This is a genomic window from Rhodococcus sp. 14C212, from assembly GCF_011058195.1.
GTDB classification, from domain to species: domain Bacteria; phylum Actinomycetota; class Actinomycetes; order Mycobacteriales; family Mycobacteriaceae; genus Rhodococcus; species Rhodococcus aetherivorans.
On sequence record NZ_JAALEH010000007.1, the window covers coordinates 1 to 57,671 of the forward strand.

Annotated in this window: 50 protein-coding genes and 4 pseudogenes (1 of these 54 running past the window's edge); 33 read left to right on the forward strand and 21 right to left on the reverse strand. The window is 68.1% G+C overall.

Annotated elements, in window-relative coordinates; genetic code table 11:
• A pseudogene (locus G6038_RS31140) lies at window positions 1-100 on the forward strand (hypothetical protein); the annotation flags it as partial.
• Window positions 97-612 (forward strand): TIGR04338 family metallohydrolase, encoded by a 516-nt coding sequence (locus G6038_RS05325; RefSeq protein ID WP_165036317.1) that lies wholly within the window; start codon window positions 97-99, stop codon window positions 610-612. The pseudogene G6038_RS31140 and the gene G6038_RS05325, both read left to right, overlap by 4 nt.
• Before the next feature lie 26 nt (window positions 613-638).
• Here the strand turns inward: G6038_RS05325 and G6038_RS05330 are convergent, their stop codons facing one another.
• A complete protein-coding gene (locus G6038_RS05330; RefSeq protein WP_165036319.1) occupies window positions 639-860 on the reverse strand; it encodes a CsbD family protein in 222 nt (73 codons plus the stop codon).
• A gap of 293 nt (window positions 861-1,153) precedes the next feature.
• Here G6038_RS05330 and G6038_RS05335 point away from each other — a divergent pair, with 293 nt between their 5' ends.
• The 10 genes from G6038_RS05335 to G6038_RS05380 are packed head-to-tail and all read left to right on the forward strand — an operon-like array spanning window position 1,154 to window position 6,612.
• Window positions 1,154-1,891, forward strand: a complete 738-nt coding sequence (locus G6038_RS05335) for a hypothetical protein (protein ID WP_165036321.1) — start codon at window positions 1,154-1,156, stop codon at window positions 1,889-1,891.
• Window positions 1,892-1,896: 5 nt separating this feature from the next.
• The gene (locus G6038_RS05340) at window positions 1,897-3,114 is read left to right on the forward strand and encodes an SRPBCC family protein (RefSeq protein ID WP_165036323.1); all 1,218 of its coding nucleotides are present in this window, start codon (window positions 1,897-1,899) and stop codon (window positions 3,112-3,114) included.
• Window positions 3,111-3,527: a gas vesicle protein GvpJ gene (gene gvpJ / locus G6038_RS05345; protein WP_165036325.1), complete on the forward strand. Its 417-nt coding sequence runs from the start codon at window positions 3,111-3,113 to the stop codon at window positions 3,525-3,527. Before G6038_RS05340 ends, gvpJ begins: the two co-directional genes overlap by 4 nt.
• Window positions 3,527-4,324, forward strand: coding sequence for a GvpL/GvpF family gas vesicle protein (locus G6038_RS05350; RefSeq protein ID WP_165036327.1), 798 nt, complete (start codon window positions 3,527-3,529; stop codon window positions 4,322-4,324). The genes gvpJ and G6038_RS05350 overlap by 1 nt, the downstream gene beginning before the upstream one ends.
• A 3-nt stretch (window positions 4,325-4,327) precedes the next feature.
• On the forward strand, window positions 4,328-4,594 hold the full coding sequence (locus tag G6038_RS05355; RefSeq protein WP_165036329.1) for a gas vesicle protein GvpG: 267 nt from the start codon (window positions 4,328-4,330) through the stop codon (window positions 4,592-4,594).
• Entirely contained in the window at window positions 4,591-4,929 is a 339-nt protein-coding gene (gene gvpO / locus G6038_RS05360) for a gas vesicle protein (RefSeq protein WP_165036331.1), read from the forward strand. Before G6038_RS05355 ends, gvpO begins: the two co-directional genes overlap by 4 nt.
• A complete protein-coding gene (locus G6038_RS05365) occupies window positions 4,926-5,315 on the forward strand; it encodes a gas vesicle protein (RefSeq protein ID WP_165036334.1) in 390 nt (129 codons plus the stop codon). The genes gvpO and G6038_RS05365 overlap by 4 nt, the downstream gene beginning before the upstream one ends.
• Complete coding sequence (locus tag G6038_RS05370) at window positions 5,308-6,096, forward strand: GvpL/GvpF family gas vesicle protein (protein ID WP_165036336.1); 789 nt, start codon at window positions 5,308-5,310, stop codon at window positions 6,094-6,096. The genes G6038_RS05365 and G6038_RS05370 overlap by 8 nt, the downstream gene beginning before the upstream one ends.
• Entirely contained in the window at window positions 6,093-6,326 is a 234-nt protein-coding gene (locus tag G6038_RS05375; protein ID WP_165036337.1) for a gas vesicle protein, read from the forward strand. The genes G6038_RS05370 and G6038_RS05375 overlap by 4 nt, the downstream gene beginning before the upstream one ends.
• Window positions 6,319-6,612, forward strand: a complete 294-nt coding sequence (locus G6038_RS05380; RefSeq protein ID WP_072636705.1) for a gas vesicle protein K — start codon at window positions 6,319-6,321, stop codon at window positions 6,610-6,612. The genes G6038_RS05375 and G6038_RS05380 overlap by 8 nt, the downstream gene beginning before the upstream one ends.
• Before the next feature lie 11 nt (window positions 6,613-6,623).
• Here the strand turns inward: G6038_RS05380 and G6038_RS05385 are convergent, their stop codons facing one another.
• Together G6038_RS05385 and G6038_RS05390 are read right to left on the reverse strand one after the other, a co-directional pair.
• Entirely contained in the window at window positions 6,624-7,760 is a 1,137-nt protein-coding gene (locus G6038_RS05385) for an acyl-CoA dehydrogenase family protein (protein WP_165036339.1), read from the reverse strand.
• Between the two features lie 9 nt (window positions 7,761-7,769).
• Window positions 7,770-8,942: an acyl-CoA dehydrogenase family protein gene (locus G6038_RS05390; RefSeq protein WP_165036341.1), complete on the reverse strand. Its 1,173-nt coding sequence runs from the start codon at window positions 8,940-8,942 to the stop codon at window positions 7,770-7,772.
• Window positions 8,943-9,142: 200 nt separating this feature from the next.
• Here G6038_RS05390 and G6038_RS05395 point away from each other — a divergent pair, with 200 nt between their 5' ends.
• Window positions 9,143-9,781, forward strand: a complete 639-nt coding sequence (locus G6038_RS05395) for a TetR/AcrR family transcriptional regulator (protein WP_165036343.1) — start codon at window positions 9,143-9,145, stop codon at window positions 9,779-9,781.
• 7 nt (window positions 9,782-9,788) lie between these two features.
• Here the strand turns inward: G6038_RS05395 and G6038_RS05400 are convergent, their stop codons facing one another.
• Window positions 9,789-10,265, reverse strand: a complete 477-nt coding sequence (locus G6038_RS05400) for a nitroreductase family deazaflavin-dependent oxidoreductase (RefSeq protein ID WP_165036345.1) — start codon at window positions 10,263-10,265, stop codon at window positions 9,789-9,791.
• Between the two features lie 92 nt (window positions 10,266-10,357).
• Here G6038_RS05400 and G6038_RS05405 point away from each other — a divergent pair, with 92 nt between their 5' ends.
• The 6 genes from G6038_RS05405 to G6038_RS05430 all read left to right on the forward strand — a co-directional run bounded on the left by G6038_RS05405 (window position 10,358) and on the right by G6038_RS05430 (window position 17,595).
• On the forward strand, window positions 10,358-11,152 hold the full coding sequence (locus G6038_RS05405) for an LLM class F420-dependent oxidoreductase (protein WP_165036347.1): 795 nt from the start codon (window positions 10,358-10,360) through the stop codon (window positions 11,150-11,152).
• Window positions 11,153-11,288: 136 nt separating this feature from the next.
• On the forward strand, window positions 11,289-12,515 hold the full coding sequence (locus tag G6038_RS05410; protein WP_165036349.1) for an acetyl-CoA acetyltransferase: 1,227 nt from the start codon (window positions 11,289-11,291) through the stop codon (window positions 12,513-12,515).
• A gap of 10 nt (window positions 12,516-12,525) precedes the next feature.
• Window positions 12,526-14,043, forward strand: coding sequence for a carotenoid oxygenase family protein (locus tag G6038_RS05415; RefSeq protein ID WP_165036351.1), 1,518 nt, complete (start codon window positions 12,526-12,528; stop codon window positions 14,041-14,043).
• Between the two features lie 10 nt (window positions 14,044-14,053).
• Complete coding sequence (locus G6038_RS05420; protein WP_206024317.1) at window positions 14,054-14,995, forward strand: helix-turn-helix domain-containing protein; 942 nt, start codon at window positions 14,054-14,056, stop codon at window positions 14,993-14,995.
• Window positions 14,996-15,045: 50 nt separating this feature from the next.
• Window positions 15,046-16,848, forward strand: coding sequence for an ABC transporter substrate-binding protein/permease (locus G6038_RS05425; protein WP_165036353.1), 1,803 nt, complete (start codon window positions 15,046-15,048; stop codon window positions 16,846-16,848).
• Between the two features lie 3 nt (window positions 16,849-16,851).
• Entirely contained in the window at window positions 16,852-17,595 is a 744-nt protein-coding gene (locus tag G6038_RS05430; RefSeq protein ID WP_165036355.1) for an amino acid ABC transporter ATP-binding protein, read from the forward strand.
• Between the two features lie 70 nt (window positions 17,596-17,665).
• On the opposite strand, the gene G6038_RS05435 is transcribed toward G6038_RS05430, so the two are convergent.
• Complete coding sequence (locus G6038_RS05435) at window positions 17,666-18,292, reverse strand: TetR/AcrR family transcriptional regulator (RefSeq protein ID WP_165036357.1); 627 nt, start codon at window positions 18,290-18,292, stop codon at window positions 17,666-17,668.
• Between the two features lie 152 nt (window positions 18,293-18,444).
• On the opposite strand from G6038_RS05435, the gene G6038_RS05440 reads away from it, so the two are divergent.
• The 4 genes from G6038_RS05440 to G6038_RS05455 all read left to right on the forward strand — a co-directional run bounded on the left by G6038_RS05440 (window position 18,445) and on the right by G6038_RS05455 (window position 24,177).
• Window positions 18,445-20,043 (forward strand): bifunctional 3-(3-hydroxy-phenyl)propionate/3-hydroxycinnamic acid hydroxylase, encoded by a 1,599-nt coding sequence (locus tag G6038_RS05440; protein ID WP_165036358.1) that lies wholly within the window; start codon window positions 18,445-18,447, stop codon window positions 20,041-20,043.
• The gene (locus tag G6038_RS05445) at window positions 20,040-20,903 is read left to right on the forward strand and encodes an alpha/beta hydrolase (RefSeq protein ID WP_165036360.1); all 864 of its coding nucleotides are present in this window, start codon (window positions 20,040-20,042) and stop codon (window positions 20,901-20,903) included. Before G6038_RS05440 ends, G6038_RS05445 begins: the two co-directional genes overlap by 4 nt.
• Window positions 20,900-21,907, forward strand: coding sequence for a VOC family protein (locus G6038_RS05450; RefSeq protein ID WP_165036362.1), 1,008 nt, complete (start codon window positions 20,900-20,902; stop codon window positions 21,905-21,907). Before G6038_RS05445 ends, G6038_RS05450 begins: the two co-directional genes overlap by 4 nt.
• A gap of 194 nt (window positions 21,908-22,101) precedes the next feature.
• Window positions 22,102-24,177, forward strand: a complete 2,076-nt coding sequence (locus G6038_RS05455) for a PhoX family phosphatase (RefSeq protein ID WP_165036364.1) — start codon at window positions 22,102-22,104, stop codon at window positions 24,175-24,177.
• Window positions 24,178-24,240: 63 nt separating this feature from the next.
• Here G6038_RS05455 and G6038_RS05460 read toward each other — a convergent pair whose 3' ends face one another.
• The 9 genes from G6038_RS05460 to G6038_RS05500 all read right to left on the reverse strand — a co-directional run bounded on the left by G6038_RS05460 (window position 24,241) and on the right by G6038_RS05500 (window position 38,391).
• A complete protein-coding gene (locus G6038_RS05460; protein ID WP_165036366.1) occupies window positions 24,241-24,960 on the reverse strand; it encodes a haloacid dehalogenase type II in 720 nt (239 codons plus the stop codon).
• 37 nt (window positions 24,961-24,997) lie between these two features.
• The gene (locus G6038_RS05465) at window positions 24,998-26,293 is read right to left on the reverse strand and encodes a helix-turn-helix domain-containing protein (RefSeq protein WP_165036368.1); all 1,296 of its coding nucleotides are present in this window, start codon (window positions 26,291-26,293) and stop codon (window positions 24,998-25,000) included.
• Window positions 26,286-27,713 carry an NAD(P)/FAD-dependent oxidoreductase gene (locus G6038_RS05470; protein WP_165036370.1) on the reverse strand — a complete coding sequence of 476 codons (1,428 nt, stop codon included), beginning with the start codon at window positions 27,711-27,713 and terminating at the stop codon, window positions 26,286-26,288. Before G6038_RS05470 ends, G6038_RS05465 begins: the two co-directional genes overlap by 8 nt.
• On the reverse strand, window positions 27,710-29,506 hold the full coding sequence (locus G6038_RS05475) for a DUF3556 domain-containing protein (protein ID WP_165036372.1): 1,797 nt from the start codon (window positions 29,504-29,506) through the stop codon (window positions 27,710-27,712). Before G6038_RS05475 ends, G6038_RS05470 begins: the two co-directional genes overlap by 4 nt.
• An 88-nt stretch (window positions 29,507-29,594) precedes the next feature.
• Window positions 29,595-31,055: an AMP-binding protein gene (locus G6038_RS05480; RefSeq protein WP_165036373.1), complete on the reverse strand. Its 1,461-nt coding sequence runs from the start codon at window positions 31,053-31,055 to the stop codon at window positions 29,595-29,597.
• Window positions 31,056-31,212: 157 nt separating this feature from the next.
• Window positions 31,213-32,697, reverse strand: a complete 1,485-nt coding sequence (locus G6038_RS05485; RefSeq protein WP_165036375.1) for an amino acid permease — start codon at window positions 32,695-32,697, stop codon at window positions 31,213-31,215.
• 170 nt (window positions 32,698-32,867) lie between these two features.
• Window positions 32,868-34,211 (reverse strand): permease, encoded by a 1,344-nt coding sequence (locus tag G6038_RS05490; RefSeq protein WP_165036377.1) that lies wholly within the window; start codon window positions 34,209-34,211, stop codon window positions 32,868-32,870.
• Window positions 34,212-34,369: 158 nt separating this feature from the next.
• A complete protein-coding gene (locus G6038_RS05495; protein WP_165036379.1) occupies window positions 34,370-36,331 on the reverse strand; it encodes a hydantoinase B/oxoprolinase family protein in 1,962 nt (653 codons plus the stop codon).
• Window positions 36,328-38,391 carry a hydantoinase/oxoprolinase family protein gene (locus G6038_RS05500; RefSeq protein ID WP_165036381.1) on the reverse strand — a complete coding sequence of 688 codons (2,064 nt, stop codon included), beginning with the start codon at window positions 38,389-38,391 and terminating at the stop codon, window positions 36,328-36,330. Before G6038_RS05500 ends, G6038_RS05495 begins: the two co-directional genes overlap by 4 nt.
• Window positions 38,392-38,502: 111 nt before the next feature.
• Between G6038_RS05500 and G6038_RS05505 the strand changes: the two genes are divergently transcribed.
• The 4 genes and pseudogenes from G6038_RS05505 to G6038_RS05515 all read left to right on the forward strand — a co-directional run bounded on the left by G6038_RS05505 (window position 38,503) and on the right by G6038_RS05515 (window position 43,411).
• A complete protein-coding gene (locus G6038_RS05505) occupies window positions 38,503-40,062 on the forward strand; it encodes a PucR family transcriptional regulator (protein ID WP_206024319.1) in 1,560 nt (519 codons plus the stop codon).
• A gap of 28 nt (window positions 40,063-40,090) precedes the next feature.
• Window positions 40,091-41,641: a PucR family transcriptional regulator gene (locus G6038_RS05510; protein ID WP_165036382.1), complete on the forward strand. Its 1,551-nt coding sequence runs from the start codon at window positions 40,091-40,093 to the stop codon at window positions 41,639-41,641.
• Between the two features lie 86 nt (window positions 41,642-41,727).
• Complete coding sequence (locus G6038_RS31145; RefSeq protein ID WP_346772747.1) at window positions 41,728-42,018, forward strand: transposase; 291 nt, start codon at window positions 41,728-41,730, stop codon at window positions 42,016-42,018.
• A gap of 51 nt (window positions 42,019-42,069) precedes the next feature.
• Window positions 42,070-43,411 (forward strand): annotated as a pseudogene (locus G6038_RS05515) (ISL3 family transposase).
• Between the two features lie 429 nt (window positions 43,412-43,840).
• On the opposite strand, the gene G6038_RS05520 reads toward G6038_RS05515, so the two are convergent.
• Both G6038_RS05520 and G6038_RS05525 read right to left on the reverse strand, forming a co-directional pair.
• Complete coding sequence (locus G6038_RS05520) at window positions 43,841-45,163, reverse strand: NtaA/DmoA family FMN-dependent monooxygenase (protein WP_346772748.1); 1,323 nt, start codon at window positions 45,161-45,163, stop codon at window positions 43,841-43,843.
• A gap of 133 nt (window positions 45,164-45,296) precedes the next feature.
• Window positions 45,297-46,676: a DHA2 family efflux MFS transporter permease subunit gene (locus G6038_RS05525; protein WP_165036384.1), complete on the reverse strand. Its 1,380-nt coding sequence runs from the start codon at window positions 46,674-46,676 to the stop codon at window positions 45,297-45,299.
• Between the two features lie 338 nt (window positions 46,677-47,014).
• On the opposite strand from G6038_RS05525, the gene G6038_RS05530 reads away from it, so the two are divergent.
• A complete protein-coding gene (locus tag G6038_RS05530; RefSeq protein ID WP_165036386.1) occupies window positions 47,015-47,605 on the forward strand; it encodes a TetR/AcrR family transcriptional regulator in 591 nt (196 codons plus the stop codon).
• Window positions 47,606-47,838: 233 nt separating this feature from the next.
• Here G6038_RS05530 and G6038_RS05535 read toward each other — a convergent pair whose 3' ends face one another.
• Window positions 47,839-48,630 carry a hypothetical protein gene (locus G6038_RS05535; RefSeq protein ID WP_206024320.1) on the reverse strand — a complete coding sequence of 264 codons (792 nt, stop codon included), beginning with the start codon at window positions 48,628-48,630 and terminating at the stop codon, window positions 47,839-47,841.
• Window positions 48,631-48,682: 52 nt separating this feature from the next.
• A pseudogene (locus G6038_RS05540) lies at window positions 48,683-49,327 on the reverse strand (transposase family protein); the annotation flags it as partial.
• A gap of 140 nt (window positions 49,328-49,467) precedes the next feature.
• Between G6038_RS05540 and G6038_RS05545 the strand changes: the two are divergent.
• Window positions 49,468-49,818, forward strand: coding sequence for a helix-turn-helix domain-containing protein (locus tag G6038_RS05545; RefSeq protein WP_346772749.1), 351 nt, complete (start codon window positions 49,468-49,470; stop codon window positions 49,816-49,818).
• A 138-nt stretch (window positions 49,819-49,956) separates the two neighbouring features.
• A complete protein-coding gene (locus tag G6038_RS05550) occupies window positions 49,957-50,955 on the forward strand; it encodes a zinc-dependent alcohol dehydrogenase family protein (protein ID WP_165036388.1) in 999 nt (332 codons plus the stop codon).
• A 173-nt stretch (window positions 50,956-51,128) separates the two neighbouring features.
• Here the strand turns inward: G6038_RS05550 and G6038_RS05555 are convergent, their stop codons facing one another.
• Together G6038_RS05555 and G6038_RS05560 are read right to left on the reverse strand one after the other, a co-directional pair.
• Entirely contained in the window at window positions 51,129-51,434 is a 306-nt protein-coding gene (locus tag G6038_RS05555; RefSeq protein ID WP_165036390.1) for an IS3 family transposase, read from the reverse strand.
• A pseudogene (locus G6038_RS05560) lies at window positions 51,415-51,945 on the reverse strand (IS30 family transposase); the annotation flags it as partial. The pseudogene G6038_RS05560 and the gene G6038_RS05555, both read right to left, overlap by 20 nt.
• 1,219 nt (window positions 51,946-53,164) lie before the next feature.
• Between G6038_RS05560 and G6038_RS05565 the strand changes: the two are divergent.
• Window positions 53,165-54,241: an LLM class flavin-dependent oxidoreductase gene (locus tag G6038_RS05565; protein WP_165036392.1), complete on the forward strand. Its 1,077-nt coding sequence runs from the start codon at window positions 53,165-53,167 to the stop codon at window positions 54,239-54,241.
• A 101-nt stretch (window positions 54,242-54,342) separates the two neighbouring features.
• On the opposite strand, the gene G6038_RS05570 is transcribed toward G6038_RS05565, so the two are convergent.
• Window positions 54,343-54,900, reverse strand: coding sequence for a nuclear transport factor 2 family protein (locus G6038_RS05570; RefSeq protein ID WP_165036394.1), 558 nt, complete (start codon window positions 54,898-54,900; stop codon window positions 54,343-54,345).
• Window positions 54,901-55,328: 428 nt separating this feature from the next.
• Here G6038_RS05570 and G6038_RS05575 point away from each other — a divergent pair, with 428 nt between their 5' ends.
• Both G6038_RS05575 and G6038_RS05580 read left to right on the forward strand, forming a co-directional pair.
• A complete protein-coding gene (locus G6038_RS05575; protein ID WP_165036396.1) occupies window positions 55,329-56,720 on the forward strand; it encodes an MFS transporter in 1,392 nt (463 codons plus the stop codon).
• 199 nt (window positions 56,721-56,919) lie between these two features.
• Window positions 56,920-57,671, forward strand: partial view of a Zn-dependent alcohol dehydrogenase gene (locus G6038_RS05580; protein ID WP_206024321.1) — the 5' portion only. It continues 310 nt past the right edge of the window; the window shows 752 of its 1,062 coding nt (coding positions 1-752); it begins with the start codon at window positions 56,920-56,922; its stop codon lies beyond the right edge, outside the window.

Consider the following 57,671-nt stretch of genomic DNA (forward strand, 5'->3'; position numbering starts at 1 on the left):
TTCGTCCGACGCCCGTCGCGCGGGGGACCGGGCGGGACGGCAGGCGCGCCTGGGAACGGCCCCGGAACTGCCGGGCCCGGCCCGGAGGTTGCCGCGGTGACCCGCCTGCGCGACACCCAGAGGACCGCCGTCTACGAGGCGGAGTCCTTGGTGCGCAAGATGTTCGACCGCGCCGACGAGCGCGGTCTCCGAGTGGTGGAGCTGGCCGGGTCGCAGGTGACCCTGCCGGTGGAGCGGCGCTTCGCCTCCATCGATTCCGTCCAGGCGTACGTGGACTCGGTGCTGGAGCTGAACTGGGTGCGAGCCCGCTGGCCGCGGGCGTCGGTGCGGGTGCGCGTCCGGGCACGCGCCGGCCATGCCGCCGCTCACTACGAAAGCGATTGCGCCACAATCGCGCTCCCGGAGCACCGCGCGAACACCGCATGGGCGTTCCGCGAGCTGGTGGTGCTGCACGAGCTGGCGCACCATCTGGACGCGTCCGATCCGGACGATCCGGCGGAGCCGCCGCACGGACCCGCGTTCGTCGACCGGTTCCTGACCCTGGTCGGCGAGATCATCGGGCCCGAGGCGGCGTTCGCCCTGCGCGCCTGCGGCTTCGCCGCCTGCGAGTAACGCCCGCCGGCGGCGCGCCGGAAGGCTCAGCGGAGATCGGAACGATGTGACCTGTTCTTGAATCGCCCTTGGGCATTCCTTACCGCGTGGGTGAGGTTGTCGCCGAACCGCTTGACGCGCCCGGAGACCTGGCCGCGCCTGCCCACGCTCTGCAGGTTCTTGTTGCCGGTCCGCTTGCCCAGGTTGTACCGGGTCCTGCCGACCACTTCCTCGGCCTTGTGCATCACCTTGTTGGCGAGGCGAGCCATGGTGCCCTCCTTAGCATTTCTGCGGGGACGGAGTCGCCCTCCGTCGAGGGCCGTCATACCCGGGAGGTGGCACCGGGAAACACCTTCGGGACATACCGATCGGTCCTTTATCACACCCGGGTTGTGACGCAGGTGCATTCCTGTTGATCGTCAGCGAACCGATGTTTGGAATGCGTAGTGTGGGCTACACCACATTCGAACCGCACCGCGGGCCCGCCGCACCGGACCAGACACCGTGCGCAGCCGGGAACCTGCCCGCAACCGCGGCCACTTGCAGGCGAAGGAGAATGGTCATGAAAGGTGGGGCACGAGTCGCCGCCGGGGTGAGTATCGGATACTTCCTCGGTCGCACGCACAAGATGCGGCTGGCGTTGATGCTCGCGGGGGCAGGCCTGACGGGACGCCTGCCCAGCAACCCGCAGGACATCCTCAAGCGTGGGGCCTCGATGGTCGGGTCCTCCCCGGAACTCGTCAAGATCACCGATTCGGTTCGCAGCGAACTGATGACCGCCGCCCGCGCGGCCGCGGTCACCGCCGCGAGCAACCGGATCGATTCGCTCAACGACCGGCTCCAGCAGCGCGCCGCCGGACGTTCCAAGGCTGCCGAGGAGGAGCCGGAGGAAGAGGAGTACGCCGGCGAGGAGCCCGAAGACGAGTACGCCGAAGGCGAATACGAGGAGGAACCGGGCGAGGAGTCCGCCGAGGAGGAGGAGGAGGAGTACCCGGAGGAAGCCGAAGAGGAAGAAGCCGAAGAGGAGGAGGCCCCGGAGGAGGAAGAGGGCGCTCCGGAAGAAGTCGAGGAGGAAGAAGCCGAGGAAGAGGCCCCGAAGCCGGCGCGGCGTCGGCCGGCCGCCCGACGGCGCACCGCGGAATCCGCGAGCCGTCCCAAGGCATCCCGGGCCAAGTCGAAGCCGCAGGAACCGGAGGAGTCCGGCGACGAGGACGAGGAGCCGTCGAAGCCCCGGCGACGCAGCACCCGCGCTGAGGCGTCCGCCACCGGACGCGCGCCGGTCCGGCGCACGAGGAAGTGAGTCCGATGACGCGATCACTCGGAGATGCCACCCGCCGGCTGGGCAAGACCGCCACGGAGACGGTCGGCAAGGCCGGCAAGACCGCCGCCGGCACCGCGGGACAGGCCGGTAAGACAGCCACCGGGGCGGCCGGAAGCGCCGGCAAGGCGGTGCAGGACCTCTCACCCACCAAGCACCTGCAGAAGTCGTTGCAGGGCCTGGCCGGGACGTTTGCCGAGCGGACCCTGTCGACGGTCTCCGACAAGGTGACCGGGACTGCCGGGCGCCTCAACGACTACGCCGAGGGCCGGGGCGGCAACCTGATGAGCGCCGTGACCGGGGGTAAAAAGAGCGCGGAGGGCGAGTCGTCCGTCAAGTCCGCCATGAGCAGCGGCCTGGAGAACATCAAGCAGACCGCCAAGGACAAGTTCGACGACGTCAAGGAATCCCTCGGTGGAGGCGGCAAAGGCAAGGGCGGCGGCGGCAAGAAGATCAAGCTCACCAACATCGTCGAGCAGATCGACGTCGGCGTCCCGATCGGACTTGCCTACGACATGTGGACCCAGTTCGCGGACTGGCCGAAGTTCATGAAGAAGGTCGAGCAGGTCGAGCAGGCCTCCGACGAGAAGCTGCAGTGGACCGGGAAGGTCTTCTGGTCGCGACGGACATGGGAATCGACGATTCTCGAGCAGGTTCCGTTCGACCGGATCGTGTGGCGCTCGAAGGGCGGCAAGGGCTACATCGACGGGGCGGTGACCTTCCATGAGCTCACCGACAACCTGACCCGGATCATCATGGTGCTCGAGTACCACCCTCGGGGACTGTTCGAGAAGACGGCCAATCTGTGGCGGGCCGTGGGGCGACGAGCACGACTGGAGCTCAAGCACTTCGAACGCCATGTGATGACCGAGGCCGTCCTGCACGCCGAGGATATCCAGGGCTGGCACGGCGAGATCCGCGAGAGCGAGGTCGTCAAGGACGACGAGACCGCCCGGCGCGAAGAGGAGGAACAGGAGCAGGAGGACCAGGAGCAGGACGTCGGAGACGAAGGCTCCGAGGACGAGCTCCCCGAGGACGAGAACGAGTCCGCGGACGAAGACGAGGACGAGCTCCCCGAGGATCAGGACGAGGAAGACGAAGGCCTGCAGGACGAGGCCGACGAGGAGCCGGAGGAGGAACCCGCACCCTCACGGCGACGGCGCGCGGGCGCAGGCAAGGGCGCCAGGCGAGGAGCACGCACATGACCATCCAACCCGCCGGCGGCGGGGGCAGCGGAGGTGGTGGCGGCGGCACGATGGCCCGCCCCAACTCCTCCGGTCTGGCCGACGTCATCGACACCATCCTGGACAAGGGACTCGTCATCGACGCGTTCGTGCGGGTGTCGCTGGTGGGCATCGAACTGCTGACCATCGACGCACGCATCGTGGTGGCCAGTGTCGACACCTACCTGCGGTTCGCCGAGGCGGTGAACCGGCTCGAGATCTCGCAGAACGAACCGAAGGGCCTGCCCGACCTCGTTGGTGACATCACCCAGGGCGGTGCTAAGCACAAAACCAAGGGCGCACTCGAGGCCGCGGGTGAGAAGGTCATGGACTTCCTCGGCGACGTCGAGGACAAGCGGGAGACGGCAAGCCGACCGAAGAGAAGGGGGGATTGATGTCCACCGATCAGGCCGCAGAGGCACCCGAGAGCGAAAGCGGGCAGAGCACCGCGATGTACGTGTACGGCATCGTGCCGGCCGACGTGGAGCCCGAGGAGCACGCGAAGGGCGTGGGAAAACCCCAGAGCGACGTTGCGGTGGTGCGCCACGGCGACATCGCCGCGCTGGTCAGCGAGATCTCGGTCGGCCGGCCGCTCGGCACGCCCGACGACTTGAAGGCGCACGCGGAACTGCTGGACGGTTCCGCGGCGGTCGTGCCCGTGCTGCCGCTGCGATTCGGGGCGGTGATGACGGATGCAGAGGCGGTGGAGAAGGAACTGCTCGAGGAGAACCACGACGAGCTGAAGGCAGCCCTGGACGAACTCGAGGGGCGGGCGCAGTTCGTGATCAAGGGCCGCTACGTCGAGAACGCGGTCCTGCGTGAGGTGCTCGACGAGAACTCCGAGGCCGCCCGGCTGCGCGACGAGATCCGCGACAAGCCGGAGGACGCCACCCGCGACGCCCGCATGGCTCTCGGGGAGATCATCAACCAGGCGATCGAGACCAAACGCGCCGAGGACACCCGCCGGGTGATCGACGCCCTCGAGGCCCTCGAGCCCATGGTCAACGAGCGGCAACCCACCCACGAGGAGGACGCGGCCCACATCGCCGTCCTCGTCGAGCTCGGCCGTCAGGACGAGCTCGAGGAGGCGGTGGGTTCGCTCGCGCAGGAGTGGGACGGCCGGGTCGAGATGACGCTGCTGGGCCCGATGGCGGCCTACGACTTCGTGATGAAACGGGAACCGGAGGGCTGACGCATGGGACTGATCTCGTCCATCTTCTTGTTGCCGCTCGCGCCGGTCAAAGGCGTGCTCTGGCTCGGCGAAGTCATCCAGGACCAGGTCGAGCAGACGCTCCACGACCCGGCGACCATTCGGAGGGAACTCGAGGAGATCGACGAGGCGGCGGCGGCCGGTCACTTGTCGGAGGAGGAGCAGGAGGCGGCCCAGCAGGCCGTCCTGGACCGCATGATCCGGCCGGGTGGTGGCAGGACGCCCGCCGCCGGGGGGAGTGAGAACCCGTGAGTGGCAAGGCGACGCCCGAGGATTCCGACGACGTCCAAGCGTCGGAACCGGGTCAACCACCTGCACTGACGGCAGGCGAGGCCGCCGCAGCCGCCCTCGAGCACCTCGTGGAGCTGACCTCGAAGGAGCCGCAGGGGGCCACCTCGGTGGAGCCGGCCGATCACGGCTGGACGGTGGAGATCGAGGTGCTCGAGGATCGGCGCATCCCGTCGTCGGCGGACATGCTGGCCCTCTACGAGGTGGAGATCGACCTCGACGGAAACCTCCTGGCGTACCGCAGGACCAAGCGCTACGGCCGCGGCAGCAGCGACATCGGCGAAAGGGACCGGCGATGACTGTGATGGGGGGCAGCTCGTCGCCGCAGCCGTACGGGGGCGGTCACCAGTCGACGAACCTCGGCGACATCCTCGAGCGGGTCCTCGACAAGGGCCTGGTGATCGCCGGCGACATCCAGGTGAATCTGCTCGACATCGAGTTGCTCACCATCAAACTGCGGTTGGTGATCGCCTCGCTCGAGACGGCGAAGGCCGTGGGCATCGACTGGTGGGAGTCGGATCCGTGGCTCAGCAGCAAGGCCCGCAACCGCGAGATCGACCGGGAGGACGACAAGCTGGAACTCGAGAACCGGCGGCTGCGCGAGCGGATCGCCGAACTCGAGTCCGGGCAGGGCCGCCGCGAGGCCGTCGAGAGCGCGCGTGTGGAAGAGGAGGATCGTGACTGACGGAACCGGAGTGTGGTTGTACGCCGTGACGGACGACGGGCTCGCCGAGAAGGACCTCGGCGAGCTCACCGGCGTCGCGGGAGAAGCGGTGCGCGCCGTGACCGCCGGGGGCCACGCCGCCGTCGTGGGCTCGGTGCCGCTCGAGGTGTTCGGGGAGGAGCCGTTGCGGCACCACCTCGAGGACCTGCAGTGGCTCGAGGCGACGGCCCGGGCGCACGACGCCGTGGTGTCCGCTCTCGTGCGGCGGGGTGCGGCGATCCCGCTGCGCCTGGCCACCGTCTATCTCGACGACGCCCGCGTGCGCGATCTGCTGGACGAGCGGCGTGCGGACTTCGAGTCGGCGCTGGCCCTCGTGACCGGCCGCACGGAGTGGGGGGTCAAGGCGTACGGCGACCGGCAGGCCCTCGCCGACGCGGTGGCGGAGGCACAGATCGCGGTCAGCGCCAAGGGATCCGGTACGGCGTATCTGCTCCGTCGCCGCGCCCAGCTGTCCGCGCAGGAGTCCGTCGAGCGCGACGCCGCGGCCCGCGCCGACGAGATCCACTCCCGGTTGGTGCGGCAGGCCGCCGCGGGCCGGCGTCAGGCCGCGACGGATCCGGCGCTGAGCGGCCGGCGGGACTGGATGGTGCTCAACGGCACCTACCTGGTGGACGACGACCGCGCGGACGAGTTCGCCACGACGGTCGAGGAACTCGGCATGCAGTATCCCGGGATCCGGCTCGAGCTGACCGGGCCGTGGCCGCCGTATTCGTTCGCCGGCGTGGAGCGGACCTCCACATGAATCACGTCAGCGAGAGCGCCGACGGCGAGCGCCGCATCGCCCTCGTCGACCTGCTGGACCGCGTGCTCGCCGGCGGGGTCGTCATCACCGGCGACATCAAGCTGTCCATCGCGGACGTCGACATGGTGCAGATCTCGCTGCGTGCCCTGATCTCGTCCATCAGTACGCTGTCGGCCACCGGGCTCGAGCCGCCCGTCCCCCGCGACGCCCTGGAGGCGCCGGATGAGTGAATTCGACGGCATTTCACCGCGTATCGACTCGGATCCCGAGTCGGTCGAGCGCGGGCTGGTCACGCTCGTCCTCACCCTCGTGGAGCTGCTGCGGCAGCTGATGGAACGGCAGGCGTTGCGGCGCGTGGACGAGGGCGACCTGAGCGACGAGCAGATCGAGCGCATCGGCACCACCCTCATGCTGCTCGAGGAACGCATGGGGGAGTTGCGCGACCACTTCGGGCTCACCCCCGAGGATCTCAACATCGATCTCGGACCGCTGGGGACGCTGCTGCCCCGGGAGTGAGCCAGCGTCGCTCACATGCCGGCGACCTCGATGCGGTCGTGGTTCGCGACGGCCCCGGCGAGGATCCGCACGTGATCCTCCACGGTGCCGAGCGTGTGCTCGATCGCGGTGAGCCGGCTCACGTAGTGGCCGACCGGGTATTCGGCGGTGATGCCGATACCGCCGTGCATCTGGATCGCCTCCTGCCCGACCTTCCGAGCCGACCGGCCCACCTGCAGCTTGGCGCGCGACGCGATGGTCGGGTCGACGATGCCGTCGGCGAGTGCCATCGTGGCGTACAGGCTCATGCTCGACGCCAGTTCGAGCAGCACGTACATGTCGGCCGCGCGGTGGGTCAGGGCCTGGAAGCGGGCGAGGGGAGCGCCGAACTGCTTGCGCTGCTTGAGGTAATCGGTCGTCAGGCGCAGCGTCTCGGCCAGCGCCCCGACCGCCTCCGCGCACAGGGCGGCCTGGGCCCGTACCTGGGCGGCGGTGATCGCCGCCGCGGCGTCCACGGCCTCGCCGAGCGGCACGGCGGCGGCCGAGTCGAGGACGAGTTGCGCGGCGCGGCGCTCGTCGTGCGTGCGGTACCCGGTGCGGGTGACGCCGGCCGCGTCGGCGTCGACGAGGAACAGCCCGACACCGCCCTCGGGAAGGCGGGCGGACACGACGAACGTCTCGGCGCAATCCCCGTGCAGCACAGGGTTCTTGCGGCCGGTGAGGGCCCAGGAGTCGCCGGTGCGGGCGGCGCTCGTGGCGACCTCGGTGGCGGGCCACCGGCTGCCGGGCTCGTCGTGGGCGAACGCGAGCAGCAGCGCGCCTTCGGACAGCCGCGGCAGGAGGTCCGCGCGCTGCTCGTCGGTGCCGACCTCGGCGACGAGGCCGCCCGGCAGGAACACCGCGTTCAGCAGCGGTTCGGGGGCCAGGGCACGGCCGATCTCGCCCATGACGGCCATGATCTCCACCGGTCCGGCGCCCATTCCGCCGTGCTCCTCGGCGAACGGCAGGCCGAGCACGCCGAGTTCGGCGAGCTGACGCCACACGTCGGCGCTCCAGCCGCGGTCGGTGTCGGCGACCTTGTTACGGGTCTCGGTGTCGTAGGTGCCCGAGAGCACGTCGCGGACGGTCTTGCGGAGCAGGTCCTGTTCGGTATCGAGTTCGAAGTTCATGACAGTGGCTCACAATCCGAGGATGGAGGAGGCAATGATCGAGCGCTGCACCTCGCTCGACCCGCCGTAGATGGACACCTTGCGGTAGTTCAGGTAGGTCGGGGCGGTGCGCTGCGCCCACTCCGGCGCGTCGATGCCCTCGGCGCCGACGGGCAGCGAGTCGGGTCCGGCGATGTCGGTGAGCAGTTCGGTGACCGCCTGCTGCAGCTCCGAGCCGCGCAGCTTCAGCAGCGACGACGCCGGATTGGGCTTGCCGTCGGCGGACCCGGCGACCACCCGCAGCTGCGTGAGCTCGAGGGTGAGAAGCTCGTTCTCGAGCTCGGCGAGGCGCGCGGCGAACAGCGGATCGTCGAGCAGGGTGCCGGAGCCGGTACGGGTCTGCGCGGCGAACTGCTTGGCGCGGGCGAGCCGCACCTTGGTGGCGCCGACGCGGGCGATGCCGGTGCGTTCGTTGCCGAGCAGGAACTTCGCGTAGCTCCAGCCCGCGTTCTCCTCGCCGACCAGGTTCTCGGCGGGGACCCGCACGTTCTCGAAGAAAACCTCGTTGACCTCGTAGCTGCCGTCGACGAGTTTGATCGGGCGGACGGTCACGCCGGGGGTGTTCATGTCGATGAGCAGCATCGAGATGCCGGCCTGCTTCTTCGGCGCATCCGGGTCGGTGCGCACCAGGCAGAAGATCCAGTCGGCGTGCTGAGCAAGGGTGGTCCACGTCTTCTGGCCGTTGACGATGTAGTCGTCGCCGTCGCGCACCGCGCGGGTCTTGAGGGAGGCCAGATCGGAGCCGGCCTCGGGCTCCGAGAATCCCTGACACCACCAGATGTCGAGGTTCGCGGTGGCAGGCAGGAAACGCTCCTTGAGTTCCTGCGACCCGAAGTGCGCGATCACGGGTCCGATCATGGACGCGTTGAACGGCAGCGGATCGGGCACCGAGGCGAGCTGCATCTCGTCGAGCCAGATGTGGCGCTGCACCGGAGTCCAGTCCTTGCCGCCCCACTCGACGGGCCAGTTCGGCACCGCCAGACCCTTGGCGTTGAGGATCTGCTGACTCCGGACGACCTCGTCACGGTCCAGGTGCCGGCCGGCAGCCACTTTCTCTCGGAGCTCGGCGGGGAACTCGGTGGTGAAGAACGTGCGCAGTTCGTCGCGGAACGCGAGCTCTTCGTCGGTGAGCTTCAGGTTCATGGGGGCCTTCCGTCACGGTTGTGCCTGTGCGAGCGCAGCATGGAACCACGGTCCGATCCCGTTTTCACGCTGCATGATTCGCGGGGGATGGGGCTCGTTCACCCTGGTGCTGCGTACACCCGTACTGTAACTTGACACTGTTAGGTTGTCCAGGCCGGCCCCGGGACCGACCCCGGACCGACGCCGAGGAAGGAGCGCCGATGGCACGACCCCGTACCCCGCTGCTCAGCCGCCCGCTCATCCGCGAGACCGCCCTGCGCCTTGTCGACGCGCACGGACTCGACGAACTGTCCATGCGCAAGATCGCCGCCGAGCTCCATGTCAGCGCGCCGTCGCTCTACAGCCACTTCTCGAACAAGGACGAGCTGCTGGACGACATCGCCGACCAGGTCGGCGAGTCCGTCGACGTCAGCGGGTTCGACACCGACGACTGGCAGGAGGCGCTGCGCCGCTGGGCGAGGTCCTACCGCGCCGCTCTCGCCGAGCACCCGAACCTCGTACCGTTCCTCGCGCGCAGCCCGGGCCGGCGCGAGGTCGCCCTCGACCAGGCCAACGCCGTGCACGGCGGTCTGACCCGGGCCGGCTGGCCGCCACGGACCGCCACCCTGATCGGCGCGTCGATCAAGTACATCGTCGTCGGCTCGGCCATCGCCTCGTTCTCGGGCGGCTTCCTCGACGACCTCACCATCTACCGGGAGCGCTATCCCCATCTGTCCCAGGCGCACCGGCTGCGCGAGCACGCGGACGAGATCGACCGCGACGGCTTCGAGCTGGCGCTCGAGTCGTTCCTGCAGGGCCTGGCACAGCGGTTCGCGAGCCTCACCGGCGCGGACCGCTGACCCGGTCTCAGGTACGGCGCAACCGCACGAACCGCAGATGCCGGCCCGCCGCCCGGTAGTCGGCCTCGCTGCCGTCGACGTCGAAGCCCATGGCCGCGCACAACCGCGGCGCGACCTTAGGGTGCCGGCGCCCGTACCGCGCCATGAACTCCGCGGCGTCGTCGGGCGTCAGGAACTCGGCCGTGACCGCCACCTTCTCGCGCCCCGACTCGATCCGCGCCGCGGGATGTGCCCGCAGGTTGCGGTACCAGTCGGTCTGCTTCCCGAAGCCGACGGCCACGACGAATCCACCGGACGTGTCCTCGTGGTTCACCACCTCGAGCACCGTCTGCCGCGGCAGTCCGCTGCGCCGGCCGACGTGGTGCAGCAGCAGGAACCGGCGGCCCAGCGCCCGTCCCAGCCCGATCCGGTAGAGGTGGATCGGAGCGCGCAGGAATCGGCGGCGCAGTCCGGTCGGCGGTGCGGCGGGCTCGGTGATGCGCATTCCTTCACTGTGCGCCCGATCCGTCCGCTGCACCACCGGGACGCCCACCCGGATCGGCTGCGGGACCGGCGCGACGGCCCTACCGTTGATTCATGCACCGTCCCATTCGCATCGGTCTTCAACTCCAGCCCCAGCATCAGCCCGACTACGGGAAGATCCGCGACACCGTGCTCCGCGCCGAGGACGCCGGCGCCGACATCGTCTTCAACTGGGACCACTTCTATCCCCTCTCCGGGGACCCGGACGGCGCCCACTTCGAATGCTGGACGATGCTCGGCGCGTGGGCGGAACAGACCGAGCGCGTCGAGATCGGGGCGCTCGTCACCGGCGGCGGCTACCGCAATCCCGATCTGCTCGCCGACATGGCCCGCACCGTCGACCACATCAGCGGCGGCCGGCTCATCCTCGGCATCGGCGCCGGCTGGTTCGAGAAGGACTACGACGAGTACGGCTACGACTTCGGCACCAAGGGTGCCCGGCTGAAACTGCTCGGCGAATACCTGCCCCGGATCACCGCGCGGCTCGCGAAGCTCAACCCCCAGCCGACCCGGCACATCCCGCTGCTCATCGGCGGCGGCGGACCCCGCAAGACCATCCCACTGGTGGCGCAGTACGCCGACATCTGGCACAGCTTCGGGGACCTCGACACTCACAGGGAGAAGGCAGAGATCCTCGCGGCGCGCTGCGCCGACGCCGGCCGCCCACCGAACGAGGTCGAGCGGTCCGTGCCGTGGCCCGGAACCGAACACGCGGCCGCCTTCGTCGACGCGGGCGTCACCCTGTTCACCGTCGGTGTCGGCGGTCCGGACTACGACCCGACCGGCCTCCTCGAGGCCATCGGGTGGCGGGACGAGAACTCCGCGCCGCCACTGTCCGGGCTGGCCTGACCGCCGGCCCCGGCGCCGCGGCAACCGGGCGGTCCCGGACGGTTCTCGCTGTCCGCGCCCATGTTGTCGTTGCGTCCGCCTGGTCACTCTGTTTACTGTAGTTGAAACCACGTATGGTCGACCCCCGCGGAAGGCGGTGAGCGGCGTGAACCCTGAAGGCGTGTGGATCGCCGGTGGATACCAATCCGATTTCGCGCGGAACCTGACCCGGGAAGACCGGACCATCGCGGACCTCGTCGCCGAGACGGTGGCGGAAACGCTGCGTGACGCCCGCATCGACGCCGCCGACGTCGGGGTGATCCACGTCGGCAATGCCTTCGGACAGCTCTACACCGGACAGGGACACCTCGGCGGGATGCCGGCCTCCGTGCTGCCCGAACTGTGGGGTATCCCGGCCACCCGGCACGAGGGGGCCTGCGCGTCCGGCTCACTCGCCGTGCTCGCCGCGATGGCCGATCTCGAGTCCGGGCGCTACGACTGTGCCCTCGTGCTCGGCGTCGAACTCGAACGGTGCGTCCCCGGCGACGCCGGCACCCGGGTCATGGACGCCGCGGCGTGGGTGGGACAGGAAGGTGCCGATGCGAAGTACATGTGGCCGTACATGTTCGACAGGATCGCCGACGAGTACGACCGCCGCTACGGCCTCGACGACGAGCACCTGCGGGCGATCGCGGAACTGAACATCCGCAACGCGCGCGCCAATCCGAATGCGCAGACCCGGAACCGGGCCTACGGACCCGGGAGCTTCGGCCCGGACGAAACCGCCAATCCGGTGGTCGAGGGACGCCTCCGCAGGACCGACTGCAGTCCGCTGACGGACGGCGCCGCGGGCGTGGTGCTGCTGAGCAACCGCTACCTGAGCCGGCACCCACGCACCGTCGACGATATGGCCCGCATCCTCGGCTGGGGCCACCGCACGGTCGGACTGTCCTTGTCCGACAAGCTCGCCCGCGACGGCGACGATCCCCTCGTCATGCCGCACGTGCGCGCCACGATCGTCGACGCGTTCGAACGGAGCGGCATCGGCGGCGTCCGCGACCTCGACCTGATCGAAACCCACGACTGCTTCACGGTCAGCGAATACCTGGCCGTCGACCACTTCGGGATCACCGCCCCGGGCCGGAGCTGGCAGGCGATCGAGAACGGCGACCTCGAGATCGGTGGCCGCATCCCCATGAACCCCAGCGGTGGGCTCCTCGGCGGCGGGCATCCGGCCGGCGCCACCGGAGTCCGGATGCTGCTGGACTGCCACCGCCAGATCACCGGCCGCGCCGGCGAGTACCAGGTTCCCGGCGCCACGCGAGCCGCGACCCTGAACATCGGCGGAAGTACGACCACCACGGTCAGTTTCGTCGTCGGCTGAAAGGACATCCATGGAACTCGAGATTCTGGGACGGGCGCTGTCCACCCTGCCCGCGGACGACGACCACCCGTACCGCACCGGCCCGTGGCGCCCGCAGCACACGGAGCGGCGCGCCGACGACCTCGAGGTGATCGGCGACCTGCCGGCCGACCTCGACGGCGTGTACCTGCGCAACACCGAGAACCCGGCGCACCCGGCACTCGAAGGTCTCTATCATCCCTTCGACGGGGACGGCATGATTCACGTCGTCGGATTTCGCGACGGAAAAGCTTTCTACCGCAACAGGTTCGTGAAGACCGACGGTTTCCTGGCCGAGCAGGAGGCCGGTGGCCCGCTGTGGGCGGGCATCGCCGAACGTCCGCAGAACTCGATCCGCCCGGACGGCTGGGGCGCCCGCGGCCGCATGAAGGATGCCTCCAGCACGGACGTCACCGTGCATCGCGGCGTCGCCCTGACCAGTTTCTGGCAGTGCGGGGACCTCTACCGCCTCGACCCGACCACGCTCGAGACCCTCGGCAAGGCGACGTGGGACGGCCGATTCCCCTCCGACTGGGGCGTTTCCGCGCATCCCAAGGTCGACGCCCGCACCGGCGAGCTGCTGTTCTTCAACTACGGCACCGACGCCCCGTACCTGCACTACGGCGTGGTCGACGCCGACGATCGGCTGGTGCACTACGTCGACATCCCCCTGCCCGGGCCCCGCTTGCCCCACGACATGGCGTTCACCGAGAACTACGCGATCCTCAACGACTGTCCCCTGTTCTGGATCCCGGAGGCCCTCGCGCGCGGCAAGTACGTGCCGCGCTACCACCCCGACCTGCCGATGCGGCTCGGTGTGATTCCCCGGCGCGGCCGTCCGGACCAGATCACCTGGTTCGACGCCGACCCGACCTATGTGCTGCACTGGACCAACGCCTACGAAGACGGCGACGAGATCGTGCTCGAGGGATTTCATCAGGAGACACCGGAACCGCCGGACGACGGCACCGGACCGATCTACCGACGGCTGTTCCGTTCGCTGGCGCTCGACCGCATGGGCACCCACCTGCACCGCTGGCGGCTGAACCTGCGCACCGGCTCGCTCACCGAGGAGCGACTGTCCGAGTCCGTCACCGAGTTCGGGATGATCAATCCGCATCACGGCGGCGTCCGCCACCGCTACACCTACGCGGCGACGGGGGTGCCGGGCTGGTTCCTCTTCGACGGCCTCGTCAAACACGACGTGCTGACCGGGGCGGAGGAGCACTACTCGTTCGGCGAGGGCGTCTTCGGCAGCGAGACCGTGATGGCGCCCCGCACCGGGTCGGCCGCCGAGGACGACGGCTACCTGATCACGATCACCACCGACATGAACCGGGACCGGTCCGAATGCCTGGTCTTCGACGCGCGGCGACCGGGGGACGGACCGCTCGCCCGGATCGGACTCCCCGAACGGGTCTCGAGCGGCACCCACTCGACCTGGGCGGCGGGTTCGGACCTCCCGGGCTGGCGGGACGCGGACCGGGCAGGCGACGTGCTGAACCTATGATCAGCTGTCGATGGCAGGTTCCGGCACGGTCACCGAACTCGAGCCGGGCGGTGACAACGCGATCGCGGTCACCCTCGGCATCCTCGGCGACGAGTGGAACCTGTGGATTCTGCGGTATGCGTTGCAGGGCGACCGCCGATACCGGGACTGGATCGAGCGGGGGGCGATCTCCAACGCGGTGCTGACCGCGCGCCTGGTCCGCCTCACCGACGCGGAGCTCCTCGAGCGGGTGCAGTACCAGGAGCGGCCGGCTCGACACGAGTACCGGTTGACGGCCCGCGGCCACGGCGTGTGGCCGGTTCTGCTCACCATGTGGGCGTGGGAGCAGCAGTGGGCGCCCGATCACCGGGGACAGCTTCCGGCCAGGCGGCACACGGGCTGCGGCGCCCGGTTCACCCCGGTGCTCGTCTGCGGTCACTGCGAGCGGCCCGCCGGCGCATCCGACGTGGAGGCGCAGCTCGGCCCCAGCGGGCAGTGGCCGCGCAGCGTGCCGGCCGCGACCGGTCGCCGACGGTCCGGCCGTGCTCGCTCGCCGGAGATCCTGCCGCACACGATGGAACTGCTCGGCGACCGGTGGTCGGCGGCGTTGCTCGGGGCGGCGTTCCTCGGCGCCACCCGCTACGGGCAGTTCGCCGAGCGTATGGGTGCACCTCCGACGGTGGTGGCCGACCGGCTCCGGCGCTTCACCGAGCTGGGCGTGCTGCAGGAACTCCCCAATCCCGACCGCCCGGCGTGGGTGACCTACCACCTCACCGACAAGGGGCGCGCGTTCTTCCCCGTCGTCGCCTGCATGATCGACTGGGGGCTGCGCTGGTTCCGCGCACCGGAGGGACCGGCGATCGTCCTGCGCCACCGTCACTGCGGCCAGACCTTCACCCCCGCGCTGAGCTGCAGCCACTGCGGGGAGCGGCTGCGGGCCTCCACGGTCTCGATCGAACCCGCCGGCGGCTGACCCGCCCCGGCACACCCGTCGGACGGCGCGATTCGGATTAGGCTCCCACCATGCCCGAATCCGTGATGGCGAAACGGAGCACCGTGGCGGCGCTGCTCCTGGCGGTGCTCCTGGCGCTGACTGCGACGGCCTGCTCGTCGGGCGGGGATCGACCGTCGGCCCCCCAGGACCTGTGTTCCCCGCCCGGGGTCGCCGGGGCCTCCGCCGCACCGACCAATCTCGACACCTCGGCCGCCGCCGCGGAGGACCGCTACACCACCCCGGACGTGGTGCCGCTCGAGTCGATCGACGTTTCCGGCCTGAACCTCATCACCCCCGGTGTGCTCACCGTGGGCACGCTCTCCGACGCGCCGCCGAGCATCTGCGTGAACTCTCAGGGCGAGTTCACCGGCTACGACAACGAACTGCTGAAGGCCATTGCCGAGAAGCTCGGTCTCCGCGTGCAGTTCGTCGGCACCGAGTTCGCGGGCCTGCTCGCCCAGGTGGCCGGCCGGCGCTTCGACGTCGGCTCGTCGTCGATCACCACCACGGACGAACGTCGCCGGCTGGTCGGCTTCACCAACGGCTACGACTTCGGCTACTTCTCGCTGGTCGTGCAGAACGGCAGTCCCATCCGCGGTTTCGGCGACCTGAACGCGTCCACCCGCATCGGGGTCGTGCAGGGGACCGTCCAGGACGACTACGTCGTCAACACCCTGGGTCTCGATCCGGTGAAGTTCCCGGACTACAACACCGCGTACGCGAACCTGAAGACCGGCCAGATCGACGCGTGGGTGGCGCCGTCGCAGCAGGCCGAGGGCGCGATCGCGCCGGGCGATCCGACCTCGATCGTGCAGAACACGTTCAGCCTCAACAACTACGTCGGCTGGGCCGTGTCCCGGGAGAACCAGCCGCTGATCGACGCGCTCAACTCCGGGCTCGACGCCGTGATCGCCGACGGCACCTGGGCCGAGCTCTACACCGAATGGGTCCCCCGGGAACTGCCCGAGGGCTGGAAGCCCGGCAGCAGGGCCGCGCCGGAACCCGACCTGCCGGACTTCGCGGCGCTGGCCGCCGAAAACACCGGCAGCGGCGAGGAGCCGGCGGCCACGGCCCCGAAGTCCACGCTCGAACAGCTGCGCGAGACCTTCTTCTCGTGGGAGCTGTACCGGCACGCCTTCCCGGATCTGCTGAAGACCGGTCTGCCGAACACCCTGATCCTGGCGCTGACGTCCGGGCTCGCCGGCACGGTCCTCGGCATGCTCCTCGCCATGGCGGGGATATCGCGCACCCGCTGGCTGCGCTGGCCCGCCCGCGTCTACACCGACATCTTCCGTGGCCTGCCCGCGGTGGTGATCATCCTGCTCGTCGGCCTCGGACTCGGCCCGGTGGTGCAGGGCGCCACGGGCAACAACCCGTACTGGCTGGGCGCGGCGGCGCTGGCGCTGCTCGCGGCCGCATACATCGGCGAGATCTTCCGCTCCGGCATCCAGTCGGTCGAACCGGGGCAGATGGAGGCGGCGCGGGCCCTGGGCTTCAGCTACCGTCGCGCGCTGACGCTGGTGGTGATCCCGCAGGGCGTGCGGCGCGTGCTGCCCGCGCTGATGAACCAGTTCATCTCGCTCATCAAGGACTCGTCGCTCATCTACTTCCTCGGCCTGCTCGCCACCCAGCGGGAACTGTTCGCCGTCGGCCGCGACCTGAACGCGCAGACCGGCAACCTCTCCCCGCTCGTCGCGGCGGGCCTGTTCTACCTGATCCTCACCGTGCCGTTGACTCATCTCGTGAACTACATCGACCACCGCCTGCGCACCGGCCGGCCCGAGGCCACCCTCGACCCGCTCGAGCAGGAACTCGTCGTGGAGAGGGGCTGACCGATGCCGACCACCATCCGGGACAGCGTGTCCCTCACCGGGACCGGGCTGCACCTGGCCTTCGGCACCAACCGGGTGCTGCGCGGCGTGGACATCCACGTCGACGCCGGCAAGACCGTCACCGTCATCGGCCCGTCCGGTTCGGGCAAGTCGACCCTGCTGCGCGTGCTCAACCGGCTGCACGAACCCGACGCCGGCGACATCCTCCTCGACGACCGCTCGGTGCTGAAGGACAACCCCGACGAGCTGCGGCAGCGGATCGGGATGGTGTTCCAGCACTTCAACCTCTTCCCGCACAAGACGGTGGCCGAGAACATCGCGCTCGGCCCCCGCAAGCTCAAGGGGCTGTCGAAGGAGAAGGCCCGCGCGCTCGCCCTCGAACAACTCGACCTCGTCGGCCTGAAGCACAAGGCCGGCTCCCGTCCCGGCAACCTGTCCGGCGGACAGCAGCAGCGCGTCGCGATCGCCCGCGCCCTCGCGATGACCCCGCAGGTGATGTTCTTCGACGAGGCCACCTCGGCGCTCGACCCGGAACTCGTCAAGGGAGTACTCGCCCTGATGGCCGACCTCGCGTCCGGTGGCATGACGATGGTGGTCGTCACGCACGAGATGGGCTTCGCCCGCTCGGTGTCGGACACGGTGGTGTTCATGGACCACGGTGCGGTCGTGGAAGCCGGCCCACCCGAGGAACTGTTCGACGCCCCGAAGACCGAACGGCTGCAGCAGTTCCTGTCGCAGGTGTTGTAGGCCGCTCCGCGGCCGGTGCGTCCTTTGGGTTGTCCCAGCCGCCCGAAGGACACACCGGCGGTGCGCGAGGTCAGCCTCCTTCGGAAGTGCTCAATCGCACCGCCGCGTCGTAGAGCGAATGGGCGTGCAGTTCGAACAGGGCGACGAGATCGACGCTGTCGCCGCCGATCTCCTTGGCGATGAACAGGCCGTCGGCGCCGGCCATCGCGTACGTGGTCAGTAGGGCGACCGAGCCGTCCGACAGGCCGGGTGCGAGTTCGCGCATCGCGTCGACGAGGCGAAGGCGTGCCTGTTCGCGCACCTGCAGGAACATCGTGCGGGCGCTCGGCTCGACCGGGCGCCGCTCGAGGGTGAGCATCAGGCCCAGCCGCAGGAAGTCCGGTGAATCCAACAGCGTCTTCGCGACCTGCATCGCCAAGGTCGCGATGCGTTCGCGTGGGCTGTCGTCGTCGGGCACGGACCACCCGGACAGCCAGGCGCCGAAGCTGCGTTCGATCACCGCGGCGATCAGGTCGTCCTTGTCCTTGAAATGCCAGTAGATCGAGCTCGCGGGCAGACCGCACTTCTTGCTCACCAGCGCAATGCTGGTGCCCTCGTAGCCGCGCTCGGCGGCGACCTCCACGGCGGCGTCCAGGATGCGACGACGGGACTCCTCGCCGTTCGCGCGGCGCTGCCGGGTCCTCTTCTGCTCCTCCACGAGCGCTCCTCGGGTTGTGAAGGTGTGTATTGACTCACACTGCACGCCAGCTTACTGTAGTGACCACTACAGGAACAATCCCCTGATCTACGACGGCTCGGATTCCGCCCCCGCCGATCGACACGCTCCCCCGCTCGACGAGAGGTCTCGACGTGACCGACATCCCGCACTACGACGTCGCCGTCATCGGCTACGGCCCCACCGGCGTGACCGCCGCGAACCTCCTCGGTCAGACCGGCCTGAAAGTGCTTGTGATCGAGAGAGATCCGGATATCTATGGCAGGGCGAGGGCAATCTCCACCGACGAGGAGGTGCTGCGCATCTGGCAGCAGGTCGGCCTGGCGGACCGCCTGCAGGAGGACATGCTCGCCGGCGGCGCCGCTACCTTCGTCGACGCGAACGGCGCACCGTTCACAGAGCTCACACCGGTGTCCCACGGATCCGGTCACCCGCCTCAGCAGTTCATCTACCAGCCCGCACTCGAGAAGGTGCTGCGCGGCGGGGTCGAACGATTCCCCGACGTGGATATCCTGCTCGAGCACGAGTGCCTGCGGGTGCTCCAGGACGCGACCGGGGTCGAGCTGATGCTGGCCGACCTCCGGAACGACGTCTTCGAACGGGTCCGTGCGTCCTACGTGATCGCCGCAGACGGCGGCTCGAGCCCCACCCGTGCGCAGCTCGGAATCGGGTACGAGGGCCGGACCTACGGTGAGCGGTGGATCGTGATCGACACCAAGGTGCTGCAGGAGTGGCCGGGCCACGATCGGCTCCGGTTCCACTGCAACCCCGACCGCCCGACCGTGGACTGCCCCACACCGCTCGGACACCACCGGTGGGAGTTCCCGGTCCGCGACGACGAGGACGAGAACGAACTGGTCACCGAGGCGGCGATCTGGCGCGTACTCGGCAACCAGGGCATCACCGACACGCAGGTGAAGATTCTCCGCGCCGTCGTCTACAGCCATCACGTGCGGTTCGCCGATCGCTGGCGCGTGGGCCGGGTCTTCCTGGCGGGCGACGCCGCCCACGCGATGCCGCCGTGGATCGGCCAGGGCATGTCCGCCGGAGTGCGCGACGTGGCAAACCTGTGCTGGAAACTCGCCGCAGTGCTCGACGGCACCCTGCCCGAATCGATCCTCGACAGCTATCAACTGGAACGCCTGCCCCATGTGCGGGAGGTGACCGACCGCGCAGTCAAGGTCGGCCGGCTCATCACCCAGCGGCACCCTGCACTCGCGGCCGTGCGTGATCGGTTCTTCCGGATTGCCATGCGGGTACCGGGAATTCCCGATTGGCTACGGGACAATCGGTGGATCCCGGACGCCTTCTACCCCCGAGGTCTGCTGGCCGGCCCGAAGGCGGTCGCATCGGCAGCGGTGGGATGGCTCGTGCCGCAGCCGTGGATACTGGACGAGAAGGGCAGCCTCGAACGCCTCGACGACGTGCTCGGTGGGCGATGGACGATCCTGCATGTCGGCGCGCCGGACTCGTGGCCCGGCTGGCGCACCGCCGGCGTACCGACCGTGCGCCTGGCCGGTCCCGGCGCCGCCCCGGCCGCCGACACCGTCGTCGACACCAACGGCACCCTGATCCGGTGGATGCGCGCCAAGGGCGCCACCGTCCTGGCCCTGCGGCCGGACGGGGTCGTCTACGCCGCCGCCGGACCCGACACCAACCTGGCGCCGCCCCCGCCGGGAATGAAAGTCGCCCCATCCATTCGCCTTTCCGAGGAAACGGAGACCCTCGCATGACCCGCGCAGCGCTGACCGAACGCACTGTGACCGTCGCCGGCAAGGACATCTTCTTCGCCGAAACCGGAGAAGGGCCGGCGGTACTGCTGCTGCACGGCGGCGGGCCCGGCGCCTCCGGGGTGTCCAACTATTCCCGCAACATCGGCGAGCTCGCCCGGAAGTTCCGGGTGATCGTGCCGGACCTGCCCGGCTACGGGCGCTCGAGCAAGGGCGTCGACCGGTCCGATCCGTTCGGCTACCTCGCCGACAACATCCGCGGACTGCTCGACCGCCTGAACCTCGGCCGTGCCCACCTGGTCGGCAACTCCTACGGCGGCGCCTGCGCCCTCCGCCTGGCTCTCGACACCCCGGAGCGGGTCGAGAAGATGGTGCTCATGGGCCCCGGTGGCATCGGCACCACGCGCGCGCTGCCCACTCCGGGCCTGCAATCGCTGCTGTCGTACTACACCGGCGACGGTCCCTCACGCGACAAGCTCGAGAGCTTCATTCGCAAGTACCTGGTCTTCGACGGGGCCACCGTTCCCGCCGAGGTGATCGACGAACGCTACCGGTCGAGCATCGATCCGGCCGTGGTGGCCGATCCGCCGCTGCGCCGTCCCTCCGGACCCGGCGCCCTGCGCACGCTGTGGGGCATGGACTTCACCCGCGACCGGCGACTGCGCCGGCTCGCCACCCCCACGCTGGTCATCTGGGGCGCCGACGACAAGGTCAATCGCCCGAGCGGTGGCCGCATGCTGGCACACACCATGCCCAACTGCGACCTGCTGCTCGCCGCGACCACGGGACACTGGGTGCAGTGGGAACGCGCCGACTTCTTCAACGCCGTCACCACGGCCTTCCTCACCGGGAGCACCCGATGACCACCACGGACTCGCTGTTCGGCTCCGTCCACCTCGGTTACGTCGTCATCGAGACGAGCAAGTTCACCGACTGGCACCGCTTCGGCCGCGATGCAATCGGTCTGCACGCCGACCGGATTTCCGCCCAGGCCATGCGCTTTCGGCTCGACGACCACGAATGCCGGTTCCTGGTGCGCCGCGGCGGCGCGGAGGACGTCACCGCCCTGGGCTGGGAGATCGACGATCACGAATCGTTCGACCGGATCGTCGCCCGGGTGCGCGACCGCGGCGTCCCGGTCACCGAGGGCACCGACGAGGACGCGGCCCTGCGCGGCGTCGAACGCCTGCTGCGCTTCCCCGGGCCGAAGGACATCGACCAGGAGATCTTCACCCGCGCCCGCACCACCGCCACGCCCCTGGTGATGAGCAACGCCGGATTCGTCACCGGCGCATCGGGAATGGGGCACGTCGCGATCACCTCGACCCAGCCGCACACGCTGCACGGCTACTACGACACCGTCTTCGATGCCCGGCTCTCCGACTACATCGACGAAACCATCAGCGGTGCCAAACTCGCGATCCGCTTCCTGCGCGTCAACGAACGTCACCACTCGGTGGCGATCGCCGCCGTGCGCGATCTTCCCGTCGACCCGGTCCGCACCCGGATCCAACACCTGAACATCCAGGTCACCGAGCTCGACGACATGACCCGGTCCTACCAGCGTGTCAAGGAACTCGGCTTCGAGATGGCGCTCGGCGTCGGCCAGCATACGAACGATCGCGAGCTGTCCTACTACGCTCGCACGCCGTCCGGGTTCGAGTGGGAGGTCGGCTGGAATCCCATCGTGGTCGACGAATCCACCTGGGAGCCGACCACGCACCGCGGCATCAGCATCTGGGGCCACACCCCCGAAGGGCAGACCGTCGTCGACAAGCTGGCCCAGTTCAAGACGGCCGCACTGTCGCTGCGCCGCCCCGAGCGGACCGTCCCCGCGCTCAGCGGCGCCGGCATCGCCGACGACTGATCGCTCCTCGGTGGGGGTTGCGCGTCCGCGCGATTCCCGGTCAGTCGCGACAGCGAATCGAGTTCGCGGCTGCCTGGGCGGCGCGCGGATGCGCTGACACGGCGGGCTCACCGCCCGTTCACCTTCTCGTTCCCTTCACCTGGTTTCGGTCTCCTACGGTGCCCGCGTTGAACCGATTCGACGAGGGAGTACCTGTGAGTCCGAAGCCCCTGCCGCTGATCGTCACGCACGACGGCACATCGTCGCGCGCCGCCGTCACCTGTCGCTACAAGTGCGGCAACGCGTGTTCCCACGCGGTGCCCAACACCTCCGGGGGCGAGTACTTCGGTGACGTCGTGCGCACCGCACTGTCCCGGCGCGGTGTGCTGCGCGGCGGCGCGATGGCGGTTCTCGCGGTCGGTGCGGGCGGCGTGCTCGCCGCGTGTGCCGACGACGCGGGCAGCACCGGCGGCGCCACGACGTCGGGCTCGGCGGATCTCGGACCCGTGCCCACCGGCACCGACTTCTCCGCCGTCGCCCCGAACACCGACGACGTCGTGACCGTTCCCGAGGGCTACGACCAGGCCGTCGTGATCCGCTGGGGTGACCCGGTGCTGCCGGACGCGCCCGCCTTCGACATCGGCAACCAGACCGCGGCCGCGCAGGAGAAGCAGTTCGGTTACAACAACGACTTCGCCGGGCTGCTGCCCGTCGACGGCGTGCCGAACACCTACCTGCTGGTGGTCAACCACGAGTACACGTCCGAGCCGTTCATGTTCGCCGGCTACGACGCCGAGAACCCCACCGAGGAGCAGGTGCGCATCGGCTGGGCCAACCACGGGCTGTCGGTGGTGCAAGTCAAGGGCGAGGCCGGATCCGGGCGCCTCACACCCGAATTCGGTCCGTACAACCGCCGGATCACCGGCCTGACCGAGTTCGCCCTCACCGGTCCCGCCGCCGGAAGCGACCTGGTCAAGACCGCCGCCGACCCGACCGGAACCCGCGTGCTCGGCACCCTGAACAACTGCGCCGGCGGTCTCACCCCGTGGGGCACCGTGCTCTCTGGCGAGGAGAACTTCAACCAGTACTTCGCGAACGCCGAGAACGTCACCGATCCCGTGGCCGCCGAGCGACTGGCCCGGTACGGCCTCGAGGGCGGCGCCTCGGAACGGTTGTGGGAGCGCTTCGACCCGCGCTTCGACATCGTCGCCACCCCCAACGAGGTCAACCGGTTCGGCTGGGTCGTCGAGGTGAACCCGTGGGACGCGACGTCCGTGCCGGTCAAGCACACCGCGCTCGGCCGGTTCAAGCACGAGGCCGCGACGATCCACGTCACCGGCGACGGCACCGTCGTCTCCTACAGCGGCGACGACGAACGCTTCGACTACATGTACAAGTTCGTCTCCTCCCGCACGATGCAGCCCGGCATGTCGCAGGCGGCGATGCGGCACAACATGACGCTGCTCGACGCCGGAACCCTTTACGTGGCCAAGCTGACCGGCGATTCACCGGACGAGATCGACGGCAGCGGTGCGCTTCCCGCCTCCGGCACGTTCACCGGTTCGGGGGAGTGGATCCCGCTGCTGCGCACCGCCGAGGACGGTCGCGGCGAGTCCCTGGTCGACGGCATGACCGCCGAGGAGGTCGCCGTGTTCACCCGCCTGGCCGGGGACAAGGTAGGGGCCACCAAGATGGACCGGCCCGAGGACTTCGAGCCGAACCCGATGACCGGCAGGGTCTACGTGGCGCTGACCAACAACTCCAAGCGCGGCGAGGAGGGCAAGGCCGCCGCCGACGTGGCGAACCCCCGCAACAACAACAAGAACGGGCAGGTGCTCGAGATCGACGACGACCACGCCGGCACGTCGTTCACGTGGAGCCTGCTGCTGGTCTGCGGCGACCCGGAGGCCGCCGACACCTACTTCGGCGGCTTCGACAAGGCTCAGGTCAGCCCGATCTCGTGCCCGGACAACCTGGCGTTCGACCCGCACGGCAATCTGTGGATCTCCACCGACGGCAACGCGCTGAAGTCCAACGACGGACTGTTCAGCGTCGTGCTCGACGGTCCGCGCCGCGGCGAGACCCGGCAGTTCCTCACCGTCCCCGTCGGCGCGGAGACGTGCGGACCGATCGTGCAGGAGAACCGCGTCGTGGTGTGCGTGCAGCACCCGGGCGAGACCGACGACGCCACGTGGGACGCCCCGTCGTCGCACTGGCCCGACGGCGGCACCGCCCAGCCGCGCCCGGCCGTCGTCGCGGCCTGGAAGTCCGAAGGTCTGATCGGGGCATAGGCCGCTACACGGCCGGTGCGTCCTTTGGGCGGCTCCCACCGCCCGAAGGACGCACCGGCGCCGTCAGGCGCCCAGGCGGCGCGCCAGGTCGACCAGGTCGTCGGCGACCACGTCCCAGTCGTGTTCGGCGCGCAGGTCCGTGGTCTGGGCCGGGCCGTGTTCGGTGGACCGCGCGAAGAACGCGGTCTTCAGGCCGCAGGCGCGCGCGGCCGCCAGGTCCTCGTTGTGGGCGGCGCACATGCACACCTCGCCCGGCTCCAGGCCCAGGATGTCGGCCGTGCGCAGATAGGCCTCGGGCATGGGTTTGTAGGCCTGGGCGACCTCCGCACCGAGGATGGCGTCCCAGGGCAGACCCGCGCGCTTGGCGATATCGACCATCATGCCGACGTTGCCGTTCGACAGCGGCGCGACGACGAAACGCTGCTTCAGCCGGGTCAGCCCCTCGACGGCGTCGGGCCAAGGATCGAGCCGGTGCCAGGCGAGATTGAGCCGATCGAGATCGGCCCCCGGCACGGCGGCCGGATCGATGCCGACCGCACGCAGCGCCTCGTCCAGGTTCTCCCGGTGCAGCACGTCCAGCCGCATGAACGGTCGGGTGCCCGCACGTACCGCCTGCATCGCCGGCTGGTAGCGAGCCCGCCAGGCGTCGGCGAACACGACCGGCTCGATCGACTCGTCGTAGCGGGCCAGCAGGGGCGCCGCCTCCCGCGCGATGCTGGTGCGCCAGTCCACCACCGTGCCGAACACGTCGAAGACCAGTGCTTTCACCCCGGAGATGCTCATACGCCGCATCCTCCCAGAACCGCCGGGCCGGTGCGCGTCAGCGCAGCACCGCCGCCCCGAGGAATTCGCACGCCTGCAGCGCCAGCGCGATGTCCAGCTTGTCGTGCACCGCGGGCGCGCGGGTCGGGTCGCCGAGGGCCTTGTTGATCCGGTACTTGACGGTGTTGCGGTGCAGGTTCAGCCGCTCGGCGGTGTGCAGGTGGCTCTCACCGGTGGCGAAGTAGGTGCCGAGCGTGACCCGCAGCATCGCGGCCTGCTCGGTGTCGTCGGCGAGCGGGCCGAGTATCTCGCCCACCCACGCCCGCGCGGCGTCGAGGTTGCGGGCGAGCAGCGACACCACCGCGACGCCGCGGTCCCCGAACCCGATGACCCGTCGGGTGCACGTGGCCTGGGCCACCGCAATCGAATACGCAGCCTCGGCCTGTTCGTGCGAGCGCCGGAAACCGGCGAGGCCGGAACCGGGCAGCCCCAGAGCGAGGCGGCCCGCGGGATGGGATCGGACGACGGAATCGAGTGCTGTCGTGTCGATCGTCGGCCGGTGCCGATCGAACGGCAGCCACGCCCATACCGTGCGCCGGTCGATGGCGGTGAGGATCGGCGGGGCATCCGACCCGAGGTGCACCGCCACCGCGCGCACCAGCCGGTCCAGGGGATTGATCGCGCCGTCCGGGGATTCGGTGGTCGTCCAGACGATCACCCCGACATGGCAGCGGTCGAGCCGGTACCGGGTCTCCGCCTCGAACGCCGCGGCGTCGGTTTCGGATCCGTCGACGAGGCCGTGGATGAGGGCGGAGTGCACGTTGCCGCGCACGGCCGACCACCGGCGCCGTTCCTTCTCGTACGCGTCGAACACGTACAGGGTGATCCAGTCGATGTACCGGTAGACCACCGCGGAGATGTGCTCGATGACGTCGAGTGTCACCTGCGGCGGGAGGTTCATCGACCGCACCTCGTCAAAGCACAGCCGCATGAGGTCGTTCTGTCCCATGTGGTACGCCCGGACGAGCGAGTGCGACGGCACGTCGCGCTGCGCGAGCCGCAACGCATATTCCACTGCCGCCGTGGTGGGTTGGAGGTGTTCGGCGGGGATCTCGTTGGTGAGTACGTGGATGATCGTGGCGATGTTGCCGTGCACGCTCGCCTCGAGCAGCTCGACGAGGTGCGGATCCTCGTCGAGGTGGGCGATCTCCCGCGCCATCATCGCGGTCATGGAACGGCTGATCTCCCGCTGGCGGGCATCGAACCGGCGCGCGACCTCGGCGACGACGCGCTGAACCTCGTCGGCGGCCGACGGTGCGCCCGTCGACCGCCCCGAGACCACCGGATCAGCCACGGCCGGCGCTCCGCAGGTGCCGCAGCGCCGACTCCGCGGCGTTGTAGCCACACATCCCGTGCGCGCCCGCCCCGGGCGGGGTGGAGGCCGAGCACAGGTAGACCCCGGGTACCCCGGTGCTGTAGGGGTCCAGCGCAATTCGCGGCCGGAACACCACCTGCAGGTCGGCGTTGGCGCCGCCGATGATGTCACCGCCGACCTGGTTGGGGTTCTGTCGCGCGAGGTCGGCGGGCGCGGTGACCGCGGTGGCGACGATGCGGTCCCGGAACCCCGGGGCGAACCGCTCGATCTGGGCGACGATCGCGTCCGTCGCGTCGCCGGTGTAGCCGGCCGGGACGTGGGCGTACGCGTAGAGCGGATGCACGGAGCCGTGGGAGCGGGTCGGGTCGGCGACGTACTGCTGGCCGAGCAGCACGAACGGCCGCTCCGGCATGCGTCCCGTCGCGACGTCCCGTTCGGCCCGGGCGATCTCGGCGAACTCGCCGCCGAGGTGGACGGTGCCGGCCTTCCCGCATTCCGGATCGGTCCACGGGACGGGGCCGTCGATCGCGAAGTCGACCTTGAAGGCGCCGGGAGCGTGACGGAACCTGCGGTAGGCCTTGGCGATCCGTGACGGTACCGCGTCCCCCAGGATGCCGAGGGCGGCTTCGGGGGCGACGTCGAGGAGCACGACGTCCGCGGGCGGCAGGTCCTCGGCTCGGCGGACCCGGACCCCGGTGTGCACCTTGCCGCCGTGCTCCGCGAGCTGCGCGGTCAGCGCCCGCGCGATCGCTGCGGAGCCGCCCTCCGCCACCGGCCACCCGTAGCGATGGCCGGCAGCGGTGATCATCAGACCCACGGCGGACGTGGCGGGCCGGTCCAACCGGTGGTAGGCGTGAGCGGCGACCCCGCCGAACAGGGCACGTCCCTTGCGGGTGCGGAACCAGCGGGCCGAGGCCGTGGCGGGCAGCAGGGCCCGCGGCCCGAACGCCGCCAGCCGCAGCGGGTGCCGCGGGACGTTGAGCACCGGCCGCATCAGGTCCGCGGCGAGCCCGTCGAACCCGGATGCGAGGTCGGCGAACATCCGCCGCCACCGCGGGCCGTCCTCGCCGAGGCCGGCCGCGGTGACGTCGAGGGAGCGGTGCAGCAGGGCGGCCTCGCCCCCGTCGAGGGGATGGGCGCAGTCGATCTCCGGCCACCGCCACCGCAACCCGTAGCGCTCGAGGCCGAGGGTCTGCAGGTAGGGGGAGCCGGCGCCCATGGGGTGGAAGGCGGAGCAGTGGTCGTGGACCAGGCCGGGGACGGTGAGCTCGCCGGAGCGGGTCCCGCCACCGATCTCGTCGGCCGCCTCGAGAACCTGGACGTCCACGCCGCTGCGGGCGAGGTGGACGGCGGCAGCGAGCCCGTTGGGCCCGCTACCGACCACGACCGCCGTGCTCACGCTGTGACCTCCTGTGCGGCCGCCCGGTGGGCGCCCTCGCGGTCCATTGTCCACTGCACGTCGAACGGGATGGGCCCGTTGGGCAACCAGGGCTGCTCGGCGACGGCGTCGGCGACCCGGTAGGTGCCGCGTTCGATCACGCCGAGGGCCGCGTCGATCACCTTGTACTCCTGGGTGCCCTTGTGGATCGGCTGGGACTCGATCCAGGCGACGACGAACTCGCCGGGCGCGAAGTTGCAGCGCCGCTGGATCGCGGCGATCAGGTGCTCGTTGTGCAGGTGCCCGTCACCGAAGTTGAAGGCGACGATCGAGTTGCAGGAGAACTCGGCTTCGCGCAGGTCGTAGGTGTCGATGTCGTCCCCGAGGTGGCGCATCATCAGGGAGATCAGCGCCCGGCCCTGGCTGTGCATGGACCGCCAGCCGAGGAGCTGGTGCATCACGACGTCCGCGACGTCGGCGGGGTAGGTCGCGAGCAGCTGGGTGCGGGTGTTCTCGGCGGCCCGCACGATGTACCGGTTCAGCTTCTCCTCCGCACCCGGCGCGAACGCCCAGGTGGCCGAGGCCCAGTTGCCGGCGTACTGCCGCATCGACGGCAGGAACGAGACCAGGTCGGGGCGCAGGTTGCCGAGGACCGGGAAGAAGCACAGCGCGGCGGTGATCGCGCCCGCCAGCCACAGCGACGACATGTCGGTCACGGCGTAGCCGTCCCAGGCGGGGAAGCCCCAGAACAGGAAGACCGTGGCGTAGGCGAACAGCAGGTTCCATTCCAGCGGCACCGCGAGCGGGAACGTCGAGGCGATGAAGAAGTGGAACGCCACCATCAGCAGCACCGCGAGCAGCGTGATCGTGCGGTTGGTGGAGAACAGCAGCACCAGCGGGGTGACGATCTCGACGAACGTGCCGAGGACGTGGGCGACGCCGCTGCCGAGGTGCGAGGGCCGCAGGTCGTTCGGGAAGCTGCGGTAGTGCATGCGCTTGACGCGCTTGGACAGCATCCACGGGGTGTTGCTGATCATCGGCGGCACCACCATGGCGAAGTGGCGGCCGAACTTGGAGACGCCGGCGCCGACCCAGACGGTGACGATGAGCAGCTTGAGGGCGACGATCATGTCGACGAAGGGCAGGAAGGTGAAGAACACCATCGCCGGCAGGTACTGCTCGCTGCGGGCGGCGATGAAGATGACCTTGTCCCGCAGGCCGATCACGATCAGCAGCACGATCAGCGGCGCCACGACCGCGGGACGGACGAGGCCGGCGTTGTCGGCGACGAGTGCGTCGACGGAGGCGGTATGCACCCCCGGAAGAACAATGGCGACAAGCAGATTGGCGAGCAGGACGGCGTAGAGCGCCACGTCGCCGACGGTGCGGCGGTCACCGGACGTACCGGGCACCTTGCCCGGCCACGGTGGGAGCCGGATCGTCTCGGGCTTGAGCCAGTATCGGAAGCCACCGGTCATCGGCTTGAAGTGCCCGGCGAGCGGACCCCACGAACCGGCGAGACCGAGCGCCTCGAGCAGCACGGTCCACAGGATCAGCTTCTGGTAGACGATCGGCTGGTTCCACCACGACGAGACGTCGAGCCACGACAGGCCCGAGGTCAGCGTCGCCAGGGCGGTGCCGATGCCGATGTAGAGGAACAGCAGCTTGAGGATGTAGACGGTGTGTACCATCTTCGGCGTGCCGAATCCGTAGTCCACCCAATGGGTCGACATGGCCCGCAACCGATCCCGGAACGGGAGGTCACGGAACGTGGCAGGGTCGACTTCGGGGAAGTGGCCGGTCTTGAAACCCATGGGAATTCGCCTTTCGGGTAGGGGCTGCCGCCCCACCGGCCCGGGGCCGGCGAGTCGGGGTGAAGCGTGTGGTGTCTTCGGGGAGCGGTCAGGCGTGCACGGGAGCACCGTGGCTGCGCCGCAGGCCGGGTTTGTCGATCTTGCCGACGGGGTTGCGCGGCAGGGCGGCGACGACGTGCATCTCGGCGGGCACCTTGACCCTCGTCAGCCGCTCGGCGACGTGCGCGAGTAGTTCGGACTCGGTGACGGTCTGCTCGGGATAGGTCACGACGTACGCGACGGGGACCTCGCCGTACACCTCGTGCGGCGCGCCGATCACGGCGGACTCGAGGACCGCGGGGTGCGTGGCGAGGGCGTTCTCGATCTCCTTGGGATACAGGTTCTCCCCGCCGCGGATGATCATGTCCTTGATGCGGTCGACGAGGGTGAGGTATCCGTCCTCGTCGAGCCGGCCGACGTCGCCGGTGTGCAGCCAGCCGTCGACGACGGTGCGGGCGGTCTCCTCGGACCGGCCGAGATAGCCGCGCATCACGTTGGGGCCCTTGATGAGCACCTCGCCGGTGGCGCCGGCCGGCAGGTGCCGCCCGTCGGGTCCGGCGACGGCGATCTGCTGGCCGGGCAGCGCGGGGCCGACGGTGCCGAGCTTGCGGGGGCCGTCGATCGGGTTGCACGCCGACGCGCAGGTGCCCTCGGTGAGTCCGTAGCCCTCGACCACGACCAGGCCGAAGCGCTGCTCGACCCGGTCGAGGAGTTCCTTCGAGATCGGGGCCGCCCCGCAGATCGCGAAGCGCAGCGACGAGGTGTCCACCGGGGTGTCCTGCGGCTGGGAGGCCAGCAGGGCGTAGATGGTGGGTACGGCCGAGAAGTAGGTCGGCCGCAGCCGCGCCACGTCGTCGAAGAACCGGGCCGGGGAGAACCTGCCGGTGATGCTGAGCTGCGCCCCGGCCAGGATCGGCGCCAGGAAGCTGACCGCGATCGCGTTGACGTGGAACAGCGGCAGGATCAGCAGGCAGTGGTCGGCCTCGGTCAGCCGCAGGTGCGTGCGGAACGAGTCGGCCATGAACTGCAGGTTCGCGTGCGCGAGCTGCACGCCCTTCGGGCGGCCCGTCGAGCCGGAGGTGTAGATCAGCAGGGCGGTGTCGTCGGGCCGGGGATCGGCGCCGGCCGACCATCCGGCCGGCGGGGCGGTAGCCATGTCGTCCACGTGGATCGTCGGGCGGCCGCCCGACGGGGCGTCGGGACCGGCGCCCAGGACGAGTGCGGCTCCCGCATCGTCGATCTGGTACTCGGCCTCGGTTGCGGTGAACGCGGGATTGACGGGGGTGGCCGTCGCACCCAGCCGCCACGCGGCCATGAGGGCGACGAGGAGTTCGGCCCGGTTGGGCAGCATCACCGCGACGACGTCACCCGCAGCGATCCCGTGCCGCTGGAGTTGCGCCGCGAAACCGTCGACCCTGCGGGCGAATTCGGCGTAGGTGAGTTCCCGGTCGTCGTCCCGCACGCAGGGCCGGTCCGATTCGCGGTGCCACACCAGATATTCGATCGTCACTACCGTCGGTCCTCTCCTCTTGGCTGACCACAACGGTAGGAACGGGGATCACGTCCCGGCTACGGCCTCGCGGGCTCGAGTTCCGACGGGGTGTTGTCCTCCGAGCACAACTCCGCGCCGCCGGCTGTCGTGGCAGCCGGCGGCGCGGAGCGGATCGTCAGTGGGCCGGATTGCCCGAGGGCGCGGGTTGCGGCCCTCCGGGGCGCGGCTCCGCTTCGACGTGCATCGCCCGGGCCAGCGCCCTCTCCTCCGGCGGTGCGGCCCGTTCGCCGCCGCGCCGGCGCAGGTACCGGGTCTTGAGGTGGTACGCGGCGACGATGACCGCGAGCGCGATCAGCGACTGCACCAGTTCCGGGCGGGCGCCGGTGAACCACATGCCGACGAGGATCGCGACGATGACGGCCGTGACGACGACCGGCAGGACCGGGTAGAGCCACACCCGGAACTGCAGGATCTCCGGCGACGTGCGTTCCCAGCGGCGGCGCAGCACCAGCTCCGAGAGGCAGATCATGATGTACACGAACAGGCAGATCGCACCGGACGACGTGACCAGATACAGGAAGATCGTGTCGGGCCAGACGTAGGCGGCAACGATGCACACGTATCCGACGAACGTGCACGACAGCACGCCCTTCAGCGGGACCCCGCGGGAGTTGACGGCCGTCATCCACGCGGGTGCGTCGCGGTGGGCCCCGAGCACGAACAGCATGCGCGAGGCGGTGTAGAGCCCGGAGTTCAGGCACGAGAGCACGGCGACCAGCACCACGAAGTTGAGGATCTCGGCCGCCCCAGGGATGCCCAGGACGTCGAGGGCGGCCACGAACGGGGATTCGCCGACGACATAGCTGTCCCACGGGAGCATGGTGACGAGCAGGAACGTCGCGCCGACGAAGAACGCCAGGATCCGGAACACGACGGTGCTGGTGGCCCGGCGGATCGCCGCGGCCGGCTCCTTCGACTCGGCCGCGGCGATCGTGACGAGCTCGGCCCCCGTCATCGAGAAGATGACGGCGACCACCCCGACCATGACGGGGGTGAAGCCGTTGGGCAGGAAGCCGCCGTGTGCGGTCAGGTTGCCGAAGGACAGGTCGGCTCCGGGCCAGACGCCCAGCACGTAGAGACCGGCCAGGACGAGGAACGCGATGATCACCGCGACCTTGATCCCGGCGAACCAGTATTCGGCCTCCCCGAAGTTGCCGACCGACAGCAGGTTCACGACGGTCATGATCAACAGCAGGCCGGCGGCCATCAGCCACAGCGGCACGCCGGGGAGCCAACGGGCGAGCAGGGTGGCCCCGACCACGGCCTCGATCCCGACGACGACCACCCAGAAGTACCAGAACAGCCAGCCGGTGGCGAAGCCCGCCCAGTTGCCCATGGCGTCGCGGGCGTATTCGGTGAACGAGCCGGTGCAGGGCTTGGCGACGGCCATCTCCCCGAGCATGCGCATGACCAGGAAGACGATGAGCCCACAGATCAGGCAGGTGAGGATGGCGCCGGGTCCGGCCTGGCCGATGATCGCGCTGATCCCCACGAAGAATCCCGCGCCGATCACCCCGCCCATGGAGAGCATGGTGAGATGGCGCTTCTTCAGCGCGTGACCCAGGGTGTCGGACCTTTCGGCCGGTGGATCGGTGTGCACGGCACTCCCTTCGAGACCTGGTGTGCGGCGCCGTCGTGTGCCGGTTCCGGCGTCCCGGCGGCGCTGTCGCTCGGATGGGAGAACACTATGGCCGCGATGTGACCCACGACATGGCCGCTGCGTACAGGGGCCGGTGTCACGCTCGCCATGGCGGCGATTGTCCGCCGGATTCAGACCGGTTGCGGCGCGTCCGGCGACGCTTCGTCGCCCGACGGCGCGCGATGCGTCACGCGTGCGCGCGGGGTGAGCAGCACGTAGCTGCCCGCGGCCAGGAGCACCGTCACCACCGGGGCGAGCTGCGCCCATGTCGCGCTGACCTGCTGCGCGGTGAGCGCGATGCCGGCGACCGAGGAGATCAGCCATGCCAGCGCCCCACCGGACGCGGTGCGGGGCACGGCGTGGCCCCGATCCCGCAGCACGTAGACCACCGCGATCGCCACCCACGCGGTGATCAGCACGCCCTGCCAGGCGAGGGCCTGCAGCAGGTACCCCAGCACGTCGGTGAGCATGAGCAGGTATGCGAGCACGGCGGTGACCACCACCCACACCGCTCGGGGCACGTCGATGCGCAGTGCTCGGTGGACGAACACCTGGAGGTTGGTGGAGGCGAGATAGAAGTTGGCCGAGTTGATGCGGGTCTGGGACACGATGATCAGCAGCACCCCCGCGAAGCCGAGGGAGCCGACGACCGCCTCGACCACGCCGGTCTCGGTTCCGGCGATGTCCCAGGCGCCGAGGAGATAGAGGCCGACGAGTCCGTTCACACCGAAGGTCAGCGCGTAGAACACCCAGCCGAAGGTGACGGTGCCGTGGAAGGCGGCGTCGGTGCGGCGACCGAGTCGCGCGTAGTCGAAGGTGTACATCATGAGCACCCACACGCCCATGTAGACGAGGTAGGCGGTGAGCCAGCCCGGAAGCGGACCCGATGCCACCGTGGCGGTGAGCCATCCGGTGGGGTAGCCCTGCTGCACGGTCGCGGCCACCACGACGGCGACCATGCCGACGAGGTAGAACGGCAACAGGATTCCGTTGAGCTTGTCGAGCCACGCCGCGACGCCCCCGATCACCACGGGAATCATGTACACCGTGCACAGCAGGTACCACAGCCTGATGTCGCCGCCGAAGTACTCCTGCAGCGCCACCGCGACGATCGAACCTTCGAAGACCCCGTAGTAGAGCGCGGTGGCCGCGAACAGCGCCGGGGCGAGCAGTGAGCCGACGGCGCCGAACATGCGCCGGGACAGCAGCTCGACCGACAGGCCGGTGTGGATCGCATACCGGGAGAGCACCAGATTGACCACGCCGAAGGTGGCGACCGAGGCGGCCATCCCGGCGAGTGTGGCCGGTACCCCGACGGCGCCGGCCGAGGCAACCGCGACGTAGAGCCAGAACATGGCGCTGAACATGGCCCACCAGGCCATCGTCAGCGACCAGCGGGACAGACGCCCGGATTCGGGCACGATTTCCCGCTCGGCGGGGGATCCGGGAGCAGATTCGGTGAGGTGATCGGACATGGGGTCGCCTCTCGGGGGGGGAGGGAATCCGAACCGGCGCAGGGGCGCACGACCGCCCGCAGCACCGGGGGCGGGAGGTTCGGCAGGGGAGCTTCGAGGGAGAACGAAGAACGCGCAACCCGTTGCGGGGCAGCGATATCACTGCCCCGCCCGGGAGTTCAGGACCAGTGCGCGACGGAGCGCGTCCGCAGCAGATCGCGGAACTGGGCGGTGGTCGTGGGCAGCAGCTCGCCGGTGCCCCAGTCGACGATCACGCCGTAGCGGCGCACGAGATCGAGCATGGACAGCTCACCGCTGCGGTAGCGGCCGGCGACGGCTTCGGGGTCCTCGTCGAGCCAGCCCTTGCGCGACACGCGGATCTCCTCGCGGAGGCGCTCGGTGGCGTCGTGGTCGAACTCGTAGCGGTCGACCTCGGGATCCACCGGCACGACGACGACGCCGTAGTCCAGGGCGGCGCGCTCGACGGAGACGTATCCGTCGATCACGTCCTCGAGCACGGCCTCCGGGTCCCGCTGCAGCGGATCCCCGTAGCCACCACCGCCCGCCGACGGCCGCTCGAACGAATCGCCGGACTGGACCGCAACATTCGAGAACACGGACCCGAGGAAGCGCTCCTCGGGGGTGCCGCGGTTGAGCCACACACCGTGCGGGATGGACGGCAGGCCGCCCTCGATGCCCCAGGTGACCGAGCGGGAACGGTCACAGCAGTACGACATCACGCTGTTGTCGCTGTCGGTGAGGATGCCGCCCTTGGACAGGCCGCACCCCCCGCGGTATTCCCCGGGTCCACCGGAATCGGTGATGATGGCGTGCTCGCTGGTCAGCACGGGGGTGAGGCGTTCCTGCCCCTCGCACGGCTGCACGGCCAGGCCGATACCGAACACCGGTGCGGTGGCGCTCGATCCGTCCTTCGAGCTGCGTCCGCCCCAGCCGCCGGCCATCCAGTCGTACCACATGAAGAACGGCCGGTCTTCGGTGCGGGCGTCGCGGCCGCCGACGAGCAGGTACTCGAGGTTGAACGAGCACGCGATGGCACGGGAGGGCACGACCTTCGACCACAGTTCGAAGATCGCGTTCATGATCTTCTCGTACGGGCCGGAGCAGAATCCCGTCACCGCGTGCGGCCAGCCCGCGTTGACGACGGTCCCCTCCGGTCCGAGGTCGGTGCGGATCGCGTTGTACAGGCCCGAGTTCAGCGGCACGTCGGGGAAGAACGACTTGGTGCCCGCGACGATCCCGGAGAACGCGGTGCCGTAGCCGCTGTTGAGGAAGCTGGCGACCGCCGGTGCGCTGCCGGTCAGGTCGTAGCTGAGCTGGTCGCCCTCGATCGTCATGGTGACGCGGATCGGGACGAGCCCCTCGGGACGCGCCGGATCGGAGTCGAGGTAGTCCTCGGTGGTCCACGTGCCGTCCGGCAGGTCGGCGACCCGGCTGCGCACGATGCGCTCGACGTAGTCCTGGACCTCGCGCATCGCGTCGGTGACGGTGCCGCGTCCGTATTTGTCCACGAGGCGGTGGATTTCGCGTTCGCACACACCCGTGGCCTCCGCCTGGGCGTGCAGGTCGCCCATGCTGATCTCCGGCGAGCGGGTGTTCGCGACGAGCAGTTTCGCGACGTCCGCCAGGAATCGGCCCTCGTGCCACACCCGGACCGGGGTGATCCGCAGGCCCTCACCGAAGTGCTCGGTGGCGGTCACGTCGAACGATCCCGGCACGCTGCCGCCGATGTCGGCCCAGTGACCCTTGTTCTGCGCGAAGGCGATGAGGACGCCGTCCGCGAAGATGGGCCGGACGAAGCTGACGTCGTTGAGGTGGGTGCCGCCCCGGTAGGGGTCGTTGACCATGAAGATGTCGCCGGGGTTGATGTCGGAGCCGAATTCCTCCAGCACGGCCTTGCACTGGAAGTGGAGGGTGCCCACGTGGACAGCGATGTCCTGGCTGCCCTGCATCACGGTGTTGCCCTCGGCGTCGCAGAGCGCGGAGGAGAAGTCCCGCGAGTAGATGACGAACGAGTAGCAGGTGCGCAGGATCTGCTCGGACATCAGATCGACGGAGGTGGCGAACGCGTTCTTGAGGACCTCGAACGTGACCGGATCGAGGGTGGGGGACGTGGTGGTCATCGGGTCTCCTGAATGTCGATGCGGATATTCGCCCACTCGTCGATCGTGGCGGTGGTCCCCGGCGGAACGACGGTGGTGGAGTCGAGCTGGGTGATCACGGCCGGGCCGGGGATGCGCGTACCGAACTCCAGTGTGTCGCGGTCGAAGACGGGCGTGTCGAGCCGGCCGCGCGCCTCGTCGAAGTAGACGTTGCGCCGCTCGACGGGCGCCGGTTCCGCGGTGGTGGGTTCGGAGGTGCGCGGGAAGTTCGGCTTCGGCGTGGTGCCCACCGCGCGCAGCCCGATCTGGTAGATCTCCACGGGCGTGTCGTCCCGCCGGAACGAGTAGTCCCGTTCGTGCTCCTCGTGGAACCGCTCGACGGCCTCCGCGAGGAAGCCGGGGCCGCTGCCGGCCGCGACGGTGAGCGAACGCCACTGCCCCGCGTAGCGCATGCTGATGTGGCGATCGAGGACCATCCGTTCGGGTTCGACCCCCTCGTGGCGCAGACGCTGCGTGCCCTCCTGCTCGAGCCGCAGGAATTCGCGCTCGAGCGTGGTGGTGTCGACCTCGTCGACGCGGCCCTGGAACATGGCCGACAGGTCGTGCCGGATGTCGACGAGCAGGCACCCCTGCGCCGAGGTGATGCCCGGATGGGGCGGCACCACGACGGTCGGAATGGACAGTTCCTTCGCGAGGGCCGCGCCGTGCAGGGCGCCCGCGCCGCCGCAAACGACGAGGACGAAGTCACGCGGATCGTAGCCCCGGCGAATCGACAACAGCCGCACCGCATCCGCCATGTTCGCGTTGGCCACCTGGATGATGTTGCTCGCCGCGGTGTCGGCGTCGAGACCCAGCGGTCCGGCCACGCTCTGCTTGATCGCGTTCTCCGCGGCCGCCACGTCCAGGGTGAGGCCGCCGCCGATGAGGGCGGTGCCCAGGCGACCGAGCAGCACGTTGGCGTCGGTGTTCGTCGGCTCCGTGCCGCCGCGCAGGTAGCAGGCGGGCCCGGGGGAGGCGCCGGCCGACTGCGGCCCGTTGCGCAGCGAGCCCGCCTCGTCGAGCCAGGCCAGCGATCCGCCGCCCGCACCGATGGTGAGCACCTCGATGCTGGGGAAGGAGATGGGGAAGCCGTACTCGACCTGCCACTGCTTGGTGGTGCGGACCTCGCCGTCGTAGACGAGCGAGATGTCGGTGCTGGTACCGCCCATGTCCAGGCCGATCGCGTTGGGGTATCCGCAGCGGGTGGCGATGTCGGCCACGGCGATCGCGCCGGCGGCGATGCCCGAGGCGGCGAGCCGGACGGGATACTTCTCCACCATCGCGGGCGTCATGGAGCCCCCGCCGGAATGGAGCAGGAGCAGGTCGCCGTCGTATCCGTCGGTGCGCAGCTGCGCTTCGAGCCGGTTGACGTACCCGCTGACCAGGGGTGCGAGCACGGCGTTGGCGACGGTGGTGGAGGCGCGGTCGTACTCGAAGATCTCGGGGAGGATCTCGCTCGAGGTGGAGACGGCGACGTCGGGCAGCTCGGCCTCGAGCAGCGCCCGCACGCGCTGCTCGTGAGCGCTGTTGACGTAGCTGTTGATCAGGCACACCGCGACGGTCTTGATGTTCTTGCGGCGCAGGATCCGGGCGATCTCCCGGACCTCCGACTCGTCGAGCGGGGTGACGACCTCGCCGGCGTAGTCGATGCGTTCGGTGACCTCGTACCGGTCACGGCGGCGGATGTAGGGGGTGCCGACGTCGACGTACGTGTCCCACAGCTCGTCCTTGGTGCCGTCGCGGATCTCGAGCACGTCGCGGAACCCGCGGGTGGTGACCAGGGCGGCGGGCGGGAAGTTGCGGGTGATGAGCGCGTTGGTCGCGACGGTGGTGCCGTGGGAGAACAGGGTCACCTCGGTCAGGTCGATGCCCGCGGTGCGCACACCGTCGATCACGGCGCGCATGGGATCGTCCGGGGTCGAGGGGACCTTCGCGATGCGGGTGGTCGATGCGCTCTCGTCGAAGATGCACACGTCCGTGAAGGTGCCTCCGACGTCCACGGCGACGCGCAGGTGGGGATTGCGGGATGTGATCATCGTCATACTCCTGGGTCGGGTGGAACTCAGTATTCGGCCTGGTCGCGAGGCCATCAATTGGAGAAAGTGAATCGAGTTCCCCGAATCGTTGGAGATTTTCACACCGGAGGGAGAAAGATGTCGGGCATGCTTCCGGACCGTTTCCGGCTCGTCGACCTGCTGCTCGAACCCGACCTCGGGCTCCGGCTGGCGACCGATGCCGACCCCAACGTGGGGATCACCGGCGCGCACCCGATCGAGATCGAGAACCCGACCCGGTGGCTGCGGCCGGGGTCGATGATGCTCACCACCGGCTCGCGCTTCCCCGGCCACGAACACCCGCAGCAGGCCTATCGCGAACTGATCCGCGAGCTCGTGGGGTCCGGCATCGCCGCGCTCGGGTACGGCGTCGGAGTGATCACCGACGACGTCCCCCGGCCCCTGCTCGACGAGGCCGAGCGCCATCGGTTCGCCGTGGTGGCGATCCCGCCGGAACTACCGTTCATGGAGGTGGTCGGACGCGTCAACGCCGCAGCGCAGGCGCAGGACTCGATGCTGCTGCGCCGCACGCTGCAGATGCAGAACCACCTCCTCGAGGCGATGACGGCCGAGTCCCCGGAGGCCGACCTCGTGGCCCGGCTCGCCGGGCTGCTCCGCAGCAGCGTGGTCCTCTACAACGAGGTCGGCGACGTCGTGGCCTCGGCGGGCGGCGCGCCGGTGCACCTGATCCGCAATCAGCTGCGCGGCCGGGACGGCCGGCTGCTGTTCCGGGTGGGTCGATGGTCCGTGAGCGCGCACTCGATCTCGCCGGGCGGCCAGCACTACTGGTTCGCCCTCGCGTCCAAGAGCAACGAACTCACCGACCCGCTCACCGCGCCCGCCGTCGAGGTGTCGCTGAGGCTGCTCAACACGATCGAACGCACCCGCCAGCGCGCCACCATCGAGAACCGCGCGCGGCACGCCGCGCTGGTGCGGGCGCTGGCGTCGGGCGATCCGGCCGAATCCGACACCGTCCTGGACCAACTCGAGATGCTGCGGTTCGGCCCCGAGCCCGATATGCGGATGCTGGCCCTGTCCGCCGCACCCGACTACGACAACCGCCGATGGGTGTTCCGGGCGAACTCGCTGCTCGATGCCGTCGAAACGGACGTGTCCGGGCTGGCCCGCGACATCGGGCTGACCCTGCTGCTCGCCCGGGGCGACGGGGGCCTCGTCGGAGTGGTCCCCGCCCGGGCGGAGGCTCTCGATTCCTGGTCGAACAACCTTCCGCGGGGGTTGACGTGCGGCTCGAGCGAGCCGTTCACCGATCCCGCGCGCGGGCCCGACAAACTGCGGGAGGCGCGCTGGGCGCGACGGGCCGCCGAGCGGCTCGGACGCACCGCCCAGCGCTTCGAGGACGTGAGCCTCGCGGACTGGTTGCTGGCGGGCCGCGACCCGGGGCCCGCCCTCGAGCGCGCCACCGCGGTCCTGACCCCGCTGCTCGACGGCCACGACGACCTGGTCGATTTCCTCGTGCTGCACCTGGCGCGGGACCTGGACGTGGGGCGCACGGCGCGGGAGCTGAATCTGCATCCGAACACCGTGCGGCACCGGGTGAAACGCGTCGAGGACATGCTGGGCCGGTCCCTGCGCTCCCCGCGGGACGTCACCGACATCAGCCTGGCCCTCGAAGTCCTCGCCGAACACCCCACCTCATAGCCGCCCGGTGCGGGGAAGGATCGTCATCATGGCCATCACCGTGCGTCGGCTCACGACGCTGCCGGAGCTCGGGCTCACTCTCGTGGCGGGTCGCGACGGCGCCGACCGTGTCATCGAGTGGGCGCATCCGATCGAGCTTCCCGACCCCACCCCGTGGCTCTCGGGGGGAGAGCTCGTGATGACCACCGGGTTGGAGATCGGTGCCGGCGCCGACGAGCAGTTCGCGTACCTCCAGGGCCTGGTGGGGGCCGGCTGCGTGGCCTTGGCGTTCGACACCGGCACCCGGTTCGACCGCGTGCCCGACGCTCTGCGCGCTGCGGGTGACGCACTCGGGTTCCCGGTGCTCGCCGTGCCCGCCTCGACCCCGTTCATCGCCATCACCCGGGCGGTCATCGACGAACTGACCGCCGACCAGGTCCGCGCGGTGCAGCGGGTCGTCGATCAGCAGGAGCGGCTGGCCCGGGCGACGCTGCGCGGGGGTGTGCCCGCGGTCGTGACCGCGCTCGGTCAGGCCCTCGCCGGGGCCGTCGCCGTCGTCGACGCCGACGATCGCGTGCTCGCCGAGTACGGGTCGGACACGACGCGGGCGGTCCGGCATGCGCGCGCGGTGGCGGAGTCGGCGTCCCGATCTCCGCGGCGGCGGCAGCTGAGCAAGGTGCTGGCCGACGCCGCGGGGCACTACACCGTGCAGAGCATCGCGGCGGCCCAGGACCTCTACGGATACCTCGCCGTCGGCACCGCGGAACCGCTCCCGCCGGCCGACCGTCTGCTCCTCGCCCACGCCGTGTCGCTGATCTCCATCGAGCTCGGCAAGCCCGCGAAGGTGCAGAGCGCGGAACAGCGCCTGCGGGCCGTCGTCACCCGGACGCTCTTCGACGCACCCGAACGCATGGACGCCGGCCTGCTCCGGTACTTCGGGTTCGAGCCGACCGACACCGTCGCGGTTGCCGTGCTGACCGAGGTCGGTCCGCTGCTGCCGGCGGAACGGCAGGTCGGCGCAGTCCTCGCCGCGGAGGGCGTACCCCACCTGACGGCCTCGGTCGGTGCGGATGTCGCCGTGGTCCTGCCGGCCGACCGGGCCCGCGAGACCGCGACCCGGGTCCAGGACCGGGTCCGCGCGCAGCTCGGCCGCCCGGTCCGGTGCGGGCTGGGCGGTCCGTGCGCCGTGACGGACGCGAACACCAGTGTGCAGCAGGCCCTCTCGGCGGCCCGGGCAGCGCGGGACGGGGGCCGGACACCAGTGGCGTTCGCCGAGCTCGGCACCTTCTCCGTGTTGCTGGGCATGCAGGATCCGGACGCGCTGCAGGCCATCGCCCGCACCGGCCTCGAGGCGCTCGATGCCTACGACGAGAAGCACGGGGCGAGCGGACGATTGATCGAGACCCTTGCGGCGTACCTCGAGCACAACGGCCAGGCCGAGAGCACCGCCGTCGCCCTGGGCATCCACCGGCACACCCTGCGCAACCGGCTCGCCCGCATCACCGAACTCACCGGCCGCGACCTCGACTCGATCCACACCCGGGTGGAGTGGTGGCTGGCCGTCAAGGCACGGGAGATGCTGAACGGCCGTGGTGGATAGGCGCCGACGGTGGGGCGGGTCCCTTGCCGACCTGAAGCCGGCTTTCGAGGCGGCCGGTGCATGCATTCGCGTGGTCACCGTAGTCGGTGCAGACGATCGTTGCACCCCAGCCGGCGAGAAGCGGACGTATCACCGGCCGCCACGGACTCAGTCGCAGCGGTGACCGTGGGGCAAACAGTGCGCTCCACATCGTCACGACCGTCCGGACGAGGCACCACCGGGCCACTCGCGACCACGTCGAACGCCACACCGCAGAGGGGCTCAGCATCGAGAAATCATCCGGCACCTCGAGCGCTACATCGCCCGCGAGATCTACAGTTATCTACCCACGTCGACGGCGAGCAATTCACGGCTCTTCGCAGTGGGTAGGGGCGTGATGTTGTCCGACCCCGTGCCGTGTCGGTGAGTGAAAAAGGGCCCGCGCCCTTGTGAGCCGGGTGTTCTTCAGGCAACCAGACCAGCAAGGAGCGCGGGCATGCTCCACGGTGGTTCACTGCTGCTCGATCTCGACGGCGTCGTCGTCGAATCGGTGCGGCGCGTCGACGACGGCAACCGGATCGTCCGGCTCGGCACCGACCCGCGGTGGGTCGGGGTGTGCCCGCAGTGCGGGCAGACGTCGGCGCGGTCGACGGGCTGGGTCACCACCCGCCCCGCGATGTGCAGGTCGGCCCCGACCGTCCCCGGCTCGAATGGAGCATGCGGAAATATTTGTGCGCCAACAGCGTCTGCGATCGCAAGGTGTTCACCGAGTCCGTGCCGGGCATCCCTCCTCGCGCTCGGGTCACCCCGCGGGCGAAGACGATGATCGCCGCCGGTGTCCTCGACGACGACCGTTCGGTGGCCGGCCGTCGCCGCCGAGTACCGGTGCGCCTGGCACACCGTCCACGATCGGGTCGTCACCGTCGCCGACACCGCCCTCCCCGACGAACCCGAGCCGGTGCGCGTGCTCGGCATCGACGAGTCCCCCAAGGACTACGTCCAAGGAGGGCCCCCCACCGCCGCGGCAGGGCCTGCTTGCCCAGGTCACCGGCCGCAGTGCGGCGACGGTGCTCGACTGGCTGCACGCACGCGACGAGCAGGGGCGACAGCAGATCGCCCACGTCACCATCGACCTCTCATCGGTCTACGCCAAGGCGGTACGCGAGGCGTTGCCGCGTGCCGAGCTGGTCGTCGACCGGTTCCCCCTGGTCGAGAAGGCCAACGAGGTCGCCCGGGCGGTGCGCCGCCGGGTCACCCAGACCCACTGCGGTCGGCGCGGCCGCAAGAGCGACGTCGAATGGATCAACCCACGCCGGCTGCTGCGCGGCGCCGAGACCCTCACCGACAAGCAAACGCACTGAGCTGTTCACCAAGCTGCTCGCCGCCGACCCCAGCGAGGAGATCGCCGCTGGGGTCCCACCCTGGACGAAGTCCTCGGGGAGGATCGCCGAGGAACTGCTGCGCAACCTGCTCACGTGCACCGGCCGCGATGGGCTCGCCACGAGATCCGTGCCACGCTGTACCGGTTCTACAAGTTCTGCGCCGCCTGCTCGGTGCCCGAGGTCACCGCGCTGGCCCGCACCGTCGAGACCTGGCCGAACCCCACCATTCGGGCGATCGAGACGGGCCTGTCGAACGCGCGCAGCGAAAGCTTTGGGCCGGATCGTCAAGCACGTCGGGCGGATCGCGTTCGGGTTCCGCAATCCCGACAACCAGCGACGCCGGGTACGGTCGGCCCGCACCCGCCCCTCCCGGCGGAGCACACCCAGCCGGCATCAATGCCACTGCTAACTGCGAAGCCAGATATCCGTTGCCCGAGATGGGTCACCGTCTGCTATTCGGGCCGCGAGCGCGAAGAAGCTCGAGATCCGTAAGAGTAGGGGAATAGCATGATCAAACAATCGCTCGTCGAACTCGAAAAGCGATGCGTGAGTAAGACGGCCGTGCGGATTTTTTGGGCGCTTATGCCAACGCAACACAGTTGCCCATATTCGAGTTCACCGCAGAGGTCGCCTGCAGGGGCTTGAGCAACCACGCCCGACACAATGCTCCCGGGCGGCAAGCACACAGCCGTCGGCTTGAACGCTGGGCTGAGGGGCATGGCTGAGCAACTGGACCAAGACTGGAACATCGCAGGAGATTTCGGCGCGCGTGGGCAGATACTCGCGCCAAGCGACGGGTGTCGGACACAGCTATGTCTCCAGCCCAAGGATCATTGCGTTACCCCAGTCGTGGGTCTATCCCGTACTGATGGGGGACACCGAGGTGTTCACGCAGGGTGTTTCCTTCGTAATCGTGATGGAACAGGCCGCGGTGCTGCAAGATGGGTACGACTTCATCGACGAACGTGTCGATACCATCTTCGTACACATCCGGCGAGACCCAGAATCCGTCGCAGGCACCGGCTTCGAACCATTCCTGCATGTGGTCTGCGGTCACGCTCCCAGGTCCGATGGGGGAGGGGTGGTAGTCGATGACACCATGGTAGAGGATGTCGCGTACCGTCCATCCCTCTCGGGCAAGCTCGAGTGCCTTCGGGGATCGGGGGTCGGACGGGTTGGCGCGAGCGGCCGCGAGTTTCTGTTTGGTCAGCGGGGTGTCGAGGTCTGCCGGTGACAGCGAGATGCTGAGCATCATTCCCAGATAGCTGACTCGTTGGTCGATCATGGGTGCGACGAATTGACCCCGTCTGTTCAAGGCCTCCCGCTTGGTCGGCGCGATTGTCGGCATTACTCCGGCAATGAACTTCACCTCGTCTGGCTCTCGGCCGGCCTCCAAGGCTGCACGGCGGACGTTGTCGCGCTGACGCCTGGCGTCCTCGATGGTGAACGTCGCCCCGATGACGGCGCTGGCGTAACGGCCCGCCAGACTCAGACCGTGGGGGCTGCCACCTGCCTGGAAGATGACCGGCTGTCCCTGCTTGGACGGTGGGATCTCCAACGGGCCTCGGGAGGCGACGTGTCGACCTCGGAGGTTGATGGGCCGAATCTTGGTTAAATCAGCGAAAATTCCCGACCCTTTGTCTGCTATCCAGGCGTCTGTCTGCCAGCTTCCCCATAGGGCTTGGATGATTTGAATGACTTCGTGGGCGCGAGCATAGCGGGTGTCACGATCGGCGATCTCTTGACCGAAATTGGCCGCAGCGGCCGGATCCGAGGTGGTTACGGCATTCCAGCCGATGCGGCCCCCGCTGACAACGTCGAGGGTCTTGAGCAGTCGTGCCAGGTTATAGGGCTCGAAGAACGACGTAGAGGCAGTGGCGGCGAAACCGATCCTCGTGGTTTCCCGGGCCAGGACGGCCATTGTGATGAATGGGTCCATCGTCATCTGGGGTGCCACGTCATTGGATTTTTGGGTTTGGGAGGGGGAGTCCGGCAGGAAGAGGAACTGGAACTTTCCGCGCTCGGCGGCCTGGGCGTAACGCACGTGGGCGTCGAGGTTGGCGTAGTTGTATGGGTCTACGTTATGTGCTTGCCATGCGTGAGTTTGCGAGCCGTAACCGTTGCCCATCTGCATTCCGATGAGCATCTTGCTGGCGTTCACGGTCCAGAACCTTTCGTGTGGGTGGAGATGGGGCCGGAGTTTTGGTAGGGGCGTGCTTAATCCAGCGTGTGATATCACCGGAGAGCACTGGGCGGTGGTGTCGGTGCCGTTCGACGATGTGGCTTGGGTCGAGTCAGCGAGGAGCTGGTGTTCGCCGGACGAAAAGGACGCCGACAAGAGCGGCAATGGCGATGACTGCAGCGGTGGTGAAGGCGGTCTGGCCAGCGGATACGAACTGCGCCATGCTCGGTGCGGCCGTGTCGGTAACGTCGGAGCCGATGGTATAGGCAGAGATGAGAACGGCACCTCCGGCCGCGCCGGCCAGTTGCTGGACGGTGGTGAAGGCGGCGGTGCCGTGCGGGTAGAGGTCGGTGTGCAGGGAAGCCAATGCGCTTGTTGTCAGCGGCGCCCACATCAGAGCCTGTGATGCGGACAGCACGAGGTAGGCAACGAGGATCGCAACTACACCCGTCTCCTCGTTCAGCTGGCTGAGGAACCACAGGGCTGCGGTCCAGATTACTGCGCCGGGAATCGCGAGCGGTCGTGGCCCGAAGCGGTCGTATACCCGCCCCCCGAGAGCGGAGACGATCGAGATCAACGCACCACCAGGAACTAGGAACAGACCGATTGCGAAGGTGCTCAATCCCATAACGTGGGTCAACACCAGAGGTAGGACGATCAGCGTGCCGAAGCCGTTGAGTGCGACGATCACCATCACCAGCAGGGGTACCGTGAACGAACTCGTGCGGAAGATCCTCATGTCGAGGAAGGCCTGGCCGTGACGCTGCAGGAACTTCTGTCGGTAGACGAACACGGTGATTCCGGCCAGCCCTAGGAGAATCGGAAGGTAGGGCGGGATCGGTGCGTGGCCGGAAACTGATTCACCAATGGAGGCCAGACCGTATACGAGCGAACCGAACCCGACGGCGGAAAATGCCAGCGACAGGACATCGAGTGTCACCGATTCCGGTGTGGTGATGTTGCGGAGCTTCCACGCGCCCAGTGCCAGCGCTGCCAGGGCGATCGGTAGGACGAGAAGAAACAGCCACCGCCAACTCGAGTGGGCCAGTACGACACCGGAGATCGCGGGGCCGACAGCTGGCGCCGCGGCGGTCAGACCGGTCACCAGCGCCATGACCCGGCCGCGGCGACCGGCGGGAACCAGACGCATCGTGATGGTCATCAGCAGTGGCATGAAGACTGCGGTGCCCACTGCTTGGACGATGCGTCCGACGAGCAGGGCCTCGAACGTCGGAGCGAAGGCGGCGATTGTCGTTCCGACGGTGAACAACGATAGCGCGCCTAGGAAGATTGTGCGTAGGTGGAATCGACGCATCACATACCCGGTGGCGGGGATGAGTACCGCTAGCGTCAGCAGGTAACCCGTGGTGACCCACTGTCCGGTGCCTGGGGTGATGTCGAAATCGACGATCAGGGTGGGAAGGGCAACCCCGAGCAGCATTTCGTTGAGCAGGACGATGAACGTCGAGACCATCAGCAACCCGATGACCACGATGCTTCCTGGGGCCAGGCGGTCCTCAGGAGCGGATCGGGATTTCGTTGAATCGATGTCTACGGTCGATGTGTCCGGAGTTGTCATGTGTGTTCTCCAGTGGAAGAGGCGGATGGAAGGGGGCGGAGTTGGCTCGACACGTTCGCTGCACCGTAAGGCGGGGTCCTCCCAGGGCCGGTGCATGCGGATGGCGAACTGCGCGCCGATCCGGTGGTCGGCACCGGAAGGGGCGGGGTACGATTACGAAGTGGGGGCTTCCCCCACCTATTAAACGGGGTTTCCCCCCGCTTGGCAAATGTGCGCCGTGACGTCGGCGTTTGAGGACCTAGAGAGGTGACATGACGGACGAGGGGAAGCAAAGGCGACGACCACGGGCGGACTTCGAACGAAACCGGACGGAGATTCTGGAGTCAGCGGAGCGACGCTTTGCCGAGGAAGGGGTCGGGACCTCTTTGGAGGCGGTGGCACGCGACGCAGGAGTCGGATCGGCCACCCTCTATCGTCACTTCCCGACGCGCGACGCGCTGCTCGCGGAACTGCTGAGTCGACGCCAGAGTCAGCTGGAATCCGAGAAGGAGCGGATCGAACAACTCGCCGACAGTGGTGCAGCCCTGGAGCAGTGGTTGGCTGCACTCGAGGAATTTTTCGGGGCGTTCGAGGGCTTGCCCGGACCGCTGCGCAGTGCGTTCCTCGCGGAGCACAATCCCCTTGCGGTCAGTTGCACCGGCTTCATCGATCTGACAGGTCAATTCCTCGCGGCAGCGCAGCGAGATGGGCGGGCGCACAGTTGGATTCGGGCGCGCGACCTGTTTCTGGCCGCACTTGCGCTGAGCTGGGTCAGGGGCGCGTCGCTGGCGGACGAAACTTCCCACCACCATCTCAGGGCATTGATCAGGGACGGTTACGTATCCACTAACGAGGCCCCCTGACCGTCAGATCACCCGCACTATTTGGGGGAACGCCATGTGCGTGCATGTTCTTCCTCAGCAAATTCCGTTCAGATCCAATCGGTGCGCGGTGCGGAGTTTGGGGAGCAGCGAAGAGTGGAGCGCGGCCATAGTCCGGCGTCGGTCCATTCGCGGGGCCTGCGTCGGCAGGTGATGCCGTTGCAGTCGCAGCGTCTCGGTCGGCGCATCACACCAGGTCACATTGGTGCGCAGGACTAACAAATGCCACCGAGTGGACACGATCGTCGACGGGTTCGCGGCACAGGAAATAGGAACGTCACGCAGGATGGGGCGGTAGCAACAGCGCTATCGGCTTTCACGGATCGAAACAAGATCGATTGCGGGCGGTGCGGGCGATCCCCGATCGGCCCGTCGAGGAGGTGCCCGTTCTGGGTATCGACGACTTCGCGCTCCGCTGGGGCCATGTCTACGGCACCGTCGTGCAGCATCGCGGCGGCTTGTTGACATGCGTCCATCATCGGTAGGAGAGATGCAATGTCATTGGGACTCTGCCCGATCTGCACTGCCGCAATGATCTGATCTCTGGTGACTGCGAGTTGCGCGTTGTAGCCCTGGAAGAATCCTCGCCTGGTGGGCATCAACCGTGATTGCGGATCGGTCGTGTTGGCGACTGTCTTCGGCAACGACTGTGTGTCGGGATTCGTGCTGGCTTGTGCAGCCGCCCGAGCGGCTTCGACCGCACGTCGCGTGCGGATGATTCGTGAGTGCTGGTCCAGCGAAACCGGGGGCGGGCCCATCGGTTTCCTTCCTGCAGCGATGATCGCGGCACGCCGGTCGAGTTTCGCCTGATGAGTGGCGATCTCACGTGCCAGATGCGCCTCGGCTTCCGCCAGACGATGAGGCACGTTCGGGATCCGGCCGATCACCGACTCGCCGGCTCGAATTCTGTCGAGACGCTCCCGCGCCACGATCGCCCGCTCTTCCTCGTCCTTACGCTGCAACGCGATCGCCGCTGTCCGCCATGTCCTGCCCGGAAAGGAGGGCATCTTCCGCGGCATCGGTCTGGTCGGCGTGGGCGATCTGCTGTCGCCCCTGCTCGTCGCGTGCGTGCAGCCAGTCGGGCACCGTCGCCGCACTGCGGCCGGCGACCTGGGCAAGCATGCCTTGCCGCGGCGGTGGGGGCCCTCCTTGGACGTAGTCCTTGGGGGACTCGTCGATGCCGAGCACGCGCACCGGCTCGGGTTCGTCGGGCGCGGTGTCGGCGACGGTGACGGTGACGACCCGATCGTGGACGGTGCCAGGCGCACCGGTACTCGGCGGCGACGGCGGCCACCGAACGGTCGTCGTCGAGGACACCGGCGGCGATCATCGTCTTCGCCTGCGGGGTGACCCGAGCGCGAGGAGGGATGCCCGGCACGGACTCGGTGAACACCTTGCGATCGCAGACACTGTTGGCGCACAAACATTTCCGCTTGCTCCATTCGAGCCGGGGACGGTCGGGGCCGACCTGCACATCGCGGGGGCGGTTGGTGACCCAGCCCGTCGACCTCGTCGACGTCTGCCCGCACTGCGGGCACACCCCGACCCACCGCGGGTCGGTGCCGAGCCGGACGATCCGGTTGCCGTCGTCGACGCGCCGCACCGATTCGACGACGACGCCGTCGAGATCGAGCAGCAGTGAACCACCGTGGAGCATGCCCGCGTTCCTTGCTGGTCTGGTTGCCTGAAGAACACCCGGCTCACAAGGGCGCGGTCCCTTTTTCACTCACCGACACGGCACAGGGTCGGACAACATCACGCCCCTACCCACTGCGAAGAGCCCCATTACTTCGATGACAGTCGTAGCATGGGTGAGTTGCTGGTATCGCCCGTAGGAGTTGACTGTGGCCCGCCCCCGTACCGCCCCCCGGACAGTGGATCATCCCGACCTTGCGCAGGTAGATCTCCAGCAGGTGATGGAGGCACTGGTGGACCCGGTACGCCGAATGGTGGTCTCCCAGCTCGTGCGCAAGGGCGAGGACATGAGCTGTGGCACGTTCGAGGCACCGGTCTCCACCTCCACGCTCACCCATCACTTCAACGTGCTGCGCGAAGCGGGGGTGATCCGGCAGTACTACGTGGGCGTGACCAAGATGAACACGCTGCGCGCCGACGAGATGGAGGAACGGTTCCCTGGCCTGCTCCCCGCCGTGATCGCGGCATGCGCGGCGGAGACCGGCTCGGGCGTCGACTGAGAGATGGTGTCGATTTCGACGTACATATTTCGACGGCGGTCAAAATTTGACACTCATCGAACCTTGGAGCAGGGTGGAGGAGGAGGCCGGTGCGACACCGGCTTCCCCAACGCACCGAACCGCACCAAGGAGCCACGCATGAACCGCGTCGTCCGTTTCCATCAGCCCGGCGGACCCGAAGTCCTGCATCTGGAGGAGGTCCCCCTGCCGGAGCCCGGGCCAGGCGAAGTCCTGATCCGGACCCGGGCGCTGGGCCTGAACCGGGCGGAGTCGATGTTCCGGCTCGGCCAGTACGGCACCGATCCCGTCTTCCCCTCCGGCATCGGCTACGAGGCGGCCGGAGTGGTCGAGGCTCTCGGTGACGGCGTGCGCGGGCTGAGCGTGGGTGAGGCGGTCAGCGTGGTGCCGTCCTTCACCATGATCGACTATCCCGTGCACGGGGAGGCGGTTCTCGCCCCCGCCCACGCGGTCGTCGCCCACCCCGAGCGGCTCTCCTTCGAGGAGGCGGCCTCGGTGTGGATGCAGTTCATCACCGCCTACGGCGGCCTGGTCGACCTCGCGGGCGTCCGCCCCGGCGACACCGTCCTGATCTCCGCGGCCTCCAGTAGCGTCGGCCTCGCCGCCATTCAGGTCGCCCACAAGGCTGGCGCCCGCGCCGTCGCCCTGACCCGCACCGGCGCCAAGCGGCAGCAGCTCCTGGACGCCGGCGCGGACGAGGTCATCGCCACCGTCGAGGAGGACGTCCCCGCCCGGGTGCGGGAGCTGACCGACGGCCAGGGCGCCCGCATCATCTTCGACCCCGTCGGCGGCACGGCCCTGGCCGACCTCGTCACCGCCGCCGCCGACGAGGCCCATCTCGTTCTCTACGGCGTCCTCGACCGCACCCCGACCCCGCTCAACGTCGGTGAGGTCCTCTTCAAGCACCTCACGATCCGGGGGTTCGAACTCTTCGAGATCACCACCGACGACCGGCGACGCGCCGAAGCGGTCGCCTTCGTGGCCGACGGTCTCGCCAAGGGCGAGCTGACCCCCACCATCGACAAGACGTTCCCGCTTGAGGACATCGCCGAGGCACACCGGTACCTGGAAGCTGGCGGGCAGGTCGGCAAGATCGTCGTCACCGTTCCCGGCCACTGACCCTCCTCAGCGGTCGGTGCACCTCACCGGGGCGGGAAAGGGGGGGTCTTTGACCGGTCCCAGTCCGGTCGATCGCGGGAAGAACGGCTTGAGATTCCCCCGCTTCTCCGGAGACCCTTCTACATGGCTCCGATGAGCTCATGTTGGATGATATCTGCCTCCTGTCCACCTGATCAGTCGTGGTAGGCGCGTTCGTATTCGTCCGGTGAGAGACCGCCCAGGCCGGTCTGAATCCTGCGCGAGTTGTACCACCCGCCGATATAGCGGAACAACGCGAGCTCCGCCTCCGAACGAGTGGCGAAAGTGGTTGCAGTCCAGTACATCAATTCGATCGTCAAGGTCGACCACAGATTTTCGGCGAGCGCGTTATCGAGGTTGTCCCCGACGCTGCCGGTGGACGAGGCGATTCCGGCATCGACGAGCCGCTGCGTGAACCGAACCGCCGAATATTGGACGGATTCAACCGGTCGATGCAACACCCGGCTGTTGTAGGGAGCGTAGCTGCTCGGCGAAGACCTCGGCCGGGGTTCGCCAATCGAGGATCTTGCGGGTCCGGTTGTTGATCGCCAGAGCGACGGCTTCGAGGTCCTCGGCGGACCACCTGGACAGATCGGTGCCCTTCGGGAAGTACTGGCGCAACAGGCCGTTCGTGATCTCGTTCGCCGGTCGTTGCCAGGGCGAGTGCGGGTCGGCGAAGAACACTCTCGTGCCGGCATCGAGAGCGAACTGGGCATGACCGGACAGCTCCTTCCCGCGGTCCCAGGTCAGGGTCCTGCGGAGCTGCTCGGGGAGCGTGCTCATCGACGTCGTCAGCGCGGCGTTCATCGCGACGGCACCGTAGCCGCCGAGGGACGGACCGTTCTTCACCGGCGGTTTCTCGCCCCAGCCCTCCAAACGAGGCAGGTGCACGAGGATCGTGGATCGGCTGCTGCGCTCGACGAGCGTGCCGATCGCGGACCGACCGGTCCCGATGATCAAGTCGCCTTCCCATGCAGCCTTCAGGACAGGCTGCCGCCGACGGCGCCACAGATCCCGGTAGGCATGGCTGAATCAGAATCTGCCGAACCGGAGAAGCAGTACGTTCCCCTCGTGGCGAAGTCATGAGTCGGTCAGCGTCGGGGTTCGGTGTTCGCCACCAGTTCCGTAGTAGATCTACGTTCCCCACATCAAGGCGATATACTCGTGCCACTCCGGTGGCTCCGGCGCAGAACCGGGCATGAGCCTGTCGAGCGTTACGATGATGACGGCCAGCGTCCACGATATCGGGGTGACAAATAGCTTGTCAGCAAGGAATTTCAACGGGGGTCTCCCTCTCGATAGGTATGTCTGTCTCGGCAGTTCCGGTCGCACAAGGGCCGTCGACAATCTTGTCGAGAAACCCGATGCCAGCGCCGTCCCGTCCCATCCCGCCACAGCTCGAACGAGGTCCTGCAGACCTGCTTGGTCTGCGGTCCCTATCGCCTCTCAGAGATGCCGCTGAGCCGACCATGGTTCCAGTGTCACGCGGCAGCACCTGCGCGACGCTGGCTCCCATCTCTCCGCCCGCCGCAGTGCTTCTCGGGAACGAGATACTCTCCATCCCGGGCCGAGCCATGAGGTATCTCTCATCATGCCTCGGCGAGAGGGGTGACCGATCTGTCGGGGCGGCCCGTTTCCGCCAGTACCCTTGCCGAAACGAACGATGCGAAGGGAGCCATAGGTCAGGCGCTCCTGCTCAGGCGTCTTGACGCTCCTTTGCGAAGAGCTTCTCTGAGCGTGTGCGTCTCTCGGTGAAGTGGATGTCGCCACGGATGCTGCACCCGTGGCGCATGTCGCTGAGGTTCTCGTCGGCTTGGTTGAGGAGCATTCGAGGTCGAGGTCCTGTCATCCTCTGGAATCAAGATCGACAATCGGTCGAGATCAGGGTCTTGGTTTGCGAAGTGCCGTGGACCAGGCCGTGCCCAGGGTCCGGCTCGCTCGCGATCGCAAAGGCTACCTTCCCGGCGAAGTCCGCGCGGCATTTCGTCGATCGCCAGTGCTTGTCGGTGTGATGCGCGCGGCGTGCGGGGTTGCGGATGACTCAGGGGCGGCGCACTAGATCCTCCATTCGTAGTTAGTTGACAAGCAACTTATTCTGAGAATAGTAGCTATCGATGCCGGCAGCAAGAGTCGCCGTCGTAGAAGGCACCGGAATGGTGCCTCGCGGCGAGGCGTGAGACAAGGACCACACATGACAAAGCGCACGGAGTTCTGGACCAATTTTACTTCGAGCGATCCACGCGAGGCCGCAACAGAGGCCGCACGACTCGAGGCCGACGGCTGGGACGGCGCAGTCATGGTGGATTCGCAGGCGATGTACCCCGAAGTGTGGACCTATCTCGCGACCTGCGCGCAGGCAACCACTCGAATCACCTTGGCGACGGGAGTCACGAATCCAGTCACGCGTCACCCTTCCGTAACTGCTGCAGCGGCAGCATCTCTGCAAGTCATCTCGAACGGGCGTGCCGTTCTGGGTATCGGTAGGGGAGACTCCGCGTTGGCCTATGTCGGTGCTTCACCCATGCCGATCGCACGCTTTGAGCACTACTTGGAGGTGCTGCAAACGTATCTGCGCGGCGAGATGGTCTCTATGGAGGACGCCAGTTCGATGCTCGTCGACGCGAGGGTTGGCTTTCATGACCTGGCCGTCGGGTCGGGTCCGGCAGGCAGCAGCCTGAAGTGGCTTGCCGGCTACGACGTCCCCAAGGTTCCGATCGAATCGTTCTCGACCGGGCCAAAAGCGATCGCATCGTCCGCCCGCGTCGCAGAGACGGTCGTCCTCGGGCTGGCAGCGGAAATTAACCGCGTTGCCTGGGGTGTCGATCTCGCGAGAACCGCAGCCGCCGACGCTGGCAAGGAAGTCGGAGTGGGATGTGTTGTGATTGCGATGCCGCAGGAGGACATCCGGATTGCACGAGAAATTGTCAAGCCCACGGTCGCGACCATGGCACGGTTCTCGGTGATGAACAACAAGGTGATCGGTCCGGCAACTGACGCTCAGGAACAGATCATGCTGAAGATCGCGGGGGTGTACGACATGAACCGGCACGGCGAGATGGCGCCTCAGACTCAGATGGTCACCGATGAATTCGTAGACCAGTTCGCCATCGTCGGCAGCGTCGAGAAGTGCACAGACCGACTCGGTGGACTGATGGACTTAGGACTCGACCGCATGACTTTGGTGGTTCCCTACACGCGGACTCCGGAGGTGGCGCATTCGTACGAGCTGTTGGTGAACGAAGTTCTCCCGAAGCTACGGTCTTCCTGAAACTGGCAGCGGAACCCTCTGTTCAGGATCGCTCGTGGACTCGCGCATGGTCCTGAACAGAGTGCCCCACTCCCATATGGGCGTTCAACGCGGACGTGCAGTTACCACTGCGCCTCGTAAATCGGATCGTCCGGATACAGACCGCCGAATCTCGAAGTGGCAGGGATACCGCCAAATACATCCCTGAAGTTGGCGATCTCGTTGAAAGTCTTTGCAAAGTCGAAGACTACGGTGCGACGCAGGACCTTCCACTCCCCGTTCCGCTGTTCACAGAAGTCTCGATACCGACCGCCCATCATCTCGATACGATTCGCGACTGGATGCACCATCACGTACACCACGGAAGTCTCGCGCCGGGCGGTGTTGTCGTTCAGGTCGATCAGCGTGTTGGTGATGTAATGGTGGGAGCGATGTTCGCTGGTCTTTTGACCCAGGTAGGCCCATTCGCAGAACTCGTGAGCCGATCCGTCGAAGGCGCCATGATTGTCTGTCGCTTCTGGCCAGAAGGTCGATTTCATCGTCTCGACGTCCTTTCGGTCCATGGCGCGGCAGTAGAGAGCCATGTTCTCGTACAGCTTCTGCTTGTCGAGAAGTTCGGCGACCTCCTTGCTGAAGACCTGCCGAGTCTGCGTCGGTTGGGTGCTCGTTGTGTTGTCCATAGGGACGTCCTTTCGTGGATTCGCTTCGATCGCGTGGACCGAATGGCAGATCGGCACAGCAGATGCAGGGCGTTTGCCAGGCGGGCAGGGGCGACTCCGCGGATGAGTCGTTCGCACGCGGCGACCGTTCAGAGGCGATTGCAGGGGGAGACGAGCACACCATCTCACGTCTTGCGTGTCAACCAACTATCTTTCAAGTGATTCACGCAGGAAGGCTCATTCGCCCGTAATCGTCCGGCGTGGAGCCCGAGACCCGACCCTGCGACGGGAAGAAAGTTGTGGGTTGACAAGCAAGTTAAAAAGTCAGATCGTATGTGTGACAGATAACACCGCGGACGCGCCGACGACGCGCACACCGGGGCAACGCTGCCCGGTCGGCGTCGATCCCCGAGTCTTCACCTCCCTGCCCCCTTGCCGAAGGATCACACGTGTCCAAGCTTCCCGAACTCGACGTTCAACGAATAATCGACGACGCACCCTTCTCGACTCTCCAGCGCACGTCGATAGCCATGGTGATGATCATTTCCATGTTCATCGGGTTCGACGCGCTGGTCATGGCGATCACAGCACCGTCGATCGCCGTCGACTGGGGAACCACTACGGCCGGCCTCACGCCGGCAATCGTCGCGTCCTTGGTCGGCATGATCGTCGGTAGTGCGCTGCTCGCTCCGCGAGCAGATCGATACGGTAGACGCCCTGTATTGATCTGGGGGGTAGTCCTGTTCGGCATCATGACGCTTGCCGTTGTCGCCGTGAACGATCTCCAGCAAATGATCGTGCTGCGCTTCATTGCCGGCATCGGACTCGGTGCTGTGCTGCCCAGCACCTTCGCATACGGCGCAGAGTTCGCGCCGAAACGTCGGCGTGCCACCGTCGTAACCATCGTTGGTGCAACGAGTGCCGGCGGCGGTTTTCTCGGAAGCCTCCTGGCCACCGCTATCGAACCGGCGTTCGGCTGGCGATCGGTGTTCGTTCTGGGCGGAGCGCTCCCGCTTGTCCTTGTGCCGGCGTTCTTCCGCTGGCTCCCCGAGACGATTCAGTTCCTGACGCTTGCCGGCAAGACAGGCCGGGCACGGACGATGTTGCGGTCTCTCGATCCCCAGGCGGTCAGCTCCGGGGACGGAGAGCTCTTCATGAGTGATCATCGTGACGGCGGCAAGCCGTCGGTGAAACTCCTCTTTGCCAAGCAGCTCGCCCCGGTGACCGTCTTGCTCAGTATCGTCTTCTTCAGCGCGGTGTTGTTGATCCTCTTCCTGATGTCCTGGATTCCTTCGGTGCTCACCGATGCCGGCATGTCGACCGGCCACGCTGTGGCAGCTTCGGCAGTCTGCAACCTGGGTGCGATGTTCGGCGGTATCGCGATCGGCATGGCTGCAGATCGCAGCAGGCGTCCGTGGCGCATGTTGAGTGTCTGCTTCGCCGTCGCTGCTGTCGCGATCGTGGTGACCGCGCTGTCGCTCGGATCCATTGTCATCCTGATGATCTCCGTATTCGTGGTGGGTGCGTTCGCCATCGGGACCCAGATCTGTGTCAACGCAGTGGCCGCGGCCTACTACCCGAGCTGGCTGCGGGCAACCGGTATGGGTGTCCTGTCGGGCTTCGACCGGGTTGGCTCCGTCGCAGGTCCCGCAATCGGTGGGGCGCTTCTCGCGGCTCATGTTCCGGCAAAATCGATCTTCCTGTTGGCCGTCATTCCGGCGATCATCGCCTCCATTGCCATCGCTGCGGTTGGCCTCTACACATCGCGCCGTCGCACGCTAGAGTTGGTCGTGGAGCAGGCACCGCAACTGTCGGGCGTCGCCGACGGGGCCGCCGGGTAGGTCCACTACCGAGCTTTTCGTCCCTCTTCACCCAACACCGAGTCGCAGAAGCACTCCGGTACGACATCACTGGAGGATTGCTGGTTCGATGCGAGGCTCGGTCGTCGGACACGCTATACCCGCAGAGCTCGACCTGAAAGGACTCGTTGTGCGAGCTGTAGTAACAAGAAAGACCGGCCAGGCGTTCACGGTTTCGGACGTGAGCATCGCGGAGCCGGTAGGACATGAAATACTGGTCGAGGTGCGTGCGTCCGGGCTCTGTCACAGCGACATCTCCGTTGCACAAACGGGGATGGGCGGTGATTGGCCCATGGTGCTGGGGCATGAGATAGCTGGTGTCGTCGTGGCAGTCGGACCGTCCGCCTCGCGAATCAAACTCGGCGATCACGTCGTCGCGGCCGCCCTCCGGCCGTGCGGTCGGTGCCGCGCGTGTCTCAAGGGGGCCGTGTGGGCGTGCTCGGAGTCCGACGCGCTGGACAGAGACCCCGAAGAGAAACCCCGCCTCGAGGACGAGCATGGTGCCATCGGCCAGATGCAAGGTTTGGGCGGCTTCGCCGAAAAGGTCCTTGTGCACGAAAATCAGCTGGTGAGTATCGATCCGGCGATGCCTTTCGAGCAGGCGTCGATAATCGGGTGCGCCGTAGCCACCGGTGGCGGCGTCGTGCTCAACGTCGCCAAGGTGCAACCGGGCGAATCGATTGCGGTTTTCGGTTGCGGTGGCGTCGGTCTCAACACCATTCAGGTGGCTGCGCTGGCGGGAGCTACACGGATCATCGGTGTAGACATTCAACCTGACAAACTGGAGCTTGCGAGGACGTTCGGTGCTACGGACGTCATCGATTCGACGACGGCCGACGTAGTCGAGGCCATTCAGCAGCTGACCGAATCGGGAGGCGTAGATCATGCCTTCGTCATGGTGGGTGTACCGCAAGTGACCCAAACTGCACTTCA

Coding starts and splice junctions, on each gene's coding strand:
- G6038_RS05330 (WP_165036319.1), bottom strand. CDS start 860: ATGGCTCGCCTCGCCAACAAGGTGATGCACAAGGCCGAGGAAGTGGTC.
- G6038_RS05335 (WP_165036321.1), top strand. CDS start 1,154: ATGAAAGGTGGGGCACGAGTCGCCGCCGGGGTGAGTATCGGATACTTC.
- G6038_RS05340 (WP_165036323.1), top strand. CDS start 1,897: ATGACGCGATCACTCGGAGATGCCACCCGCCGGCTGGGCAAGACCGCC.
- gvpJ (WP_165036325.1), top strand. CDS start 3,111: ATGACCATCCAACCCGCCGGCGGCGGGGGCAGCGGAGGTGGTGGCGGC.
- G6038_RS05350 (WP_165036327.1), top strand. CDS start 3,527: ATGTCCACCGATCAGGCCGCAGAGGCACCCGAGAGCGAAAGCGGGCAG.
- G6038_RS05355 (WP_165036329.1), top strand. CDS start 4,328: ATGGGACTGATCTCGTCCATCTTCTTGTTGCCGCTCGCGCCGGTCAAA.
- G6038_RS05365 (WP_165036334.1), top strand. CDS start 4,926: ATGACTGTGATGGGGGGCAGCTCGTCGCCGCAGCCGTACGGGGGCGGT.
- G6038_RS05375 (WP_165036337.1), top strand. CDS start 6,093: ATGAATCACGTCAGCGAGAGCGCCGACGGCGAGCGCCGCATCGCCCTC.
- G6038_RS05380 (WP_072636705.1), top strand. CDS start 6,319: ATGAGTGAATTCGACGGCATTTCACCGCGTATCGACTCGGATCCCGAG.
- G6038_RS05385 (WP_165036339.1), bottom strand. CDS start 7,760: ATGAACTTCGAACTCGATACCGAACAGGACCTGCTCCGCAAGACCGTC.
- G6038_RS05390 (WP_165036341.1), bottom strand. CDS start 8,942: ATGAACCTGAAGCTCACCGACGAAGAGCTCGCGTTCCGCGACGAACTG.
- G6038_RS05395 (WP_165036343.1), top strand. CDS start 9,143: ATGGCACGACCCCGTACCCCGCTGCTCAGCCGCCCGCTCATCCGCGAG.
- G6038_RS05400 (WP_165036345.1), bottom strand. CDS start 10,265: ATGCGCATCACCGAGCCCGCCGCACCGCCGACCGGACTGCGCCGCCGA.
- G6038_RS05405 (WP_165036347.1), top strand. CDS start 10,358: ATGCACCGTCCCATTCGCATCGGTCTTCAACTCCAGCCCCAGCATCAG.
- G6038_RS05415 (WP_165036351.1), top strand. CDS start 12,526: ATGGAACTCGAGATTCTGGGACGGGCGCTGTCCACCCTGCCCGCGGAC.
- G6038_RS05420 (WP_206024317.1), top strand. CDS start 14,054: ATGGCAGGTTCCGGCACGGTCACCGAACTCGAGCCGGGCGGTGACAAC.
- G6038_RS05425 (WP_165036353.1), top strand. CDS start 15,046: ATGCCCGAATCCGTGATGGCGAAACGGAGCACCGTGGCGGCGCTGCTC.
- G6038_RS05430 (WP_165036355.1), top strand. CDS start 16,852: ATGCCGACCACCATCCGGGACAGCGTGTCCCTCACCGGGACCGGGCTG.
- G6038_RS05445 (WP_165036360.1), top strand. CDS start 20,040: ATGACCCGCGCAGCGCTGACCGAACGCACTGTGACCGTCGCCGGCAAG.
- G6038_RS05450 (WP_165036362.1), top strand. CDS start 20,900: ATGACCACCACGGACTCGCTGTTCGGCTCCGTCCACCTCGGTTACGTC.
- G6038_RS05460 (WP_165036366.1), bottom strand. CDS start 24,960: ATGAGCATCTCCGGGGTGAAAGCACTGGTCTTCGACGTGTTCGGCACG.
- G6038_RS05475 (WP_165036372.1), bottom strand. CDS start 29,506: ATGGGTTTCAAGACCGGCCACTTCCCCGAAGTCGACCCTGCCACGTTC.
- G6038_RS05490 (WP_165036377.1), bottom strand. CDS start 34,211: ATGTCCGATCACCTCACCGAATCTGCTCCCGGATCCCCCGCCGAGCGG.
- G6038_RS05495 (WP_165036379.1), bottom strand. CDS start 36,331: ATGACCACCACGTCCCCCACCCTCGATCCGGTCACGTTCGAGGTCCTC.
- G6038_RS05500 (WP_165036381.1), bottom strand. CDS start 38,391: ATGACGATGATCACATCCCGCAATCCCCACCTGCGCGTCGCCGTGGAC.
- G6038_RS05505 (WP_206024319.1), top strand. CDS start 38,503: ATGTCGGGCATGCTTCCGGACCGTTTCCGGCTCGTCGACCTGCTGCTC.
- G6038_RS05510 (WP_165036382.1), top strand. CDS start 40,091: ATGGCCATCACCGTGCGTCGGCTCACGACGCTGCCGGAGCTCGGGCTC.
- G6038_RS05530 (WP_165036386.1), top strand. CDS start 47,015: ATGACGGACGAGGGGAAGCAAAGGCGACGACCACGGGCGGACTTCGAA.
- G6038_RS05535 (WP_206024320.1), bottom strand. CDS start 48,630: ATGCCCTCCTTTCCGGGCAGGACATGGCGGACAGCGGCGATCGCGTTG.
- G6038_RS05550 (WP_165036388.1), top strand. CDS start 49,957: ATGAACCGCGTCGTCCGTTTCCATCAGCCCGGCGGACCCGAAGTCCTG.
- G6038_RS05565 (WP_165036392.1), top strand. CDS start 53,165: ATGACAAAGCGCACGGAGTTCTGGACCAATTTTACTTCGAGCGATCCA.
- G6038_RS05570 (WP_165036394.1), bottom strand. CDS start 54,900: ATGGACAACACAACGAGCACCCAACCGACGCAGACTCGGCAGGTCTTC.